The sequence below is a fragment of the Demequina sediminis genome (genome assembly GCF_039545075.1).
GTDB lineage: Bacteria > Actinomycetota > Actinomycetes > Actinomycetales > Demequinaceae > Demequina > Demequina sediminis.
Genome location: NZ_BAABRR010000009.1, coordinates 56,206 through 112,548, shown reverse-complemented (window position 1 = coordinate 112,548; position 56,343 = coordinate 56,206). Strand labels below are relative to the sequence as shown.

The 56,343-nt window shown below is 70.5% G+C and carries 48 protein-coding genes, 2 tRNA genes and 1 pseudogene; 29 read left to right on the top strand and 22 right to left on the bottom strand.

The annotated features are described in order from the left end of the window. The first annotated feature begins 236 nt into the window (after window positions 1-236). Both cysK and cysE read left to right on the top strand, forming a co-directional pair. Window positions 237-1,172, top strand: a complete 936-nt coding sequence (gene cysK / locus ABEA62_RS09510; protein WP_286216622.1) for a cysteine synthase A — start codon at window positions 237-239, stop codon at window positions 1,170-1,172. 46 nt (window positions 1,173-1,218) lie between these two features. Then, window positions 1,219-1,866 carry a serine O-acetyltransferase gene (gene cysE / locus ABEA62_RS09505; protein ID WP_286216623.1) on the top strand — a complete coding sequence of 216 codons (648 nt, stop codon included), beginning with the start codon at window positions 1,219-1,221 and terminating at the stop codon, window positions 1,864-1,866. Here the strand turns inward: cysE and ABEA62_RS09500 are convergent. Further along, complete coding sequence (locus ABEA62_RS09500; RefSeq protein ID WP_286216624.1) at window positions 1,863-2,807, bottom strand: LysR family transcriptional regulator; 945 nt, start codon at window positions 2,805-2,807, stop codon at window positions 1,863-1,865. The two genes, cysE and ABEA62_RS09500, sit on opposite strands and share 4 nt — an antisense overlap. Before the next feature lie 116 nt (window positions 2,808-2,923). On the opposite strand from ABEA62_RS09500, the gene ABEA62_RS09495 reads away from it, so the two are divergent. Continuing rightward, window positions 2,924-3,784, top strand: a complete 861-nt coding sequence (locus tag ABEA62_RS09495; protein WP_286216625.1) for an aldo/keto reductase — start codon at window positions 2,924-2,926, stop codon at window positions 3,782-3,784. Between the two features lie 59 nt (window positions 3,785-3,843). Then, entirely contained in the window at window positions 3,844-4,776 is a 933-nt protein-coding gene (locus ABEA62_RS09490; protein ID WP_345379815.1) for an aldo/keto reductase, read from the top strand. Between the two features lie 71 nt (window positions 4,777-4,847). Here ABEA62_RS09490 and ABEA62_RS09485 read toward each other — a convergent pair whose 3' ends face one another. After that, entirely contained in the window at window positions 4,848-5,348 is a 501-nt protein-coding gene (locus ABEA62_RS09485) for a Dps family protein (RefSeq protein WP_286216627.1), read from the bottom strand. Window positions 5,349-5,516: 168 nt separating this feature from the next. Here ABEA62_RS09485 and ABEA62_RS09480 point away from each other — a divergent pair, with 168 nt between their 5' ends. The 3 genes from ABEA62_RS09480 to ABEA62_RS09470 all read left to right on the top strand — a co-directional run bounded on the left by ABEA62_RS09480 (window position 5,517) and on the right by ABEA62_RS09470 (window position 8,694). Continuing rightward, the gene (locus tag ABEA62_RS09480; protein ID WP_286216628.1) at window positions 5,517-6,023 is read left to right on the top strand and encodes a CoA-binding protein; all 507 of its coding nucleotides are present in this window, start codon (window positions 5,517-5,519) and stop codon (window positions 6,021-6,023) included. Between the two features lie 73 nt (window positions 6,024-6,096). Then, window positions 6,097-7,368 carry a GNAT family N-acetyltransferase gene (locus ABEA62_RS09475; RefSeq protein WP_345379812.1) on the top strand — a complete coding sequence of 424 codons (1,272 nt, stop codon included), beginning with the start codon at window positions 6,097-6,099 and terminating at the stop codon, window positions 7,366-7,368. Window positions 7,369-7,437: 69 nt separating this feature from the next. Next, the gene (locus ABEA62_RS09470; protein WP_345379810.1) at window positions 7,438-8,694 is read left to right on the top strand and encodes a GNAT family N-acetyltransferase; all 1,257 of its coding nucleotides are present in this window, start codon (window positions 7,438-7,440) and stop codon (window positions 8,692-8,694) included. Here the strand turns inward: ABEA62_RS09470 and ABEA62_RS09465 are convergent. Then, the gene (locus ABEA62_RS09465) at window positions 8,691-9,140 is read right to left on the bottom strand and encodes a ribose-5-phosphate isomerase (RefSeq protein WP_286216706.1); all 450 of its coding nucleotides are present in this window, start codon (window positions 9,138-9,140) and stop codon (window positions 8,691-8,693) included. The two genes, ABEA62_RS09470 and ABEA62_RS09465, sit on opposite strands and share 4 nt — an antisense overlap. A 75-nt stretch (window positions 9,141-9,215) precedes the next feature. Here ABEA62_RS09465 and ABEA62_RS09460 point away from each other — a divergent pair, with 75 nt between their 5' ends. After that, window positions 9,216-11,153: a M13 family metallopeptidase gene (locus ABEA62_RS09460; protein ID WP_286216632.1), complete on the top strand. Its 1,938-nt coding sequence runs from the start codon at window positions 9,216-9,218 to the stop codon at window positions 11,151-11,153. A gap of 36 nt (window positions 11,154-11,189) precedes the next feature. On the opposite strand, the gene ABEA62_RS09455 is transcribed toward ABEA62_RS09460, so the two are convergent. Then, on the bottom strand, window positions 11,190-12,890 hold the full coding sequence (locus ABEA62_RS09455) for an alpha-glucosidase (RefSeq protein WP_286216633.1): 1,701 nt from the start codon (window positions 12,888-12,890) through the stop codon (window positions 11,190-11,192). A 38-nt stretch (window positions 12,891-12,928) separates the two neighbouring features. Next, on the bottom strand, window positions 12,929-14,773 hold the full coding sequence (locus ABEA62_RS09450; RefSeq protein WP_345379828.1) for an ABC transporter ATP-binding protein: 1,845 nt from the start codon (window positions 14,771-14,773) through the stop codon (window positions 12,929-12,931). Between the two features lie 169 nt (window positions 14,774-14,942). Between ABEA62_RS09450 and ABEA62_RS09445 the strand changes: the two genes are divergently transcribed. From ABEA62_RS09445 to ABEA62_RS09435, 3 genes are read left to right on the top strand one after another with little or no spacing between them, the layout of a single operon-like run. After that, window positions 14,943-15,815 carry a trypsin-like serine protease gene (locus ABEA62_RS09445; protein WP_286216634.1) on the top strand — a complete coding sequence of 291 codons (873 nt, stop codon included), beginning with the start codon at window positions 14,943-14,945 and terminating at the stop codon, window positions 15,813-15,815. A 45-nt stretch (window positions 15,816-15,860) separates the two neighbouring features. Further along, complete coding sequence (locus ABEA62_RS09440; protein WP_286213778.1) at window positions 15,861-16,367, top strand: tRNA (cytidine(34)-2'-O)-methyltransferase; 507 nt, start codon at window positions 15,861-15,863, stop codon at window positions 16,365-16,367. Between the two features lie 25 nt (window positions 16,368-16,392). Continuing rightward, a complete protein-coding gene (locus ABEA62_RS09435) occupies window positions 16,393-16,959 on the top strand; it encodes a DUF3558 family protein (RefSeq protein WP_286213780.1) in 567 nt (188 codons plus the stop codon). A gap of 16 nt (window positions 16,960-16,975) precedes the next feature. Here the strand turns inward: ABEA62_RS09435 and ABEA62_RS09430 are convergent, their stop codons facing one another. Then, window positions 16,976-18,346, bottom strand: a complete 1,371-nt coding sequence (locus tag ABEA62_RS09430) for an MFS transporter (RefSeq protein WP_286213781.1) — start codon at window positions 18,344-18,346, stop codon at window positions 16,976-16,978. Window positions 18,347-18,400: 54 nt separating this feature from the next. On the opposite strand from ABEA62_RS09430, the gene pepN (ABEA62_RS09425) reads away from it, so the two are divergent. Together pepN (ABEA62_RS09425) and pepN (ABEA62_RS09420) are read left to right on the top strand one after the other, a co-directional pair. After that, window positions 18,401-21,001, top strand: a complete 2,601-nt coding sequence (gene pepN, locus ABEA62_RS09425; protein WP_286213783.1) for an aminopeptidase N — start codon at window positions 18,401-18,403, stop codon at window positions 20,999-21,001. 60 nt (window positions 21,002-21,061) lie between these two features. Continuing rightward, on the top strand, window positions 21,062-23,683 hold the full coding sequence (gene pepN / locus ABEA62_RS09420; protein WP_345379801.1) for an aminopeptidase N: 2,622 nt from the start codon (window positions 21,062-21,064) through the stop codon (window positions 23,681-23,683). Here pepN (ABEA62_RS09420) and malQ read toward each other — a convergent pair. After that, entirely contained in the window at window positions 23,680-25,824 is a 2,145-nt protein-coding gene (gene malQ, locus ABEA62_RS09415) for a 4-alpha-glucanotransferase (protein ID WP_345379799.1), read from the bottom strand. The two genes, pepN (ABEA62_RS09420) and malQ, sit on opposite strands and share 4 nt — an antisense overlap. A gap of 64 nt (window positions 25,825-25,888) precedes the next feature. Between malQ and ABEA62_RS09410 the strand changes: the two genes are divergently transcribed. From ABEA62_RS09410 to ABEA62_RS12705, 6 genes and pseudogenes are all read left to right on the top strand, one after another. After that, window positions 25,889-26,953, top strand: a complete 1,065-nt coding sequence (locus ABEA62_RS09410; RefSeq protein WP_345379797.1) for a mechanosensitive ion channel family protein — start codon at window positions 25,889-25,891, stop codon at window positions 26,951-26,953. Window positions 26,954-26,964: 11 nt separating this feature from the next. Then, the gene (locus tag ABEA62_RS09405; RefSeq protein WP_286216707.1) at window positions 26,965-27,390 is read left to right on the top strand and encodes a globin; all 426 of its coding nucleotides are present in this window, start codon (window positions 26,965-26,967) and stop codon (window positions 27,388-27,390) included. Then, a complete protein-coding gene (locus tag ABEA62_RS09400; RefSeq protein ID WP_345379795.1) occupies window positions 27,387-28,274 on the top strand; it encodes an acyl-CoA thioesterase in 888 nt (295 codons plus the stop codon). Before ABEA62_RS09405 ends, ABEA62_RS09400 begins: the two co-directional genes overlap by 4 nt. 342 nt (window positions 28,275-28,616) lie before the next feature. Beyond that, window positions 28,617-29,915, top strand: a complete 1,299-nt coding sequence (locus tag ABEA62_RS09395; protein ID WP_345379793.1) for a quaternary amine ABC transporter ATP-binding protein — start codon at window positions 28,617-28,619, stop codon at window positions 29,913-29,915. Beyond that, complete coding sequence (locus ABEA62_RS09390) at window positions 29,915-30,865, top strand: ABC transporter permease (RefSeq protein WP_286213788.1); 951 nt, start codon at window positions 29,915-29,917, stop codon at window positions 30,863-30,865. Before ABEA62_RS09395 ends, ABEA62_RS09390 begins: the two co-directional genes overlap by 1 nt. A gap of 66 nt (window positions 30,866-30,931) precedes the next feature. Further along, window positions 30,932-31,892, top strand: a pseudogene (locus ABEA62_RS12705) (glycine betaine ABC transporter substrate-binding protein). 66 nt (window positions 31,893-31,958) lie between these two features. Here the strand turns inward: ABEA62_RS12705 and ABEA62_RS09375 are convergent. From ABEA62_RS09375 to ABEA62_RS09365, 3 genes are all read right to left on the bottom strand, one after another. Next, the gene (locus ABEA62_RS09375) at window positions 31,959-32,438 is read right to left on the bottom strand and encodes an acyl-CoA thioesterase (RefSeq protein WP_286213792.1); all 480 of its coding nucleotides are present in this window, start codon (window positions 32,436-32,438) and stop codon (window positions 31,959-31,961) included. A 78-nt stretch (window positions 32,439-32,516) separates the two neighbouring features. Beyond that, a complete protein-coding gene (ettA, locus tag ABEA62_RS09370) occupies window positions 32,517-34,199 on the bottom strand; it encodes an energy-dependent translational throttle protein EttA (protein WP_286213793.1) in 1,683 nt (560 codons plus the stop codon). A 101-nt stretch (window positions 34,200-34,300) separates the two neighbouring features. After that, entirely contained in the window at window positions 34,301-34,867 is a 567-nt protein-coding gene (locus ABEA62_RS09365; RefSeq protein ID WP_345379787.1) for a single-stranded DNA-binding protein, read from the bottom strand. 48 nt (window positions 34,868-34,915) lie between these two features. Between ABEA62_RS09365 and ABEA62_RS09360 the strand changes: the two genes are divergently transcribed. Continuing rightward, entirely contained in the window at window positions 34,916-35,119 is a 204-nt protein-coding gene (locus ABEA62_RS09360; RefSeq protein WP_345379785.1) for a hypothetical protein, read from the top strand. Window positions 35,120-35,146: 27 nt separating this feature from the next. Here the strand turns inward: ABEA62_RS09360 and ABEA62_RS09355 are convergent, their stop codons facing one another. Genes ABEA62_RS09355 through ABEA62_RS09345 form a run of 3 tightly spaced genes read right to left on the bottom strand, consistent with a single transcriptional unit; the run spans window position 35,147 to window position 38,840 of the window. After that, complete coding sequence (locus tag ABEA62_RS09355) at window positions 35,147-36,505, bottom strand: GTPase (RefSeq protein ID WP_345379783.1); 1,359 nt, start codon at window positions 36,503-36,505, stop codon at window positions 35,147-35,149. Beyond that, complete coding sequence (locus ABEA62_RS09350) at window positions 36,502-38,091, bottom strand: dynamin family protein (RefSeq protein ID WP_286213799.1); 1,590 nt, start codon at window positions 38,089-38,091, stop codon at window positions 36,502-36,504. The genes ABEA62_RS09355 and ABEA62_RS09350 overlap by 4 nt, the downstream gene beginning before the upstream one ends. A gap of 50 nt (window positions 38,092-38,141) precedes the next feature. After that, window positions 38,142-38,840, bottom strand: a complete 699-nt coding sequence (locus ABEA62_RS09345; protein ID WP_286213800.1) for a DUF4386 domain-containing protein — start codon at window positions 38,838-38,840, stop codon at window positions 38,142-38,144. 61 nt (window positions 38,841-38,901) lie between these two features. Between ABEA62_RS09345 and ABEA62_RS09340 the strand changes: the two genes are divergently transcribed. Continuing rightward, the gene (locus ABEA62_RS09340; protein ID WP_345379780.1) at window positions 38,902-39,693 is read left to right on the top strand and encodes a TetR/AcrR family transcriptional regulator; all 792 of its coding nucleotides are present in this window, start codon (window positions 38,902-38,904) and stop codon (window positions 39,691-39,693) included. Window positions 39,694-39,878: 185 nt separating this feature from the next. Here the strand turns inward: ABEA62_RS09340 and ABEA62_RS09335 are convergent, their stop codons facing one another. The 3 genes from ABEA62_RS09335 to ABEA62_RS09325 are packed head-to-tail and all read right to left on the bottom strand — an operon-like array spanning window position 39,879 to window position 43,280. Beyond that, a complete protein-coding gene (locus ABEA62_RS09335) occupies window positions 39,879-42,062 on the bottom strand; it encodes an ABC transporter permease (protein ID WP_286213801.1) in 2,184 nt (727 codons plus the stop codon). Then, window positions 42,059-42,760 carry an ABC transporter ATP-binding protein gene (locus tag ABEA62_RS09330; protein WP_286213802.1) on the bottom strand — a complete coding sequence of 234 codons (702 nt, stop codon included), beginning with the start codon at window positions 42,758-42,760 and terminating at the stop codon, window positions 42,059-42,061. Before ABEA62_RS09330 ends, ABEA62_RS09335 begins: the two co-directional genes overlap by 4 nt. Further along, window positions 42,753-43,280, bottom strand: coding sequence for a PadR family transcriptional regulator (locus ABEA62_RS09325; protein ID WP_286213803.1), 528 nt, complete (start codon window positions 43,278-43,280; stop codon window positions 42,753-42,755). The genes ABEA62_RS09330 and ABEA62_RS09325 overlap by 8 nt, the downstream gene beginning before the upstream one ends. A gap of 110 nt (window positions 43,281-43,390) precedes the next feature. On the opposite strand from ABEA62_RS09325, the gene ABEA62_RS09320 reads away from it, so the two are divergent. The 5 genes from ABEA62_RS09320 (at window position 43,391) to ABEA62_RS09300 (ending at window position 48,509) form a co-directional block, all read left to right on the top strand. Beyond that, window positions 43,391-43,466, top strand: a tRNA-Arg gene (locus ABEA62_RS09320). Between the two features lie 197 nt (window positions 43,467-43,663). Then, entirely contained in the window at window positions 43,664-45,220 is a 1,557-nt protein-coding gene (locus tag ABEA62_RS09315) for a Re/Si-specific NAD(P)(+) transhydrogenase subunit alpha (RefSeq protein WP_286213804.1), read from the top strand. Continuing rightward, window positions 45,217-46,623 carry a Re/Si-specific NAD(P)(+) transhydrogenase subunit beta gene (gene pntB, locus ABEA62_RS09310; RefSeq protein ID WP_286213805.1) on the top strand — a complete coding sequence of 469 codons (1,407 nt, stop codon included), beginning with the start codon at window positions 45,217-45,219 and terminating at the stop codon, window positions 46,621-46,623. The genes ABEA62_RS09315 and pntB overlap by 4 nt, the downstream gene beginning before the upstream one ends. Before the next feature lie 67 nt (window positions 46,624-46,690). Continuing rightward, window positions 46,691-47,290, top strand: coding sequence for a TetR/AcrR family transcriptional regulator (locus ABEA62_RS09305; RefSeq protein WP_286213806.1), 600 nt, complete (start codon window positions 46,691-46,693; stop codon window positions 47,288-47,290). 109 nt (window positions 47,291-47,399) lie between these two features. Next, window positions 47,400-48,509: an NADH:flavin oxidoreductase/NADH oxidase gene (locus ABEA62_RS09300; RefSeq protein WP_286213807.1), complete on the top strand. Its 1,110-nt coding sequence runs from the start codon at window positions 47,400-47,402 to the stop codon at window positions 48,507-48,509. 4 nt (window positions 48,510-48,513) lie between these two features. Here the strand turns inward: ABEA62_RS09300 and ABEA62_RS09295 are convergent, their stop codons facing one another. The 6 genes from ABEA62_RS09295 to ABEA62_RS09270 form a co-directional block, all read right to left on the bottom strand. Then, a complete protein-coding gene (locus ABEA62_RS09295) occupies window positions 48,514-49,524 on the bottom strand; it encodes a LacI family DNA-binding transcriptional regulator (RefSeq protein ID WP_345379772.1) in 1,011 nt (336 codons plus the stop codon). Window positions 49,525-49,527: 3 nt separating this feature from the next. Further along, window positions 49,528-51,045 (bottom strand): sugar ABC transporter ATP-binding protein, encoded by a 1,518-nt coding sequence (locus ABEA62_RS09290; protein WP_345379770.1) that lies wholly within the window; start codon window positions 51,043-51,045, stop codon window positions 49,528-49,530. A gap of 55 nt (window positions 51,046-51,100) precedes the next feature. Then, on the bottom strand, window positions 51,101-51,628 hold the full coding sequence (locus ABEA62_RS09285; RefSeq protein ID WP_345379767.1) for a hypothetical protein: 528 nt from the start codon (window positions 51,626-51,628) through the stop codon (window positions 51,101-51,103). 291 nt (window positions 51,629-51,919) lie between these two features. Next, on the bottom strand, window positions 51,920-52,672 hold the full coding sequence (locus ABEA62_RS09280; RefSeq protein WP_286213812.1) for a hypothetical protein: 753 nt from the start codon (window positions 52,670-52,672) through the stop codon (window positions 51,920-51,922). Further along, window positions 52,669-53,556 (bottom strand): ABC transporter ATP-binding protein, encoded by an 888-nt coding sequence (locus ABEA62_RS09275; RefSeq protein WP_286213813.1) that lies wholly within the window; start codon window positions 53,554-53,556, stop codon window positions 52,669-52,671. The genes ABEA62_RS09280 and ABEA62_RS09275 overlap by 4 nt, the downstream gene beginning before the upstream one ends. After that, window positions 53,553-53,909 carry a GntR family transcriptional regulator gene (locus ABEA62_RS09270; protein ID WP_286213814.1) on the bottom strand — a complete coding sequence of 119 codons (357 nt, stop codon included), beginning with the start codon at window positions 53,907-53,909 and terminating at the stop codon, window positions 53,553-53,555. Before ABEA62_RS09270 ends, ABEA62_RS09275 begins: the two co-directional genes overlap by 4 nt. A gap of 145 nt (window positions 53,910-54,054) precedes the next feature. Here ABEA62_RS09270 and orn point away from each other — a divergent pair, with 145 nt between their 5' ends. From orn to ABEA62_RS09255, 3 genes are all read left to right on the top strand, one after another. Beyond that, on the top strand, window positions 54,055-54,660 hold the full coding sequence (gene orn, locus ABEA62_RS09265; RefSeq protein WP_345379763.1) for an oligoribonuclease: 606 nt from the start codon (window positions 54,055-54,057) through the stop codon (window positions 54,658-54,660). A 42-nt stretch (window positions 54,661-54,702) separates the two neighbouring features. Beyond that, window positions 54,703-54,778, top strand: a tRNA-His gene (locus ABEA62_RS09260). A gap of 854 nt (window positions 54,779-55,632) precedes the next feature. Continuing rightward, on the top strand, window positions 55,633-56,289 hold the full coding sequence (locus ABEA62_RS09255; protein ID WP_221286293.1) for a Crp/Fnr family transcriptional regulator: 657 nt from the start codon (window positions 55,633-55,635) through the stop codon (window positions 56,287-56,289). Window positions 56,290-56,343: the final 54 nt, after the last annotated feature.

Genomic DNA, 56,343 nt, shown 5'->3' with positions numbered 1-56,343 from the left:
GCCGTGCGACTGTCGCACCCGCCTCTGCCGTCCTCGCCTGCTCGCCCGCCGCGATGTGCTGCGGCGTCTGCTGCTGCTGTCTCTAGAGCGCTGGCACCAGCCTCGCGGCCCCTCGGCCACCTGACCGGCTGCCCCAGCGCTCGCCCCGGCATGGAATCCCATGCGCCCGCGTTGTCCCACCCGGATCCCCGTCTCACGGATTACTCCCTGACACACCTCCCAAGGAAAGAGAAACCATGGCCCGCATTTACGAGGACGCGACCGCCCTCATCGGCAACACCCCGCTCGTCAAGATCAACACCCTCCCGGAGGGCGTCGACGCGACCATCCTCGCCAAGCTCGAGTTCTACAACCCCGCGAACTCCGTCAAGGACCGCCTGGGCGTCGCGATCATTGACGCCGCCGAGGCGGACGGCTCCCTTGCCGCGGGCGGCACGATCATCGAGGCCACCTCGGGTAACACGGGAATCGCCCTCGCCATGGTGGGTGCCGCGCGCGGCTACAACGTGGTGCTGACGATGCCCGAGACGATGTCGAAGGAGCGTCGCGCACTCCTGCGCGCGTTCGGCGCCGAACTCATCCTCACGCCGGGCCCCGAGGGCATGCGTGGAGCAGTGGCCGCCGCGGAGAAGATCGCCGCCGAGCGTCCCGGCTCGGTGCTCGCGCGCCAGTTTGCGAATGCCGCCAACGCCGAGATCCACCGCCGCACCACCGCGGAGGAGATCTGGAACGACACGGACGGCGAGGTCGACATCTTTATCGCCGGAATCGGCACCGGCGGCACCATCACCGGCGTGGGCGAGGTCCTCAAGGCCCGCAAGCCCGGCGTGCAGATCATCGGCGTCGAGCCTGCCGAGTCTCCCATCCTCAACGGCGGACAGCCCGGCCCCCACAAGATTCAGGGTCTGGGCGCGAACTTCATCCCGGAGGTCCTCAACACCGAGGTCTACGACGAGATCTTCGACGTCGACGCCGAGACGGCCGTCGCGACCGCCCGTGCCGCGGCGCGCAAGGAGGGCCTGCTCGTGGGCATCTCCTCGGGCGCCGCGCTGCACGCCGCGATCGAGGTCGGCAAGCGCCCCGAGAACGCAGGCAAGACCATCGTGGTCGTCATCCCGTCCTTCGGTGAGCGCTACCTCTCGTCCGTGCTGTACGCGGACCTGATGGACTGACCCGCTTCTCCACACCGCACCGGCCGTCCCCACCGGAGGTTTCTCGATGGCATCAGAACCCGGAGTGCTCGCCAGGGCACTCGAAGACATCCGCACCGTGCAGCGGCGTGACCCCGCCGCGCCAACGTGGTGGGTGATCGCGGGCTCTTACCAGGGCGTTCACGCGGTGTGGTATCACCGCTTCGCCAACTGGCTGTGGCGACACGGGGCGCACTCGTACGCGCGCCTCGTGTCGCAGCGGGCACGCCGGATCACCGGCATCGAGATCCACCCCGGCGCCACGCTCGGGCGACGCCTGTTCATCGATCACGGCTCCGGCGTGGTGATCGGCGAGACCGCGATCGTGGGCGACGACGTCCTGATGTTCAACGGCATCAACCTGGGCGGCACCTCGATGAGCCCCGGCAAGCGCCACCCGACGATCGGCGACCGCGTCGTGATCGGCGCGGGCGCCAAGGTGCTCGGCCCGGTGCACATCGGGCCCGACGCGCGGATCGGCGCCAATGCCGTGGTCGTCAAGGACGTCCCGGACGGTGCGACCGCGGTGGGCATCCCCGCCGTGATCCGCAACCACCCCGGACCCACCGAGGCCTCGACCGCGGCATCGGCCGTGGACTCGGGCGACTCGCACCGCCACCCGGATCCCGACGCGCCGCCGGAGCGCGTGCGCGAACCGGCGATGTACTACATCTAGACGGCGCTCACGAGGGGCCTCGCCTGCGGGCGGGGCCCCTCGTCGCGTGCGGGGGCACAGGCCTGCACCGATCCATCGAGCAGCGCGAGCAGGTGAGGCGTCGGGGAGTCGGCGCGCTCGCGCGTCGACCACACCGCGGACACCGTCCAGCGGTCGCCGCCTCCCTCGAGGGGCACCGCGACGAGCGCCTGTGCCTCGGGCTTCGCCGCCACGTGGCGCGGCACCACGGCGATTCCCAGGCCACGACCCACGAAGCCGATCAGCGTGTGCACGTCGCCGACCGTGAAGCGCACCCTCCTGTCGACGCCCGCCGCGGCGACCGCGGCATCGTTCAGCGGCCTCATCGCCCAGGAGGGATGGAAGTCGACGAAGTCGTGCCCCTCGAGGTCGCGCCAGCGCGCGGGAGAGGACGATGCCGCGGCGTGGCCGGGAGGGCACAGCACCACGAGGTCCTCTCCCCCGAGGTCACGGCTGGGCAGGGCACCCAGGTGTCCCGCGTCCGCGACGAACGCGACGTCGAGCTCCGCGGCGCGCACGCGCGCGAGCAGCTCGTGAGAGCCCGCCTCGGCAAAGTGGACCTCGACCTGGGGATGGCGGCGGTGGAAGCGCTCGAGCAGTGCGGCGACGTCGACGATTCCCAGGCACTGCTCGGCGCCGATCCTCAGCGTGCCCGACACCTCGCGCGAGGCATCGACCACGGCGTCGCGGGCCTCGACGGCCTGCGCGAGCATCGCGCGGGCGTACGGGAGCAGGGCGCGGCCGGCCTCGGTGGGCTCGACCCGGCGGGTGGTCCGCTCGAACAGCGATGAGCCCAGTTCCGCTTCCAGCGCGCGGATCGCGGTCGACAGTCCCGACTGGGACACGCCGACGAGGGCGGCCGCGCGCGTGAAGTGACGCTCGTCGGCGACGGCGACCACGTACTCCAGCTGGCGCAGATCCATCAGGAGGCTCCATTCATAGCCTGGCTTGATGAAACTCATCAGTTTCACCCGTTGGACTTCTAGGTTAGGCCCTTCCTAGACTGCGAGCGACCCCACACCTGTCCCAAGGAGGAGACATGAAGCAGCGCACACTCGGTGGCCGGACGGTCGGCGCGATCGGCCTGGGCGGCATGCCGATGTCGATCGAGGGCCGGCCCGACGCGGCCCGCTCGATCGCCGCGGTGCACGCCGCCGTCGAGGCGGGCGTCACGCTCATCGACACCGCGGACGCCTACCACCTTCACGCCGGCGAGGTGGGTCACAACGAGGAGCTCATCGCCGGCGCGCTGCGCGACCTCGGCCGCGCCGCGGATGACGTGCTGGTCGCGACCAAGGGCGGCCACCTGCGGCCGGGTGATGGAACCTGGACCCAGAACGGCGACCCCGCTTACCTCAAGGAGGCGGCCAAGGCATCCGCGAAGCGCCTCGGCGTCGAGGCGATCGGCCTCTATCAGTTCCACCGGCCGGATCCGCGCGTGCCCTACGCGGACTCGGTGGGAGCGATCCGCGACCTGCTCGACGAGGGCGTCATCCTCATGGCTGGCATCTCGAATGCCACCGTCGCCCAGATCGACGAGGCCAACGCGATCCTCGGTGGCAGGCTGGTGTCCGTGCAGAACCAGTTCTCGCCGCGCTTCCGCTCGTCGCAGGGCGAGCTCGAGCACTGCGCGCGACTCGGCATCGCCTTCCTCCCCTGGAGCCCCCTGGGAGGGATCTCGAACGCCCCCGAACTCTCCGCCCGCCACGCGGCCTTCGCCTCGGTCGCGGACGCGCACGGCGTGAGCGTGCACCAGGTGGTGCTCGCGTGGGAGCTTGCGCTGGCCCCCGTGGTCATCCCCATCCCGGGCGCGTCCCGCCCGGCGTCCATCACCGACTCGGCCCGCGCGGCGGACCTCGTGCTCACCCCCGACGAGGTCGCGACGCTCAGCGCTTCTTAACTGCGGCGCTTCTTCACTGCGGCGCCTCTTCACTGCCGCGGTTCTTGAAAGGACATCAGATGAAGACCTTCACCCTCCCCGGCACCGACATCACGGCACCCGCCGTGGTGCTGGGCCTCATGCGCATCCAAGACAAGACCGACGACGAGGTGCGCACGCTCGTGCGCACCGCCCTCGACGCCGGGATCAACTTCATGGACCACGCCGACATCTACGGATCGTCCATGCATGGCTGCGAGCGCCGCTTCGCCGAGGCGATGCGCCTTACACCATCCGAGCGCGAGGCGATGACGATTCAGTCCAAGGCCGGAATCGTCAAGGACGGCCCGTACTTCGACTTCTCCTACGAGCGGATCGTCGGCCAGGTCGAGGGATCGCTCTCCGCCCTCGGCACCGACTACCTCGACATCCTGCTGCTCCACCGGCCCGATGCCCTGGTCGAGCCCGAGGAGGTCGCGCGCGCGTTCGACGAGCTCCATGCCGCGGGCAAGGTGCGTCACTTTGGCGTGTCCAACCACACGCCGGGCCAGATCGAGCTCCTCCGCAGGCACGTGCGCCAGCCGATCGTCGCGAACCAGATTCAGCTGTCCGTGACGCACGCCCCCTCGATCGCGAGCGGCGTCGCCGCCAACATGGGCGACCTCGACCAGTCGATCGACCGCGACAACGGCATGGTCGACTACTGCCGCCTGCACGACATCACGCTGCAGGCGTGGTCCCCCTTCCAGTCGCGCTTCTTCGACGGGCCGTTCCTGGGCAACCCTCGCTACGCCGAGCTCAACGCGGTGATCGATCGCCTCGCGGCGTCCTACGACGTCCAGCCCGAGTCGATCGCGGTCGCGTGGCTCACGCGCCACCCGGCGCGCATGCAGGTGGTGCTGGGCACGACGACCCCCGCGCGCGTCGAGGCGGCGGCGCGCGGCGCCGACGTCGAGCTCACGCGGTCCGAGTGGTACGAGATGTTCCGCGCTGCCGGGCACACCGTTCCCTAAGCACGGTTCCCTCAGCACGACACGAGGGCCCCGACCAACGGTCGGGGCCCTCGCTCTGTCCTTGTGCTCGGCTACGCGGCGAAGGACCGCAGCATCCACGCCGCCTGCTCGTGCGCCGCGAGGCGCGCGTTGAGCAGGTCCGCGGTCGCGCCGTCCCCGGCGTCCTCCGCGACCTCGACCAGCGGGCGCACGAGGCGCGCGAGCGTCTCGTGGTCGCGTGCGAGGTTCTCGACCATCGTCATCGCGTCGGCGGTGCGCTCGTTGTCCTTGATCGAGGCGTGCTCGAGAAACTCGGCGTACGAGCCGGGCGCACCGGAGCCGAGCGCGCGCATGCGCTCCGCGAGCACGTCGGCCGCGGCCCACAGCTCCTGGTACTGCTCCTCGAAGAGCAGGTGCAGCGAGCGGAAGTGCGGTCCGGTGACGTTCCAGTGGTAGCCGTGGCTCTTGAGATAGAGCGTGAAGGTGTCGGACAGCACCTGCGCGAGGCCGGCGTTGATCGCCTTGAGGTCCTCGGCCTTGATGCCGATCTTCGGGTTCGACTCGGTGGTCTTCACGGGGCTCGTGGTTGCCATGTCTCCTCCTGTGTTCCTGAGTGCGGGGCACCGCTGGCCGCGGCGCCTTCCTCACTGGCCAACCGCCTGTCGGCCGCTCACATTCCCGCGGCCCTCCGCCGCGCCGCCTGCACACGGGGACGGGGGTCCCGGGCGGAATGCCCGGTCTGCGTGTTACGTTCCGTGAGCATGGAGCACATCAGCCTCGACCCGACCACCGCCACCGCCGAGTCCTGCCCGACCCCCGTGGGGGCCGACACCCCCGGCGACGACGAGATGGCCCTGGCGCTCGCGCGCACGCGGCGCGTCGCGATCGTGGGCGCCTCCCCCAACCCGTCGCGCACGAGCTACCAGATCGTGGTGTGGCTCATGGAGAACACCCCCTACGAGTTGTACCTCGTCAACCCGGCTGCGGCGGGCGAGGAGATTCGGGGACACGGCTTTTACGACTCGCTCGCGGAGCTTCCCGCGGAGATCGACCTCGTGGACGTGTTCCGTCGCGCCGAGCACACGCCCGCGATCGCCGCGGAGGCGGTCGGCATCCACGCGAAGGCGCTGTGGCTCCAACTGGGAATCTCCCACCCCGACGCGATGGCGACCGCGCGCGGCGCAGGTATGGTCGCGGTGCAGAACCGCTGCATCAAGGTCGAGTACCGCAGGCTCGAAGACCGCATCGAGGCGTTCCGCGCGATGTAGCGCCTTCCACGCGCGCGGCGACGCGCCGCGCGCGGCCGGGCCGGGGCATCGTCCGCAATGGGACGATGGCGCCATGACGGTCACCCCGGGATATCGCCTCGTCTCCCTCGAGTCCTCGCGCGCGGAGGACATGCTCGACGTGTCCATGTGGGCGTTCGTGGGCGAAATCAAGCCAACCGACCTCGATGAGTATCGCGCCGAGCTTCCCTTCGGTCGGCTGCGTGCGATGGAGATCGACGATCCCGCGGTGGGCAACGTGGGCACTCTCGCGGGCGTCGCGGGCGCGTTCACCTTCCGTATGCGCGTGCCTGGCGGGGGGCTGGTGCCGGTGGCGGGCCTCACGTGGGTCGGCGTGCACAGCGGTCACCGCAGGCGCGGCCTGCTGCGCGCCATGATGGCGGATCACCTCACCGATGCCCGCTCGCGAGGGGAGGTCGCCAGCGCGCTCTACGCCGCGGAGTCCGAGATTTACCAGCGCTTTGGCTACGGCCTCGCGGCCCGCCAGCTCGATGTGCGGATCCCGCGCGGCGCCACTCTGCGCGACGTGCCCGATTCCGAGGCGCTGCGCGTGCGCATCGAGAAGGCGAGCCTCAAGCGCCACGGCGCGATGGTGGCCGAGGTCCAGTCGCGCCTCACACGACCCGGCACTATGACGCTCGAGCACCCGCGCGCGCTGACCGCGCGCTTCGCGGATCCCTCCTCGGAGTGGGAGGGCGGCGGCGAGCGCCTGCGCATGCTCACGGTCGAGGACGCCGACGGCGCGCCCGTCGCGTACGCGATGTTCCGCCGCAAGGGTGCGTGGTCGGCCGAGGGGATACCCGAGGGCGTGCTCAGCACGAAGGAGTGCGCTGCCCTCTCCCCCGCCGCGACGCATCGCATGTGGTCGGTGCTCCTCGACATCGACCTCATGGGCACCGTCGAGGCGATGCCGCTCGCGACCGACGACCCCGTGCTGTGGCTCCTCACCGACCCTCGCTCCGCGCGACCGCGCCTGCGCGACAACCTGTGGCTGCGCATCGTCGACGTGCCCGCCGCTCTGACGGCGCGCGAGTATCTGTGCCCCGTCGACGCCGTGATCGAGGTCACGGACCCCCTCTTCCCCGACAACGCGGGACCGTGGCGCGTGACGTCGCGCGCCGGCGAGGGCCACGTCGAGTCGGCGCCGGGAGCCCAGCCGGACATCGTCATCTCCGTGCAGGAGCTCAGCGCGGCGTATTTGGGCGGCGTGAGCCTCACGGCCCTGGCGGCCGCGGGGCTGGTCGAGGAGCGCAGGCCGGGGGCCGTGCGCGCGCTCGCGGCGGCCTTCGAGTCGACGTCGGCGCCCGTGTCGAACCTGTTCTTCTGACCCGCGGTCCGGCCGATGCCGGGGTCGCGGTGATTTCCCAGGCGCCGCCGACCATGACACGGTAGAAGCATGAAGAAGGCAGAGGGATACCGGACCATCGACGCCGCGGAGCGTCTCGACGAGTTCTTCGACGTGGTGCAGTGGGCCTTCGTGGGCGAGTGGCTGCGCGAGGACCGCCAGGACTACATCGATGCGCTTCCCGTCGAGCGCGCCCGCGCCCTCGAGGTGACCGATGCCAGGCGGGGACGGGTGGGCGACGTCGCCGCGGTCCACGCGAGCTTCGGCACGCAGATGGTGGTGCCCGGTGGGCGGACGGTCTCCACCGCGGGGCTGTCGTGGCTGGGGGTCCACCCCGCGCACCGGCGCCGGGGCCTCATGACGAGCATGATCCACGACCACTTCACGCGCTCGATCGCACGCGGCGAGGCGGTGTCCGTGCTGTACGCCATGGAGGCTCCCATCTACGCGCGCTTCGGATACGGAATGGGGTCGCAGACGGTCAAGGCCGAGATCCCCCGCGGAGCAAAGATGTGGCACGTCGACGGGTCCGAGGACCTCACGGTGCGGCTCGAGCGCGCGTCCTTCGCGGACCACGACGCGCTCGTGGCCGGCCTGCAGGCGCGGCTCACGCGGCCCGGGACCGTCCACACCCCGGCGGGGTCGGGACGCAACGCTCGGTTCACCGATCCGGTGGGCAACCGCCGCGGCATGGAGCGCTGGCGCCTCGCGATCGTCGAGGACCGCGGCGAGCCGGTGGCGTACGCGTTCTTCCGGCGCCACGCGCGGTCCTCCGTCGGCATCCACGACGGCGTGTGCCAGGTGCGCGAGCACGGCTCGCTCACCCCGGCCGCCTCCCAGCGCCTGTGGCAGACGCTCACGGACTTCGACCTGGTCGAGACCACGATGACGGAGAACCTCGCGACGGACGATCCGCTGCTGCACCAGCTCAAGGACCCGCGCGGCGTGCGCTCGAAGGTGATCGACAACGTGTGGGTGCGGCTGCTGGATGTGCCCACCGCGCTCTCCGCGCGCGAGTACTTCCACGACTGCGACGTCGCGATCGAGCTGACCGATCGCGACGTGGCGGACAACGCGGGGACCTGGCGGATCCGCATCGCGGGCGGTGACGCGGAGGTGACGCGCACCGAGTCCGCCCCTGACCTCACGGTGGACATTCGCCACCTGTCGCAGTGCTACCTCGGCGGGACGTCCCTCGAGGCGCTGGTCGACGCGGGGCTCGTGAGGGAGCACACGCCAGGACAGGCCCGCGAGCTCGCGGTCGCGATGCTGTCGCCGGTGGCCCCCCTCGCCAACTGGGACTTCTAGCGGCGAGCCTCGTACTCGGTCATGAGGTCGATCCGTCGCTGGTGACGCGCGTCGCCCGAGAACGGCTCGGCGAGGAAGGCCTCGGCGATCGCCGTCGCCTCCTCGAGCGAGTGCATGCGAGCGCCGATCGAGCCGATCTGCGCATCGTTGTGCTGACGCGCGAGCTTCGCGGTCTCGACGGACCAGATGAGCGCCGCGCGAATCCCGGGGACGCGGTTGGCGGCGAGCTGCTCACCGTTGCCGGAGCCGCCGATCACGATGCCAAGGTCGCCCGGGCTGGCGGCGACGGCCTCGGCCGCCGCGATGCACATCGGCGGGTAGTCGTCGAGGGCGTCGTACTCGACCGCGCCGTGGTCCACGACGTCGTGGCCCGCGGTCGAGAGGTGGGCGATGAGGTGCTGCTTGAGCTCGAAACCCGCGTGATCCGCGGCGATGTGGATGCGCATGAGGCCCATCATGCCAGCCTCGCCGTCAGCGAAACCCACCCAAGCCAGGCATCGTCCCCCCGTAGGGTGAGGGACATGACGCTTCACTCCGGAATCGACCGCTCCGAATTCTCCCCGACCGTGCGTGCGCAGGACGACTTCTTCCGCTACGTCTCCGGGCCGTGGGAGGACAGCCACGAGATCCCGGGCGACCGCTCGGCGGACGGCTCGTTCTACACGCTGCGCGACGAGGCCGAGAAGCAGGTGCGCGTCATCATCGAGGAGGCCGCGCGGGACACGCAGATCGGCGCGCTGTACGCGAGCTTCATGGACGTGGAGCGCGTGAACGCGCTGGGCATCGAGCCGCTCCTGCCCGACCTCGCGCGCGTCGAGGCGGCGACCACGCACGGCGAGCTCGCGCGCGTGATGGGCGAGCTGCAGCGCGGCGGCGTGAGCGGAGTCGTGGGCTACTACGTCTTTGCCGACCGTCTCGACCCTGACCGCAACGTCGTCTACCTGGGCCAGTCCGGCATCGGCCTTCCCGACGAGGCGTACTACCGCGAGGACGCGCACGCCGCGACGCGCGAGAAGTACGTTGCGCACATCGACCGCATGGCCGGACTCACCGGGCTCGAGTTCGATGCCGCCACGGTGATGGCGCTCGAGACCGCGCTCGCGAAGGACCACTGGGACGTGGTCAAGACGCGTGAGGCGGAGCTCACTCACAACCCCACGACGCTCGCGGGCCTCGGGGTCGACGCGCCCGGCTTCGACTGGGCGGTCTGGGCCGAGGCGATTCACATGCCGGACGCCGCGCACGACCTCCTGGTCGCCGGGGAGCCCAGCTTCCTCACGGGATTCGCCCGCACGTGGGAGGGCACCGACCTCGCGACGTGGAAGGCGTACCTGCGCTGGCGCATCGTGAACTCGCGCGCCGCGTACCTCACGGAGGACCTGTCGCGCGCGAACTTCGACTTCTACGGGACCGTGCTGAGCGGCGCGACCGAGCAGCGCGACCGCTGGAAGCGCGCCGTGAGCCTGGTCGAGGGCGTCGTGGGAGAGCTCGTGGGTCAGGTGTACGTGGAGCGCCACTTCCCGCCGCAGTACAAGGCGCAGATGGACGCGCTGGTCGCGAACCTCATCGAGGCATACCGCGTGTCGATCGAGTCGCTCGCGTGGATGACTCCGTCGACCAAGGACAAGGCGCTCGACAAGCTGCGCCAGTTCACGCCCAAGATCGGCTACCCCGACACGTGGCGCGACTACACCGGCCTGACGCTGTCCCCCGACGACCTCGTGGGCAACGTGCGTGCCGCGAGCGCGTTCGAGGAGGACTGGGAGTGGGGCAAGATCGGCCGCCCCGTCGATCGCTCCGAGTGGCTCATGACGCCGCAGACGGTCAACGCGTACTACCTGCCCGTCGCGAACGAGATCGTCTTCCCCGCCGCGATCCTGCAGCCGCCCTTCTTCCACCCGGACGCCGACGACGCGATCAACTACGGCGGCATCGGCTCGGTCATCGGGCACGAGATCGGCCACGGCTTCGACGATCAAGGATCGAAGTACTCCGGCACGGGTGCGCTCGAGGACTGGTGGACCGAGGAGGACCGTGCCGCGTTCATGGAGCGCGCGCAGAAGCTCATCGCGCAGTACGACAGTTACTCGCCGCGCCAGCTGGGCGGCTCGCATCACGTCAACGGTGCGCTCACGGTCGGCGAGAACATCGGTGACCTCGCGGGGGTCGAGATCTCCCTCAAGGCGTACGAGATCGCCCTCGGCCACCCCATCGAGGACGCCCCCGAGGTCGACGGCCTCACGGCGTTGCAGCGCTTCTTCATCGGCTACGCGCTCACCGAGCGGATGAAGGTGCGTGACGAGGCACTCGTGACGCGGCTCGCGACGGACCCGCACTCGCCGAGCGAGTTCCGGGTCAACGGCATCGTGCGCAACCTCGACGCCTGGTACGAGGCGTTCGGGGTCGCCGAGGGCGACGGGCTGTGGCTCTCACCCGCGGAGCGCGTATCCATCTGGTAGCCGGCCCGTCCGGGACGCCGAGCGTCCCGGACGGGACTAGTCGGTCAGGTAGACCCTCGTCTCCCAGGGCTCGAGGGGGACGATGCCCGCGCCGGCGGTCGTGAGGGTCGCCGCGGCGCCCCGGTTGTGCAGGATCAGCGAGGCGCCGTGCACGTCCACCGGCGCCTCGACGGGCTCGCCCGACAGGTTTGCCACGACCGTCAGCCGCGTGCCGTCGAGCTCGCGGCGGTACGCGAACACCCGGGGATCCTCGGGCAGCAGCATCGTGAAGTCGCCGTGCGCGACCACCTGAATCCGGTGCCGCAGCGCGATGAGCTCGCGGTAGAACGCGGCGACCGAGTCGGGATCCTCGCGCTGCGCGGCGGCATTGAGCCACGCGTGGTTGGCCGTCGCGGGCAGCCATGGCGTGCCGGTGGTGAAGCCCGCATGCGGCGAGTCGTCCCACTGCACGGGGGTGCGCGCGTTGTCGCGGCTCATCGCCGCGAGGCCGTCGAGGATGCGGTCCTCCGGCATGTCGAGCGCGCGCAGCTCGTCGTACGCGTTGAGCGCCTCGACGTCGCGGTACTGGTCGATCGAGGTGAAGCCGGCATTGGTCATGCCGATCTCCTCGCCCTGGTACACGTACGGGGTGCCGCGCTGCAGGTGCAGGACGGCCGCGAGGGCCTTGGCCGACTCCGCCCAGTGGTCGCGATCGTCACCGAACCGCGACACAACACGCGGCTGGTCGTGGTTGTCCCAGTACAGCGAGTTCCAACCGCGCTCCGCGAGCGCCTCCTGCCAGCGGTGCACGATCGCCTTGAGGCGCACCAGGTCGAGCGGCTGCGGGTCGAACTTCCCCGCGGGGCCGTGGTCGACGTCGACGTGCTCGAACTGGAACACCATGTCGACCTCGGCGCGCGCGGGGTCCGTGAAGAGGACGGCATGGTCCGTCGTGACGCCGGGCGTCTCGCCCACCGTGATGAGCTCGCCCTCGCGCCCCGCGAACACCTCGCGGTGCATCTCCTGGAGGAACTCGTGGACGCGCGGGCCGTTCGCGTACAGCGGGAAGCCGTTGCCGAGCCCGCCGGGGAGCGGCTCGCCGTCCGTGAGGGGAAGCACCTTCGAGATGAGGTTGATGACGTCCATGCGGAAGCCGTCGACGCCCCGGTCGAGCCACCAGCGCATCATCGCGTACACGGCCTCGCGGACCTCGGGGTTCTCCCAGTTGAGGTCCGGCTGCTTGGGGTGGAAGAGGTGGAGGAAGTACTGACCGGACTCCTCGTCAAGCGTCCACGCCGGACCCGAGAAGAACGACCTCCAGTTGGTGGGCTCCGCTCCGGGCTGGCCGGCCTCGAAGCCCTCGCGCGGGTCGCTCCACCAGTACCAGTCGCGCTTGGGGCTGCGCGGCGAGGAACGCGACTCGAGGAACCACGGGTGCTCGTCCGAGGTGTGGTTGACCACGAGGTCCATGACGAGCTTCATGCCGCGGGCGTGCACGTCGGCGAGCAACGCGTCGAAGTCGTCGAGGGTGCCGAAGGTCGGGTCGATCGCCTGGTAGTCCGCGATGTCGTAGCCGTTGTCAGCCTGAGGGGAGGCGTAGATGGGAGACAACCAGATGACGTCGACGCCCAGCCACTCGAGATGATCCAGCCGCGACCGTATGCCCTGCAGGTCGCCGACGCCGTCGCCGTTCGAATCCTGGAAGCTGCGCGGATACACCTGGTACACCACCGCCGACTTCCACCAGTCGCTCGCCACGTGGGGCCTCCTCGCCTCGATTGGGTGTGTCTTTCACCCTAGCCGGATTGCTGGGCGGCCAGCCGGGCGTAGAGTCCCTGCGCCGCGAGGAGTTCCGCGTGGGTGCCTGACTCGACGATCCGTCCGCCGTCGACCACGTGGATCACGTCCGCCTGGGCGATGGTCGAGAGCCGATGCGCGACCACCAGGGTGGTGCGTCCCGCGGCCGCGCGATCGAGGGCAGACTGCACCACGCGCTCGGACACGGTGTCCAGGGCGCTCGTGGCCTCGTCGAGGAGCAGCACGGGGGGATCCTTGAGGAGGACGCGCGCGATCGCCACGCGCTGCTTCTCGCCGCCCGAGAGCCGGTACCCCCGCTCCCCCACGACCGTGGAGTAGCCGTGCTCGAAGGACATGATCGCGTCGTGGATGTTCGCCCCCCGGCACGCCTCCTCGAGCTCGGCATCGGTCGCGTCGGGGCGCGCGTAGCGCAGGTTTTCCGCGATGGTCGCGTGAAAGAGATAGGTCTCCTGGCTCACCACGCCCACGTGGTCGACCACCGACTCGTGACGCAGGTCGCGTTCGTCGGCCCCCGCGAAGAGGACCGCCCCGCCCGAGGCCTCGTGGAGGCGCGCGGCGAGATAGACGATCGTCGTCTTGCCGGCACCTGATGGTCCGACGAACGCGTGGGTAGTGCCCGGCTCCATGCGAAACGTCACGCCGTCCAACGTGGGGCGGGCATCGTCCCGCGCACCCGGATAGCGGAAGACCACGTCGCGAAACTCGATCGCACCCAAGGGTCCGGGGGCGTCCCGCACGTCCACGGCATCGTCCCTGTCCCGGATGGCGGGCTCGAGGTCCAGGTACTCGAAGATGCGCGCGAACAGCGCGCGTGACGTCTGCACCTCGAGCGCGACCCGCATGAGCGCCATGAGCGGGAAGAGCAGGCGCGCTTGGACGGCGGTGAAGGCGACGATTGTTCCCGCGGAGATGTCGGTCGAGCCGCGCGCGATGAGTACGCCCGCCGCGAGGTAGATCACCGCAGGCACCGAGGACATGATGACCGTCACCAGCCCGAAGAACCACTGGCCGGTCATCGCCTGCTGGACCTGGAGGCGAATCTGGGTCGAGTTCTCCGCCTGAAAGCGCTCGGTCTCGAGTCGCTGGCGGTTGTAGACCTTCGACAACAGGATGCCGCTTACCGAGAGAGTCTCCTGCGTGATGGCGGTGAGCTCGGAGAGCGACTCCTGGGTGCGCGATGCGATGCGCGCGCGCACGCGGCCCACGCGCCGCTGCACCGCGACCAGCGCCGGCATGAGGATGACCGCGAGCAGCGTGAGGCGCCAGTCGAGCAGCACCATCGCGACAAGGCTCGCGAGCACCGTCACGGAGTTGCCGACGATGCTCGACACGAACGTGGTGAGCACGCCGGAGACGCCTCCCACGTCGTTTTGGAGACGGGACTGGATCACCCCGGTCTTGGTGCGCGTGAAGAACGCGAGCTCCATCGACTGCAGACGCGCGAAGAGCCGCTCGCGAAGGTCCCCCGTGACGCGGTTGCCCACCGACGCGGTCAGGTAGGTCTGCCAGACCCCCAGGCCCGCGGTGACGAGGAAGATCGCGATCATGATGCCGACAAGCTCGGCAAGCAACGCGACCCGAGGCGCGCCCTCGGGCGGGAACAGCGCGGTGTCGAAGATGCGCTCGACAAGGAGAGGCGGGATCACGGACGCGGACGCGACGCCGACCACAAGCACCGCGGTGACCGTGAGCGGGCGCTTGTACGGGGAAAACAGGGCGATGACGCGCGGCCACAGGTCGGGGATGTCGGGCGCCTCGGCGTTGAGGGCGCGCTGAGCGTCCTCGTCGCGGCCGGCGACGCCGCGGCCGGACATTCCGCCCATGGCGGCGCGGCGGCTGCCTGCGGGCGCGGGATGACTCATGGAGGGAAGCCTAGGCCCCGTGCGCGCCGAGCAGTTTAGCCATGATGTCCCCGATGCGCGATCTGTCCGGTGTGTTCCTCCAGTGGCGGCGTCGGGCCCGATCGGACCCGCGCTCCGAGGAAGGAACCGCATGAACCGCAGGATTCTCGCCCTGAGCACCGTCGCGGCCGTCAGCCTGTCCGCGACGCTCGCCTCTCCCGCGTCAGCCGTGACCGACGGCGCGCTCGACGGAGAGGGGCATCCCCACGTGGGAATGATCGCCTTCTACGCGCCAGATGAGACGGGAGAGGTGTATCGCTACCGCTGCACCGCGACGCTTGTCGCGCCCGATGTTCTCCTCACCGCGGCGCACTGCACGCTGGGCACGGTGGGCGACACGATCGTGTCCTTCGAGTCCGTGATCGCCGAGCAACCGCCGAGCGGGCTTCCCGAGGCTGATCCCGCGACCGGATTCCAGGGGGATCAGCTCGACGCCCAGGGTCGCACCTGGCACGCGGGCACGGCGCACACGCCCGACAGCTACTCCGACTTCACGGACGTCAAGAACTGGAACGACTTCGCCGTGGTGGTCCTTGACGAGCCGATCGAGGACATCACACCCGCCGCGGTGGCGCCCGTGGGGTACCTCGACCAGTTCCGCCAGCCCACACTCAACAAGACCCTGTTCACCACGGTCGGCTACGGAACCGAGGTACGCAAGCCGGATGAGGGTCCGCAGGCTCCCACACCCATGTCCTATCCGATCGTGCGCCGCGTCGCGATCGAGCCCGGACAGAAGCTCACGCCTCAGATCCTGCAGGTTAACGGCAACGGCAACGACAATCGCGGCACGGGAGGCACCTGCTTCGGCGACTCCGGAGGCCCCACGTTCAAGGACGGCTACGTGGTTGCCGTCACGAGCTATGGCTACACGTCGAACTGCAGGTACCTCGACGGCCTTCAGCGCGTGGACATCGCGGGCGCCGCAGAGTTCCTGGCGGCCTACGGCGTCTCCGTCGGATGACGCGCTGCTGAGGGGGAGGGCGACGGCCATGGGACACTTGCACCCATGCCCGTCGCCCTCCCGTCGATCGCCTTCTATGAGCCCCGCATCCCCGAGAACACGGGTGCGGCGATCCGCCTGTCCGCGGTGACGGGGGCCCCGCTCCGGCTGATCGAACCGCTCGGATTCACGTTGGAGGAGCCCAAGCTGAGGCGCGCCGGCCTCGACTACCACGACCTCGCGACCGTCACGGTGCACCCCACCTTCGACGCACTGCTGGAATCCATGCCCTCCTCGCGAGTGTTCGCCTTCACCGCACGCGCACAGACCGTCTACACGGACCTCGAGTATCGGTCCGACGACATCCTGCTGTTCGGGCCCGAGCCCACCGGCCTGCCCGATGAGGCCATGGCGCATCCGCGCGTGACCGCGTGCGTGCGCATCCCCATGCTCGCGGGCAGGCGCTCGCTCAACCTGTCGAACTGCGCAGCGATCGTGACCTACGAGGCGGCGCGACAGCTCGGGTTCACGGACGCCGACCCCACGGCGACCCGTGCCGCGGCGGAATGCTAGCGTCATGGGGATCGAAGGGATGTTCATGAGCGTGCGCTCCACTCGCCTCCGTACCGTCGCCCTCGTCGCGGCGAGCGTCGCGGTCCTCGCCGCGTGCACCCCTGCCGGAGGTGGCCTCGCCACGACGGCGTCGCCAACCCCGACCGCATCGGCCGAGGTCGTTGAGGCCGCCCCGCCGGGCACCCCCGATCCCTGCGCCGCAGTCTCCGCCGCTCGCTTGGCGGAGATCACGGGCGCGGAGATGGCCCCCGGGGTCTTCAACTCGAGCCTCTCGAATGAGGGGCGCAACCTGTGCAGTTGGCGCCCGAAGGACGAGAACATCTCGTACCCGCAGATCACCGTGGAGATCAACTGGGGCTTCCCCGACGTTGAGGAGCACCGCGAGCTGGCTGCGGCGGCCGTGGGCGAGGTTGCCGATTCCGAGTCCGAGGTCGAGGGCGCGACTGGCGTGTACTTCCTGCCGGGCAATCGCACGCTCGGCATGGGGGTCGGCGACTACTTCGTCAAGGTGTCGTATCTGCACGGCACCAACGGCGCGATGGGTGCACGCACAATTGACGTCGCGCGCGAGGTCGCGGCGTACCTCAACTAGCCGCAGGGGCCCGGGCCTACGGCGTAGGCGCGTGCGCGTCGTACTCGCGCCACGCGCGCTGCGCGCGGGTGAGGATCGCGATCAGCACGATGATCGCCACCCCGCCCAGCAGCGGCGGGAACCACAGCGCGACGGCGGTCGCGAGCGCGCCGGCATACATGTCGCCCACGCGCGGACCGCCCGTCACCACCACGATGAACACGCCCTGCAGTCGCCCGCGCATCTGATCCGGCGCGGCCTGAATGATCATGGTCTGCCGGAAGATCGCGCTGACCTCGTCGGCACCGCCCATCCCCGCCATGGCGAGCCCCAGCACCACGAGCGTCGCCCAGTGAATCCCTCCCCATCCGGGCGCGGGTTCGTGTCCCCCGAGGCTCACCGCGAGGGTCACCCCGCCAAACAGCGCCGCGAAGACGCCGAAGACCTGGATCGCGCGCGAGATCGCGATGCCGTGCCGGCGCACGTGCTTGATGCGGCCCGAGAACACGCTCGTGAGCATCGTCCCCACCGCCCCCGCCGCGGTCAGCGCCCCGACCGTGAGGGGCCCGCCGCCCACGACCGTCGCGCCGAGCGCGGGAAACAGCACGTAGGGGCGCCCGAAGGTCATCGCGATGATGTCGACCACGAAGCTCATGCGGATGTTCGGCGCGTGCCTGAGGAACGTGAGTCCCTCCTTGAGGACGGGCCATCCCGCCTCGACGCGCTCGCCCAGCCGCGGCAACGCGGGCAGCATCCAGACGCCCAGGAAGCCCGCGGTGAACAGCACCGCGTCGATCGCGAAGGTCCAGGGCAGTCCGACCGTGGCTGCGAGCACGCCTGCGAGCGCGGGTCCCACGGTCAGCATCGCCCCGAACGCGATCCCGTTGAGCGCGGTCGCGCGGCTGATCATGTCCTCGGGCAGGATCCTGCCCACCACGGAGCCTCGGGTCGCGCTCGCGATGGTCGAGGCGACCGCGCTCAGCGTCGTGACGATGAAAAACGGCCACACCGGCGCGTGACCGCCCGCGCCCTGGAGGTGCTGGTCCCAGAAGGACAGCGTCACCAGGCCGAGCGTCGCGGCCCACGCCACCAGCGACGCGGCGATGAGCACCTTCCGCCTGTCGAAGACATCGGCGATCATGCCGCCCCACAGCCCGGCGACGATCATGGGCAGGAGCGCCACTCCTCCCACCAGCCCCACCATGAAGGTCGACTCGGTGATCTCGTAGATCTGTAGGCCCACCGCGACCTGCGTCATGAACGCGCCGATACCCGAGATCGCGCCGCCGATCCACAGTCGCGCGAACGCGGGACTTGCCTTGAGGGGCGCGAGGTCGACCAGGTGGTGACGCAGGCCGCGCCGGGACGATGCCTGGGCGGGGGCCGCGTTCGGGCTCTCGGGGGTCACCGCACGAGTCTAGAAGCGCCGCGAACACGCGGCGGGCGTGGAAGAATCGCCACCATGCCAGGTACCAACCTCACGCGCGCAGAGGCCGAGGCCCGCGCCAGCATCGTCGCCGTCGACACTTACACCGTCGACCTCGACCTCACCACGTCGGACACCACCTTCCGTTCGACCACGACCGTGCGCTTCTCCTCGACCGTGGGAGAGAGCACCTTCATCGACCTGATCGCGCCGTCCGTGCTCGAGATCACCCTCAACGGGCAGTCGCTCGATCCGGCGACGCACTTCGCGGACTCACGCATCACGCTGCCGAACCTGCAGGCGGACAACGAGCTCACCGTGGTCGCGGACTGCGCCTACATGAACACCGGCGAGGGACTGCACCGGTTCGTCGACCCCGAGGACGGCGAGGTGTACCTCTACTCGCAGTTCGAGGTCGCTGACACGCGTCGCGTCTATGCGGTCTTCGAGCAGCCCGACCTCAAGGCCTCGTTCCTCTTCACCGTCACCGCCCCCGCGCACTGGCACGTGCTGTCGAACTCCCCGTCGACCACCTCGCCCGCCGAGGGCGAGGTCACCATCGCGGGCACCGCACGCCCGGTCGCACGCTGGGAGTTCTCCCCCACGACGCGCATCCCGTGCTACGTCACGGCGATCGTCGCCGGGCCGTACCACGAGGTGCCGGGCACGATCACGTCGCGCAAGGGCGAGATCAGCGCGAACGTCTACTGCCGCAAGGCCCTCGCTCAGTACCTCGACGCCGACGTCATCCTCGCGGACACGCAGGCCGGCTTCACCTTCTACGAGGAGAAGTTCGAGACCGAGTACCCGTTCGAGAAGTACGACCAGATCTTCGTGCCCGAGTTCAACGCGGGCGCGATGGAGAACGCCGGCTGCGTGACGTTCCTCGAGGACTACGTGTTCCGCTCCAAGACCGCGCAGGCGCGCATCGAGCGCCGCACGGTCACCGTGCTGCACGAGCTCGCCCACATGTGGTTCGGCGACCTGGTGACGATGAAGTGGTGGAACGACCTGTGGCTCAACGAGTCGTTCGCCGAGTTCGCGTCGACGCTCGCGACCGCCGAGGTCACGAGGTACCGCAACTCGTGGGTGACGTTCAACGCGCTCGAGAAGTCCTGGGCCTACCGCCAGGACCAGCTGCCGTCGACCCACCCGATCATGGCCGACATCCGTGACCTCGAGGACGTCGAGGTGAACTTCGATGGCATCACCTACGCGAAGGGCGCCTCCGTGCTGCGCCAGCTGGTCGCATGGGTGGGTCAGGACCAGTTCTTCGCCGGCGTCGCCGAGTACATGCGCAAGCACCACCACGCCAATGCGACGCTCGCCGACCTCCTCGCCGAGCTCGAGAAGGCCTCGGGTCGCGACCTGTCCCGCTGGTCGGACGTGTGGCTGCAGAAGGCGGGCGTCACGACCCTGCGGCCGGAGATCGAGACGGACGATGCGGGGGTCATGACGTCCTTCGCGGTCCGCCAGGAGGTCCCCGAGGAGTGGCCGACGCTGCGCCCGCACCGCCTGCGGATCGGCGGCTACGACGTCGCCGTGTCCGACGAGGGGGCCGAGGTGCTCCGCCGCGTCATCGACGTCGAGGTCGACATCGACGGCGAACTCACGGCGATCCCCGAGCTCGTGGGCCGTCCCCGCCCCGCCCTCATCCTCGTGAACGACGGCGACCTCGCGTACGCGAAGGTGCGTCTCGACGAGGCCTCGCTCGCGACCGCGGTCGAGCACGTGTCGAAGTTCACCGATCCGCTCGCGCGCTCCATGGTGCTCGCGGCGGCGTGGGACATGACGCGCGACGCCGAGATGCCGGCGCGGCAGTATGTCGACCTGGTGTTGCGCAACGTGGGTGCGGAGACCGAGTCGACGACCGTGATGGTGCTGCTGCGCCAGCTCGCCACGACGCTGAGCCTCTACGTACACCCGACGCTCGCGGACCACGCCCAGACCGAGGCCGCAAGCCAGGTGTGGACGCTCGCCCTCGCCGCCGAGGCAGGCTCGGACAGCCAGCTTCAGTTCGTCCGCGCGTTTGCCGGCCTCGCCAACACGGAGGCGCAGTTCGACACGGTTCAAGCGTTGCTCGACGGCAAGCTGCAGGTCGACGGCATCGAGGTCGACACCGACCTCGCATGGGATCTGCTCATCGCACTCGTCGCAGGGGGCCGCGCGGCCGACCTCGCGATCGAGCTCCAGCTGAGCAAGGACGCGACCGCCTCGGGTCAGCGACGCGCCGCGCACGCCCGCGCCGCGATCGCCACCCCGGAGGCGAAGCGCGCGGCCTTCGACGCTCTGGTCAACGCCGAGACGGACCTCCCGAACGCGCTCCAGTACGAGACGATCGCAGGCTTCATGCATGCGCACGACCACACGCTGCTCGAGCCCTTCGTCGGCGAGTACTTCGGCGCGCTGCGCAGGCTGTACGAGACCAAGACCAACGAGATCGCCGCCAACCTCATCGAGGGCCTCTACCCCGTCGCTCTCGCGGGCCGGGTTCCCGACCTGCAGGACTCGGCGTTCGGCTGGCTCGAGGCCAACGCCGATGCGCACGATGCCCTCAAGCGGCTCGTGGTCGAGGGCAAGGACGGCGTGCGGCGCGCGCTCAAGGCGCAGGCCGCCGACCTCGCGTACGACGCCTAGGGACCGCTTCCTGGTCCTTCGGGAACGGCGACGGTCCGCCCCTCCTGCCAGACTGGGGTCATGCCAGGCATGAACCTCACGAAGCAGGAGGCGGCGGACCGCGCCGCCCTCGTGTCGAACGTCCACTACTCCGTGACGCTCGACTTCACCACCGGCGGCGACACCTACCGCTCGGACACCACGGTCACGTTCGACGCGACTCCCGGCGCGACGACCTTCATCGAGGCGACCGGCGCGACGATCGACCTCGTCGAGCTGAACGGCGCCCCGCTGGACCCCGCCGGCCATCGCGAGGGACGCATCGTCCTCGCGGGACTCGCTGCGCACAATTCTCTGCGCATCGCGGGCGACTTCGCGTATCGAAACGACGGCCAGGCCATCCACCGGTTCGTCGACCCCGCCGATGGGGAGGTCTATCTCTACAGCCAGTTCGCGGCCAACGACGCCAGGGGCGCGTTCGCGTGCTTCGACCAGCCGGACATCAAGGGATCCTTCAGCTTCGACGTGACCGTGCCCGACCACTGGGTGGTCGTCTCGAACTCCCCCACCCCGGCCCCCGCGCCGCTCGACGGCACCGTCGACATCGCGGGCACGCGGCGCGGGCGCTCGCGCTGGACCTTCGCCGCGACCGTGCCGATCCCCTGCTACGGCGCCGCCGTGGTCGCGGGCCCGTACGCGTTCCACGAGGGCGTCCTGCACGGCACCGCGGGCGACATCCCCGCGCGCGTCTACGGCCGCCCGTCGCTCGAGCAGCACTTCGACGGTGATCGCGTCCTCGCCGACACCCAGGCGGGACTCGAGCTCTATGAGCGGGTGTTCCGCACCCCCTACCCGTACGACAAGTACGACCAGATCTACGTGCCGCAGTACAACCTGGGAGCGATGGAGAACATCGGCTGCGTGACGCTGTCCGAGGACAGGCTCCTCTACCGCGGGCGTGCCTCCGCGGCGGAGCTCGAGGAGCGGACCGTGGTGGTCCTCCACGAGCTCGCGCACATGTGGTTCGGGAACCTCGTCACGATGAAGTGGTGGGACGACCTCTGGCTCAACGAGTCCTTCGCCGAGTTCATCGGCACGTGGGCCGCGGCCGAGGTCACTCAGTGGAAGGACTCGTGGGTCACGTTCGCGGCCGACCGCAAGTCGATCGCGTACGTGCAGGACCAGCTGCCCACCACGCACGCGATCGTCACCGAGGTCCCCGACACCGAGGCAACGGTGTCGGCCTTCGACATGATCACGTACGCGAAGGGTGCGTCCGCGCTCAAGCAGCTCGCGCGCTACGTGGGCGAGAATGCCTTCTTCGGCGGCGTCGCGACCTACCTCGAGCGCTATCACCACTCCAACGCGACTCTCGCGGAGTTCCTCGCCGAGGTCGAGGCCGCCGCGCAGCGCCCACTCGACGAGTGGGCCAGCGTCTGGCTCGAGACCCCCGGTGTCACGACCCTGCGCGCCGTGGTCGCGACGGACGATGCGGGGGTCATCTCCCGCCTCGCGGTCGCCGAGGACGTGCCGGCCGAGTACCCCGTCCATCGTCCCCACCGTGTGGAGATCGCGGGCTACGAGGTGACCGATGGCGTCCCGCGCCGCGCCTGGACGCTGCCCACCACGGTCGGCGGCGAGCTGACGGAGATCGACGAGGCCAAGGGCCGCGCGGTGCCCGACCTCCTGCTGGTCAACGATCGCGACCTCACGTATGCGAAGGTGCACCTCGACGAGCACTCGCTCGCGACGCTCGACGCGTACGGGGGCGCGATCGAGGACCCCATGGTCCAGGCCGGCGTCCTCGACGCGCTGTGGCACATGACCCGCGACGGCTCACTACCGGCCCAGCGCTACGTCGACGCGGTGCTCACGCTGCTGCCGCGCGTCGCGAACTCGGCGACCGCGGAGTCGCACGTCGCGCTCATGGTCGTCGCGCTGCGTCGCTATCTCGCTCCCGAGTTGCTGGCGACCGTCTCCGAGTCCGCCGCCGAGTCGCTGTGGTCCGCGCTTGCGGCGGCGGAACCGGGCTCCGACATCCAGCTCCAGCTGCTCAAGGGCTACGCGCTGCTCGCGGCCACAGAGGACCAGGGGCTGAGGCTGCGCGCGCTCGTCGAGGCGAGCGCCGAGCTGCCGGGGCTGCCCGTCGACTCGGACCTGCTGTGGGACCTCCTCGGTGGGATGGCCGCATGCGGCGGCCTCACGTCCGACGAACTCGACGCGTACGCTGCGCGTGACGTCAGCGCAGCGGGCGAACGCCGCGCCGCGGGGGTGCGTGCCTCGCTCGCAAGCCCCGCCGCGAAGCAGGCTGCGTGGGACGCGCTGGTACGACCGGCCAACGGACCGGCGGCCAACGCCGTCCAGTTCGAGCTCGCCGCCGGCTTCACCCGCGCGATCGATCCGGGCGTCCTGGTCCCGGTGCTCGACGACCTCCTGGGCTCGTTGCGCGAGTACTACGACGCGAACGCCGGATTCGTGGGCGCGCGCGTGGTCAAACACGTGTTCCCCGTCCAGCTCACGGGCCGCGTCGACGACCTCGCCGCGCGAGTGACCGCCTGGCTGGCGGCGAACGCCGACGCCCCGAGCGTGCTGCGCAAGGCGGTGGTCGAGGGACTCGATCACATTCACCGCGCGCAGGTCGCCCAGGCCGTCAGCCGCATGGCCGCGCAGCCCGGCGCGGCCACCACGGAGGGAATCCGCTAGGCGCGCGCCGCCTTGATCGCCCGGAACAGGCGGCGCACGCGCGGGTGCTCGAAGAGGTCGTCGAGGAGCACCGGCACGCCGTTGCCGTCCGTGACGGGGATGCACCAGTTGGGGTACTCGGTGTCCGTACCGGGCATGTTCTGCGCACGGCGCTCGCCCACGGCATCGGTCACGGCGATGCCCGTGAGCAGCGCGGGGCTGTTGAGCACCCATCGGTGGAGGCCCGCAATGAGGTCTTCCTCGTTGTAGTCCGGCAGGATCCAGCCGCGCTCAAGCATGATGTCGATGAAGGCCTGACGCTCGCGCGCCGCCTCGGCCTGCGCGTCCTCGATGCTGCCGTCGCCGAGCATCCCCAGCTCCGCGCGCAGCCGCACGTGCTCGCCCGCGAGGTACGCGCCCGTGGGTGGAAGGTCGTGAGTGGTGACCGCCGCGAGAGTGTCCGCACGGTAGTCCTCCGGCACGCGGGGGGCGCCGTCGTCGTGGCGCTCGAACCACGCGATCGAGGTGCCCAGGATGCCGCGCGAGTGCAGGTACTCGCGCACCCACGGCTCGACGGTGCCCAGGTCCTCGCCGATCACGACGGCCCCGGCACGCTCGGCCTCGAGCGCGATGATGCCCATGTAGGCCTCGTGGTCGACATACACGTACACGCCGTCGACGGGGATGTGCCCGGCCGGCACCCACCACTGGCGGAACATGCCCAACACGTGGTCGATCCGTAGCGCCCCAGCGTTGCGCACCGCCGCGCGCACCAGATCGCGGAACGGAAGATAGGCCGCGGCCTCGAGGGCGCGCGGCTGCCACGGCGGGATCGACCAGTCCTGGCCGAGTGCGTTGTAGAAGTCCGGCGGCGCGCCCATGCTCATGCCCTGGGCCAAGACGCGCTGATACGACCACGCGTCAGCACCCTCGGGATGCACGCCGACCGCAAGGTCGATCATCACGCCGATGCTCATGCCAGCGCGCGTCGCGGCGGACTGCGCGCGCTCGAGCTGCTCGTCGCAGATCCACTGCAGCCACGCGTGATAGAGCACTCGCTCGGCGTTCTCGTCGCGCCACGCGGCGACCGCGGAGGATGTCGGCGAGTCGAACTCGGCGGGCCACGGCAACCCGCGATGCGCCTCCGCGATCGCGCACCAGGTCGCGAAGTCCTCGAGGGCGGCGCCCTCGCGCAGGCAGAACGCCTCGAACAACGCGTCACGTCCCGCGGAGCGCGGCGCGCGGAATACCTCCTCGAGCGCGGCGGACTTGAGCCGCCAGATCGAGTCGCGGTCCAAGAGGTCGTCGGAGTCGTTGAGGCGCTGCGGTCGCTCCGCCTCCCACGCCAGCAGCGCGCGCTGCTGCGACGGCAGGTAGGCGACCTCCGGAATGTCCTCGACGCGGATGTACAGCGGCGACATGAAGCGCTTGGACGTGGGCAGGTACGGCGAGTTGGTCAGCGGGGCCACCGGCTCGGTCGCGTGCAGCGGGTTGATGAGCACAAAGTCCGCATCGCCGCGGGCCTTGCCCAGCGCGCACAGGTCGGCGAGGTCGGCGAGGTCCCCGATCCCCCACGAGCGCTCCGAGCGCAGCGAGTACAGCTGGACGGTGAGGCCCCACGGCCGCTTCTCGCGGACCTCGGAGGGAAGCGACACCCGCTCGGGCGTCACCACCACGTAGCCGCGGCCGCGCCGGCCGTTGGTCGTCGCCTCGACGCGGTGCCAACCGAGCGGCAGGTCCGCGGGGATCGAGAACGTGGCCCGGCCCATCGTCTGGTTGCCCACGGTGCGGGGAGGCACCCACGCGTCCACCTGCGGGGCGCTGCGCACCTCGCCCGACTCGAGCCGCAAGGCGACCTCGACGGGGTCGCCGTCGATCACGTGCACGGGGAAGGTGCGCTCCTGGCCCGCCGTCACCACCGTGACCGGTGGCACGAGCCGCAGCCATTCCTGATCCTCGAGAGCATCGAGGGAACGCGCGCATGCGGCGTCCGACGACGCGTCGAGTCCCATCGCGGTAAGGGCGGCGCGAATCGCCGCGGCGGAGCAGTGGACAAGGGTTCCGTCGATGGCGTAGTACTCCACGGACACCCCGCACGCGCGAGCGAGCGCGGCGAGGGCCTCCGATGGAGTCTCGCGCTCGACTTCGGGCGCTTCGATCACGGCTCAATCCTGCCAGAAGCGCGGGCGTCAGGGGCGAGCGCCGCGCGCTCGTTACTCTGTCTTCGTGACTCCCTTTGCCGCACTCGCCCCGGTCACGCGCTCGTCGACCCCCACGCCCAGCCCCTCCACGGCGGAACAGCAACTCGAGGACAGTCGCGAGGTGCTTGCCGAGTGGGTCGACAGGCTGCCGTCTGCCGCGCTCACGCTCGGGGTGGTGCTGGTGGTGTTGGTGGTGTTGTGGTTCGTGGGTCGCGCGCTCATTCGCGGCGTCACGCTGGGCATCGAGCGCGGCGCCCCGCTGCAGGACGCGCGCACGCGCAGGGCGCTATCGAAGGCCAAGATTCCGATCGCACAGCCCGACACTGTCGAGATGCGCCTCGAGGCCGAGCGCCGCAGGAAGCGCGCGCGCACTCTCCAGCGGGTCCTCGAGTCGGCACTCGCGGTGGTGCTCATCGCGATCGCGCTGACGACCCTGCTGACCACGCTCGGGGTGCCGGTGGGGCCGATGCTCGCGTCGGCGGGTGTCGTGGGTGTCGCACTGGGCTTTGGCGCCCAGTCGCTGGTCAAGGACGTGCTGAGCGGCATGTTCATGCTCATCGAAGACCAGTACGGCGTGGGCGACGTGGTCGACCTGGGCGAGGCCACCGGCTCGGTCGAGGAGGTAGGCCTGCGCTCGACCCGGCTGCGTTCGCTCGACGGCACCGTCTGGTACATCCCCAACGGCGAGATCCGGCGCGTGGGCAACATGACGCGCATGTGGTCGCGCGCGGTGGTCGAGGCGCGACTCGCGTACGACACGGACGTCGAGGCCGCGCGCCAGGCCATGATCGACGCGGTCGAGGCCGCGAAGGCCGGCTCCGAGATGGTGGCCTCGAACGTGCTGTCGGAGCCCGACGTCGCCGGCATTGAGTCGCTCGAGTTCAACGCGGTGATGCTGCGCCTCCTCGTCCAGGTCAACCCCGCGACCCAGTGGGACATCATGCGCGAGATTCGCCGAGAGATGCGGCGCATCTTCGACGAGCGCGGCATCGAGCTAGCCGTGCCTGGAGAGGCCATGGTGGTCGACACTCCCCCGCGCCGCCCGCGCGCGCACGGGGGACATGACGCGCACGAGGGAGGCGACGAGTGAGCACGCCGGGCATGAGCGTGGGCGACGGCCCCACGCAGGCGGAGGGCCAGAGTTTCTTCGAGGCCGTGGGTGGCCACGCCACGTTCGACGCGATCGTGCGAGCGTTCTACGAGGGCGTGGCGGCGGACCCCGTGCTGCGCCCCATGTATCCGGAACACGACATGGAGGGCGCGATCGAGCGCCTCACGCTCTTCCTCGAGCAGTACTGGGGTGGACCCACCACGTACTCGGACCGGCGCGGCCACCCGCGCCTGCGCATGCGTCACCAGCCATTCCGCGTCAACCCGGACGCTCGCGACCGGTGGATCGCCCACATGCGCGAGGCGGTCGCGCGCCAGAATCTCGCGCCGCTGCACGCCGTCACGCTGATGGACTACCTCGAGCGCGCCGCGCACTCGATGGTCAACTCATTCGAGCCCACCGAGGAGGACCGATGACCGCGTTTGAGGACACCTGGGGATCGCAGGCCGTGACGGCGGGGCTGTCCGCGCTCACCCTGCGTCGCGAGTCCGAGACCCGCTTCGAGGGCGACTCCCTGCCGATGCCGGGCGGACGCGTGTTCGGCGGCCAGGTGCTCGCCCAGGCCCTGCTGGCCGCGGGCGCCACGGTGACCGAGGACCGCTTCGCGCATTCGCTGCACGGCTACTTCCTCAGGGCGGGCGACGCCTCCCGTCCCATCCAGTTCGAGGTCGAGGTGCTGCGCGACGGGAGGTCGTTCTCGGCCAGGCGCACGCACGCGCTCCAGGACGGCCGCCCCATCCTGTCGATGATCGCGTCCTTCCAGATCGAGCAGGAGGGGCCCGAGCACGCGGTCGCGATGCCCGAGGTCCCCGGTCCGGACACGGTGACGTCGGGCGTCGAGGTGCTCGCGCCGTTTGCGGGACACCCCCTCGCCGACTTCTGGCTCACCCAGGCGCCCTTCGACGTGCGCCACGTCGAGGGCTCGCTGTTCCTTGGCCCCGACAAGCGGCCCCAGCCCTACCAGACCGCGTGGATGCGCACCCGCGGCCCGATCGAGGGTCCCGACGTGCTTCATCGCGCCCTCCTTGCCTTCGGCTCGGACCAGGTGATGCTCGAGCCGCTGTTGCGCCGCCACGGCGCCTCGTGGGTGACTCCCGACATCTCGTTCGCGAGCCTCGACCACGCCATGTGGTGGCACCGCCCCGCCCGCGCCGACGAGTGGCTGCTCTTCGTTCAGGACGCCCCGACGGCACAGGGCGGGCGCGGGCTCACCGGCACGTGGGTGTTCTCCGAGGACGGGAGGCTCGTCGCCTCCGCCTCCCAGGAGGGGATGATTCGCCTCCCCTTCCCGCCCGCCTAGCAGGGACGATGCCGCCTGGGGGGCCGCGCATCGGCCGCCTGCCGTTTATCTCAATTTGGTAAACATTTGTCCTTGCGGAATGAAAGCGGACGTGTGACGTTGGTACGGTCGTAACGCCGCCCTCCCGGGGTGCGTGGGCCTGCACGGCCCGTCGCCCGGAGGGCGCCATCGACCAGCCAAAGGCCTCGTGGCGTCGCCCACCCGGGCGTGCCTGAGCGCTAGTAGCGGTGCCACACGGCGCCGCCCGGCGGGCCCGTGATTGCCGTCCGACGGCTGCGAGTCCCCTCGCTAGCCGAGGTCTTTCGCGCACACCGGAGCCTGAGCTCCAGGAGCAGAGGACACGTGAACGACGAGACGACAGCACTGACGGTCGACGGCCTGTACAAGGTCTTCGGACGCCACGCCGACGATGCGGTGATCGCGCTGCATCGCGGCACCCCCCGCGAGCAGCTTCCGCCCGGCACCACCGCCGCGGTCATCGACGCCTCCTTCGAGGTCAAGCGCGGCGAGATCTTCGTGGTGATGGGCCTGTCGGGATCCGGCAAGTCGACCCTCATCCGCACCCTCAACGGGCTCCTCGAGCCCACCGCGGGCACGGTCACGGTCGGAGGCGAGCGCATCACGGGCATCACCCCCAAGCGGCTGCGCGCCGTGCGCCGCGAGCGCATCTCGATGGTCTTCCAGCACTTTGCGCTCCTCCCCCACCGCACGGTGCTCGACAACGTCGCCTACGGGCTCGAGATCCAGGGCGTGGCGCGTGCCGAGCGCGAGGAACGGGCGCGCGAGATCACCGAGATCGTCGGCCTCGCCGGCTGGGAGGACAAGCACCCCCACCAGCTGTCGGGCGGAATGCAGCAGCGCGTGGGTCTCGCGCGCGCCCTCGCCGCGGACACCGACGTGCTCCTCATGGATGAGGCCTTCTCCGCGCTCGATCCCCTCATCCGCCGCGAGATGCAGGAGCAGCTGGTCGACCTGCAGGCGACCCTGGGCAAGACCATCGTGTTCATCACGCACGACCTCAACGAGGCGATGTTTCTTGGCGACCGGATCGCGGTCATGCGCGACGGCAGGATCGTCCAGATCGGCACCCCCGAGGACATCCTCACCGACCCCGCCAACGCCTACGTCGAGCAGTTCGTGGCCGACGTCGACCGCACGCGGGTGCTCACCGCCGAGTCGGTCATGCGCAAGCCGCGCGCCGTGGTCCACCCTTCCGCCGGACCCCACGGCGCGCTCACGATCATGCGCGACGAGCAGCTGAGCGCGGTCTACGTCACCCAGCGTGACCGCAGCCTCGTGGGCTGGGTGAGCGACCGCGATGCTCTCGACCTGGTGCGCAGGGGCGAGCGCGACCTTGCCACGATCATTCGCCGCGACCACGGCGCCGTGCCAAGCGACACCGCGCTGTCCGACCTCTTCATCCCCGCCCTCGAGGCGCAGCTGCCGCTGGGCGTGCAGGACGACAAGGGCCGCCTCGTGGGCGTGATCCCGCGCGTGACCCTCCTCGCCACGCTCGGCGGAGAGCCCGATGCCGCGGCGCAAGCGGCCGCACGGCCCGATCCCTTGCCCACGGAGGTGGTCGACCGGGCGCTCGAGGCCGCGGCCGACTCCCGTTCGCTCACCACGACGGAGGTGCGGTAATGGACCTGCGCATCCCCTTTGGCTCCTGGATCGAGACCGGCACGGACTGGATCGAGGACAACCTCGACTGGCTCCTCGGCTTCCTCGGCGACCTGTGGACCGGCATGTACGACGCCGTCAACTGGGTCTTCTCCTCCCCGCCCGCAATCGCCGTGATCGCGGTCCTGTCCCTCGCGGCGCTCTTCGCGCGAGGCTGGAAGTTCGCGGTCGGCACGGCCGCTGGCCTCACCTTCATCATCGGCGTCGATCAGTGGGACAACGCGATGGACTCGCTGTCGCTCGTGCTCGTCGCGGCGGCGCTGGCGCTGGCGATGGGCATCCCGCTGGGCATCTGGGCGGCGCGCAGCCCGCACGTGTCCGCGGTCGTGAAACCCGTCATGGACTTCCTCCAGACGATGCCCGCCTTCGTCTACCTCATCCCCGCGATCGCCTTCTTCGGAGTCGGCGTCGCCCCCGGCATCTTCGCCACCGTGCTCTTCGCGATCGCCCCCGGTGTGCGCCTGACGGAGTTGGGGATCCGCGGCGTTGACAAGGAGGTGGTCGAGGCCGGTCAGGCCTTCGGCGCCTCGCCGCGGCGCATCCTGCGCCAGATTCAGCTGCCCCTCGCGATGCCGTCCATCATGGCCGGCGTCAACCAGGTCATCATGCTGTCGCTATCGATGGTGGTCATCGCCGGCATGGTCGGCGCGCGCGGCCTCGGAGGCGACGTCACCAGGGCCGTCAGCGCCCTCGACATCGCGATTGGCGCCGAGGCCGGAATCTCCGTCGTCATCCTCGCCGTGGTGCTGGACCGCTTCACCGGCGCCTTCGGGCAGAAGCGCGGAGCGGGCCTCCTCACGCGGCTGCGCGGCACCGTGCTGCGGGCCTCCCCCGTCACGCAGACCCAGGGCAAGGACACCGAGCGGATCCTCGCGGAGAACTCCGGCAACCGCCGCAACCCCGGCCGCTGACGGCGCCTGCCACACCACCACAGACCTCGCGGTCGGACTCCGATCGCGCGCACCCCGCCCCGACCGATGGGCGAACGGTGCTCACGACGGGGGGAGACTCCCCTCGCCGGGAAAGGAACACTCATCATGAACGTGCGCTCCATCGCGCCCCTCGCCCTGGCCGCCACCGCGGGGCTGGTCCTCGCCGGCTGCTCGTCGGCCGACTCGGGCGACGCACCCGACTCGTCCGCCGACGCCGCGCCCGCCGCGGGCGGCGAGATCACCTTCGGCGTCTTCAACGGTTGGGACGAGTCGGTCGCCTCGTCGCTGCTGTGGGAGGCCATCCTCGAGGACAAGGGCTACGACGTCACCCTCGAGTACGCGGACCCCGCCGTCACCTTCCAGGCACTCGCCGACGGCGACTACGACCTCGTCACCGACGTGTGGCTGCCCGTGACCCACGCGTCCTACCTCGACCAGTTCGGCGACGACATCGTCGAGGTGGGCTCGTGGTTCGACAGCGCGGCCCTCACGGTCGCGGTGAACGCCGATGCGCCGATCGACTCCCTCGACGAGCTCGCCGCGAACGCGGACGCCTTCGGCGGCCGCATCGTCGGCATCGAGCCCGGAGCTCACCGCGGCGGTCGAGGGCGCGATCCCCGTGTACGGGCTCGAGGGCATGGACTTCCTGACCTCGTCGACCCCCGCGATGCTCGCCGAGCTCGACTCCGCGATGGCGGACGGCGAGAACATCGTCGTGACGCTGTGGGAGCCCCACTGGGCGTACGGCGCGTACGACCTCAAGAACCTCGAGGACCCCGAGGGCACGCTGGGCGATGCCGAGGAGATCGTGACGTACTCGCGCACCGGCTTCGCCGACGAGTTCCCCGAGGTCGAGGGCTGGCTCGCGGGCTTCTCGATGGACGCCGAGCTCCTGTACGACCTCGAGAACCAGATCCTCACGGCTGACTCCGAGGACGACTACCCCGCGATCGTCGATGCCTTCATCGCCGACAACCAGGAGTGGGTCGACTCGCTCACCGCATAGGGTCCTCCCCCACCGCGAACGCGCCGGCCGCCCCCACGGGCGGCCGGCGCGTTCGCGCGTGTGGCGTCAGCGCTTGCGGAAGGTCACGGGCGCGTCGAGGTGCGCGCTCCACACGTCGCGCTCGGAGTCGGTGAGCCGACGAGGCTGCTGCGTCGCGGCGTCGATGAGCACGAGCGTCGTGGTCGCCTTCGCGAACAGCACCGGCACGTCCGAGCCTTGCGGCGACCACACCTCGTAGCAGATCTCGATGCTCGCCCCTCCGAGCCTGCCGATCCACAGCTGCACGTCGAGGGGGCGGCGCAGGTAAGGAATGGGCGCGAGATACTCGATCTGCTGCGCCGCGATGAGGGTGAGAGTGTCGGCGTCGACGCCGCCTGCGATGAGCGCGGTGTGAGGAACGTCGTGCTCCTCCGCCGCCGAGCGGTCCGCCCAGAAGACCCTGATGCGGGCCTCCTCCAGCAGACGGAGCATCTCGGCATTGTTGACGTGGCCGTAGGCGTCGAGGTCGGACCATCGCAGCGTGATCGGGACGTGAATGCGCGTCATGCCTTCACCGTAGCGCGGACGCGCGACGGCCCCACCCGGCTTGCGGATGAGGCCGTCGCGGTGCGCGTCAGTCGGGTGTCAGTCGCGCGTGAGCTTGCGGTACGTGACGCGGTGCGGGCGAGCGGCGTCGGCCCCGAGCCGCTCGACCTTGTTGGCCTCGTACGACTCGAAGTTGCCCTCGAACCAGAACCAATTGCCCGGGTTCTCCTCGGTGCCCTCGTACGCGAGGATGTGGGTCGCGACGCGGTCGAGGAACCAGCGGTCGTGGGAGACCACCACGGCGCAGCCGGGGAACTCGAGCAGCGCGTTCTCGAGCGAGCCGAGCGTCTCGACGTCGAGGTCGTTGGTCGGCTCGTCGAGCAGCAGCACGTTGCCGCCCTCCTTGAGCGTGAGCGCGAGGTTGAGGCGGTTGCGCTCGCCGCCCGAGAGCACGCCGGCGGGCTTCTGCTGGTCGGGGCCCTTGAATCCGAATGCGCTCACGTACGCGCGCGACGGCATCTCGACCTTGCCCACGTTGATGTAGTCGAGTCCGTCGGAGACGACCTCCCACAGCGACTTCTTGGGATCAATCCCGCCACGGCTCTGGTCGACATACGAGATCTTGACGGTCTCGCCGACCTTGAGCTCGCCACCGTCGAGCGGCTCGAGGCCCACGATGGTCTTGAAGAGCGTGGTCTTACCCACGCCGTTGGGGCCGATCACGCCGACGATGCCGTTGCGCGGCAGCGTGAAGGACAGCCCATCGATGAGCGTGCGGTCGCCGAATCCCTTGTTGAGGTCCTTGGCCTCGATGACCACGGATCCCAGGCGCGGGCCCGGCGGGATCTGGATCTCCTCGAAGTCGAGCTTCCTGGTCCGGTCGGCCTCGGCCGCCATCTCCTCATAGCGCGCAAGTCGCGCCTTCGACTTGGTCTGGCGCCCCTTCGCGTTCGAGCGCACCCACTCGAGCTCGTCCTTGAGGCGCTTTGCCAGCTTGGCGTCCTTCTTGCCCTGCACCTGCAGGCGCTCCTGCTTCTTCTCGAGGTAGGTCGAGTAGTTGCCCTCGTACGGGTATAGGCGGCCCCGGTCGACCTCGCAGATCCACTGCGCGACGTGGTCGAGGAAGTAGCGGTCGTGGGTGACGGCCAACACGGCGCCGGGGTACTTGGCGAGGTGCTGCTCGAGCCACAGCACGGACTCGGCGTCAAGGTGGTTGGTGGGCTCGTCGAGGAGCAGCAGGTCGGGCTTCTCGAGGAGCAGCTTGCACAGCGCGACGCGACGGCGCTCACCGCCGGACAGCACGCTGACGTCCGCGTCCGGCGGCGGGCAGCGCAGCGCGTCCATCGCCTGCTCGAGCTGAGAGTCGAGGTCCCACGCGTCGGCGTGGTCCAGCTCCTCCTGCAGGGTGCCCATCTCCGCGAGCAGCGTGTCGAAGTCCGCGTCGGGGCTCGCCATCTCCTCGGAGATCGCGTTGAACCGCTCGAGCTTCGCGTGGATCTCGCCGACACCCTCGCGGATGTTGCCGATCACGTCCTTGTCCTCGTTGAGAGGGGGCTCCTGGAGCAGGATGCCCACCGAGTAGCCGGGGCTCAGCCGCGCCTCGCCGTTGGACGGCTCCTCGATGCCGGCCATGATCTTGAGGATCGTCGACTTGCCCGCGCCGTTGGGTCCCACCACGCCGATCTTCGCGCCAGGGTAGAACGCCATCGTCACGTCATCGAGGATGACCTTGTCGCCGTGCGCCTTGCGCGCCTTCTGCATGGTGTAGATGAACTCTGCCACTGGTGCTCCGTCAACTCGTCCTGAGCGGGCGCGAGGCGCCCGCATGCCGCCCCTAGCCTACGCGAGGACGATGCCCGGCAGGGGCGGCGCGGACGCCATGCTCAGTGGCCCACGAGCGCCTCGGCGGTGTCGACGGAGTGCTCGTCGGAGTGCTCGTCGGAGTGCTCGTCTGCGTCCTCGACCGCGGGCTCCTCGTCGGGGCCCTCGGCGAGCTCGTACGACTCAACCTCGCCGGACGGCTCGCTCTCGCGCGCCGCCGCCAACGCCGCCGCGGCCGCGGTCGTGTCGGCCTCCGTGAGCGCCGGGTCTCCCGTCGCCCTCGTGAAGGTCGCGGTGCCCCGCGTGCAGTCCGGACCCACCGCCGTGGCGTCGATGATGAGGTCCGTGCGCGGGCCCTCCTTGGCCTCCCACCTGCTGGTGCGCAGCCGTCCCGTGACCACCACGGGCTGCCCCTTGGTGATCGACTTCTCGACCGTCAGCGCGGCCCCGCGGAACAGTCGCACCGTGAACCACTCTGTGGTTCCGTCGACCCACTGCCCGCGTTCGCGGTCGTAGAAGCGCGGCGTCGTGGCAAGGCGGAACGACGCGATCGCGAGTCCCCCCTGTCCCAGCGTCAGCCGCACGTCGGTGGCCGCCCACCCCGTAGCCGTGATCGTGAGTTCGTTCATGTCTTCCTCCCTGGTGGCGCACCGTGCGCGCCCCTCCAGCGTCGCCAGGTGTTCGACGCGGAGCGCGACCCGCGCGCCAACTCGTGGACGGCATCGTCCGGTGTCGGGGCTGGGGACATCGCCACGCACGACGGCGGCGCCGGCCCCCGCGAGGGGACCGGCGCCGCCGGTGAGGGAGGGAACTACGCGCCGTACGTGCGCATCAGGAACGCGCGGCATCGTCCCGGCATTGCCCGGGTGACCCACGAGTGAACGGAGCGCGGGCCGTTCACGAGAGATTCACTCGGCGGCGTCGCGCCTGTCGGGTGCCTCGGCACGCGCAATGACGGTGAGCTCGTCGAGGTTGCGATAGGCCTGATGAATGAGTGCCGTGGGGTGCACCACGAGCGGCTCGATCGCACCACGCACGGCCGCGTGGGCGCTCGCGATCATCTCCCTGCGCAGCGCCGCGGCGCGCGCTCGCCGTCGCCACAGCGACCGGTGGGGCGCGACGGGCGGCCACTCGACGTCGGACAGCGCCGCATCGATGCGCTCCGTGAGCTCGTCCGCCGGCGCGACGGCGTCCCCGATCACGATCCGCCAGGTGACGGGCAGCCCCTCGGACGCGGCATCCACCCAGTCGAGGCGTTCGCGCTCGACGACGTCGCGGCGCAGGGGCGTGGGCTCCGGCACTGTCGTGCCCCGGCCGGCGACCACCGCGGCGGCGGCCTCGGCACGCGCGTCGACGCCCGCGGCGGCGGTGAGCGCGGCGACCAGCTCCTGCACATCGGGCAGGACGGGGTCGGCGTCGCGCGCGAGCGCCCGCTCGAGCGTGCGCCCTGCCTCGACAAGGTCGGCCGCCACCGCATCGGCGGCCACGGACCGCGCCTGCACCGCGCCCTCGAGCTCCGCCCTCAGCACGTCGACGCCCTGGCCCGTGCGCGCGCTGAGCGGCATGACGGGAACATCGACCATGCCGTCCTCGGCGAGCAGCCGCTGGAGGTCGCGGGCCACGGCCCAACCGTCCTCCGTCGTGAGCCTGTCGACGTGGTTGAGCACTACGAGCGACGGCTGGCCGTGATCCGAGGCCGCCCGCAGGTAGCCCGAGTGAATCGCGTGATCGGCGTACTTCTGCGGGTCCACCACCCACAGGAGCAGGTCGACCCTCGGGATGATCGTGTCGACAAGCTCGCGATTGTGGGGGTTGATCGAGTCGTGGTCGGGCAGGTCGAGCAGCACGAGCCCGGAGAGCTGCGGGTCCTCGGCGGCACCGGCGGCGCCCTCACGGCGCAGTCGCCGCTCGCGGCCCACCCCCAACCAGTCGAGCAGCGCGCCCGCATCGTCGGGCCCCCACACCGCGGCGCTCACCTGCGAGGTCGTGGGTCGCGCCACACCCGGCACCGCGAACGGCACGCCCACGAGCGCGTTGAACAGCGTCGACTTGCCCGACCCGGTCCCCCCCGCGAGAGCGATCACGGTCCAGTCGATGCCGAGGCGCAGCCGCTCCTCGCAGCGGTCGACCGTCGCGTGAAGCTCGTCCCTGACCGCGAGGGGAATCGCCTCGCGGGCCCAGTGCAGCGAGGACCGCAGGCGATCGACCCTCGCGCGCAGCACCGCCGACTCGTCGCGCGGCGCAAGGTGGTCGAAGCTCACGCTCACATGAGCCCCCTGAGCTCGGCGCGGCGCAAGCGGATCTTGGCCGAGGCATCGGGCATGAGCGACGGGATGTCGGTGGGACGCATCATGTCGAGTGCCTCGCGGTTGACGCAGTGACGGCGCGCGGCGGCGAGCTCGGCACGGGCCTCGTCGACCGCGGCGCCCACGCCCTGCGAGGTGAGCACCATGAGCGCGGTGCGCGCGGGCTCGACGCCGAGCGCGGCGCTCGCGAGGGTCGTCGTGAGGCCCGGCTCGCCGACCATGCGCACGCCCGTGTCCGCGCCGGGAAGCGCGAGGGCGATCTCCTCGCACCGGTGGAGCCATCGACGCGCCGCATCCGCGGCCTGCCGCTCGCGGGCCTGGCGCGCGTCGCGCGGGTCGCGACGCTCCGCGAGCCACGGCCCGACCCCGGTGCCCGCGCGCCGCAACGTCTCCTCCATCGCCTCCGAGACGGACGATGCCGCCGCCACCAGCCGGGATTCGACCGCCTCGAGAAGGTCGGCGTAGATCGCGAGCAGGACCGCGTCGCGCTGCTCGCGCGCGTGGCCGCGACGGTGCCACGCGGTCGAGCGCAGCCGGAACAGCGCGCCGCCGTCGCTGGTCGCCTGCGCCCAGCGGGTCGTGACCGCTCCGGTGGGGATGCCCTCCCACCACCGGTCGCCGCCCTCCTGTTCGACCTGCGCCGCGCATCGGCGCACCTCGGACCGCACGTCCTTCGCGGCCGCGGACTGGTCATCCATCGCCTCGGCGAGCGTCTCGAGCCACTCCTTGACGGACTCGGCCGCGCCGCGCAGCGTGCGCTCGACGATCGTGGTCGCCGAGGCCGCCGCGACCGAGTCGAGCCAGCGCCCCAGGCCGCCCACGACGTCGCGCGGCACGGTCGCCTGGCGCGTGGTGTCCTCGGGAATCACGAACAGCGGCAGCGACTCGAGGTGCTCCGAGGTCAGCCGGTCGACGAGTTCGCGCCTGACCTGCGCGGCGACGTCGACCGTCACGCGGTTGAGCACGACCGCGATCGACGCGCCACGGTCGGCCCCCTCGCGCAGCGCCTCCCACGGCACGGCATCGCCGTAGCGCGCCGCGGTCGTGACAAAGATCCACAGGTCGGCGGCCTCGAGCAGCAGGCGCGCGACCTCGCGATTCTCGCCGCGCACCGAGTCGAGGTCCGGCGAGTCGACCAACGCGAGGCCGCGCGGCACGGCCTCCGTGGCGATCACCTTCGCGCGCTTGGCGACGTCGGAGAGCACCTGTGTGTCGAGCGGGTGGTGGAAGAGATGAGGGATGCGCGTCGTGGGGCGCAGCACGCCGGACGGCGTCAGCTGCTCACCTACCAGGGCATTGACCACGGTCGACTTGCCCGCCCCGGTCGAGCCGGCGACCACGACGATCGCGGGAGAGGCCTCCTCGCGCACGCGCGGGATGAGGTGGTGATCCAGCTGGTCGAGGGTGCGCCGGATGGTCTCGCGCGCCTCCTCGACGCCGGGCGTCGGCAGGGGCAGCTCGACCCCCGCGACCACGCGTCGGGTATCGACCAGGGCGTCGAGGAGGTTGCCGGGGTACGACCACGTCTTGATCGGACGCATGCTCATGCGTCGACGCACCCTCTCCTGACCATGCCCCCAGGGTAGCGCGGGCCTACTTACCAGGAGGCACGGGGAGAGGCGGGAGCGGTCTGGCGCTCCTGCTCCGGGGCACCCAAGCGCAGGCCCCTGATGAGCAGCGTCAGGGCGAGCGCAATCTCCCACGCGAAGATGGGGACGGCCGCCAGGCCGCGAAGCGTCGACGTGTCCGCCTGCCATCCGGCCAGCACCGCGACGTTGGACACCGTCACCAGCACCGCCCCCGCGACGCCGAGCACGGGGATCCACGCCGGGATCGCGCGCAGCCTCCCGAGGGTCACGGCGAGGAGCACCGTGTGGACGCCGACCAGCAGCCCTGGCCCCACCGTGAAGGCCGCCGAGTACAGCTCGCGCAGGGCGAGGGCCGCGCCGGCGCCGTCGGCACCCGATCCGCGCAGCGCCACCACCCCCAGCACGGCGGCAGCGCCGACGAGGATCGTGGCGGCCTCCGCCGTGCGAAGCAGTGCATAGCCCGCGGATGCCGCGGGGGCGTGGCGGCGCAGCAGCGCGAGCAGTGTCGCGCCGGTCGCGACGACCGCGGCGGCGAGCACGACGTCGAGCAGGGCGCCCAGCACCTGGGCACCCGACCCGCCCTCGGCGGCCAGCCACGAGTCGTCGGTGAGGAGCGGGCCGTAGAGCAGCACGGCCCCCACGGAAGTCACGTGGGTGAAGAGGTACGACGCGCCGGCGATCGCGGCGAGACGGCGAGAACGGGTCATGCGGGGGCTCCAGTCCGTGCGAGGTGTACGGCGTACACCTTCTGGGCCAACGCTAGGGTGTATGGCGTACACCGTCAAGAGTCACGCGGGAGGCACCATGGGGGACGATGCTCGAGTCGCCCGCGGCGCACGAGTGTCCGGCGGCGCGCGGCGGGCCACCCTGACGAGCGCCGTGGTGGTGAGGGAGGCGATTGCGCTCGCCGACGCGCACGGCCTCGACGCGCTCAGCATGCGGTCGCTCGCCGACCGACTGGGCGTGGTGCCGATGGCGCTGTACAAGCACGTGCGTGACAAGGACGCCCTGCTCGATCGCATGGTGGACGCGATCCTGGCCGAGCTCCCCGCCGCCGCCCCCGCGGGATCACCCGTGCGGTGGCAGGACGCCGTTCGCGAGCGCATCCTCGGCACGCGCGCCGCGCTCCATCGTCATCCGTGGGCGTGGCGCGCGCTCGAGACCAGGACCGCACCCAGCCCCGCGATGCTCGATCACCTCGAGTCCGTGATCACGATCCTGCGGGACGGCGGCCTCGACGCCTCCCTCACGCACCACGCGATGCACGCGCTCGGCAGCCGCGTGTGGGGCTTCACTCAGGAGCTCGCGCCCTCTCCCCCTCCGCCCGCGGACCCCGCCGTGCGGACCGCGATGCTCGAAGCGATGGCGTCGCGCTGGCCGCGGGTGCTGGAATCCGCGATGGCGGCCAGGCACGACCCGGGCACCGCGGTGGGGCCGTCGTGCGACGACGATGCGGAGTTCGCCTTCGCGATCGACGTCCTGCTCGACGGCATCGCGCTCCGGCACGCCGCGGGCTGGACTCCGCCGCCCGCTGCGGGCCCCCGCCCTACCCCTGCGTGACGACTCAACCCCTGTCGCCGCCTCCCTCACGGAGCGGCTCATCGCCTGCGGCACCGAGGCCTGCTCCTCGACCCGCGTGATGAGCATGACGACCTCTCCGATCTGGCTCGAGGACTCGCCCAGCTTCGCCACCGTCGCGCGCGCGGCGCCGCTCTTGTGCCGTCCCCATCGGCCGCGCCGGCCTCCTACTCGAAGCGCGTCGTCTCCACCTCCGTCGCCTTGCGCACGAGCCCGAAGGAGCCGATCAGGGCGACGCCAGCGAGCGCGACAGCGCCCAGCATCGCGATCCAGTAGCGCGCGTCGGGCCACGAGACCGTGAGCCCGTTGCCGAGCGTCTCGATCATCACCCAGGCCACGAGGAAGCCCAGTCCCGCGGAGACGGCGAGGGTCGCGCCGAGCGGAACCGCCGCCTCGGTCGCGACGGTGGCGCGCAGCTGTGACACCGGCATACCCGACAGGCGCAGCAGCCCAAACGTGCGCCGCCTGTCGATCGCCGCGGCGACCGTCGACACCGTGAGCGACAGGGCCGAGATCCCGATCGCGATCGCCATGCCGATGTACGCCATGACGCTCAGTTCCTGCGTGACCTCGAGGGAACCGCTCGCCGCGAACTGCGCGCGAGAGGTGGGCGGCAGGCTCGACGGGTTGGCGAGCATGATCGCGGTGTGGGCACGCGCCATGGCGGCCTGCGATCCGTCTGTCACCGCGACGAGCAACGCCGGCTCGAGGCCGTCCTCCCTGGTGGTGGGCTCGGGAGCCGCGACGGCATCGGCATCGGTGAGCCCCGTGCCCGCCGCGATCATCTCGAGGGCGTCCACCAGCACCGCGGAAGCGTCGGGCACGTCCACGGCGCCGATGGCGCGCGCGTCCTCGGGCGACAGCACCACCCGATTGTCGTCGGCCACGGCGGCGCGATGGCCCACGACGACCGTCTCCACGCCCGAGACCCGGGCGACCGCGCCCTGCACGGCCGCGGCATCGGCCCCCTCATCCAGCCATGCGATGACGGCGCCGTCGTCGAGCGCGCCAGGCTCGGGGCCCGGCTCGCCGATGCGTTCGATCGCGCTCGCGGCTCCCGCGAAGGTGCTGACGATGAACACGGCGACCACCAGTCCGGACACGGCACGAAAGGTCGCTCGCGGATGGCGAGACAGGCGGCCGGCCGCCACGACGCCGGTCGCGGAACTCGTCGCCCTGCCGAACGCGGCGCTCACCACGCGGGTCAGCCAGGGACCCGCGAACACGATGCCGAGCGCGACCACGACGAATCCACCGAACATGCCGACCATGACGAGCTCGGATCCGAGGACCCCGGCCTGCGCGCCGAGGGCCGAGAGCGCGTAGACCGCGAGGCCTGCCGCGAGCGGCACGGCACGCCACGCGCTTGCCTTCTTTTCCGCCCGCTCCCGCACCGCGCCCGGCGCACCCACGTCGTCGCGATACGTGCGCCACCATGCGGTCAGCGCGGCGAGCAGCGTCACCCCCGCGACCACGCCGATGGCGAGCGCGGGCGTGGGCGCAAGGTCCGCGGTGAAGGACGTCGCGCCGTTGATCGGGATGCGCGCCGCGAGCGGCCCCAGCCCCGCGGCGACCGCGAGTCCCGCGAGCGCGCCCAACCCGGCCGCGACGGCCATCTCCAGCGCGGACACCGCGGCAATGGCCCTGCGGCCCGCGCCGATCAGGCGCACAGTCGCAAACCGGTCGCGCCGCTCGGCCGCACCCAGCTGCGACACGATCGACACCAGCAGGATGATCGGCACCAGAATCGACACGGCGCCGATCGCAAGGATGAACCGATACGTGAGCGAGGCCGCCCTGCCACCCGTCTGCGTGAACTCCTCTTGGAGCACCGCCGACGGGTCAGACGCGAGCACGTCCCACTCCGCCCCCGTGAGGGCGACCAGCTGGCTGGGACCCTGCAGCGTCGAGTCGGGTAGGAGGCCGATCAGCGTGCCATAGCGGTCGCTCCACTGGTCCGCGGGCACCGCCGCGAGACGCTCCGCGAGCGCGGGCGACGCGTAGAACTCGCCCGGCGCGGGTGGGGTGATGCCGCCGGGGAAGGCGACCTGCGTGTCGGGGGTCGACGCCACCGCCACGAGCGTCACGAAGTCGAGACCGTTGACATCCGTCGCGAATGTCGTGAGCACCGTGGAATCCGTGGGCGCAGGATCCTCGGGTCGGTCCGCGTCCCACGGCGTGGCCGGCGCGGCCCATGCGATGCGGTCGTCCCGCGCGGGCATGTGCGTGTAGGCACCCACGAGCACCAGCAGCATGCCCACACCGAGCGCGACGCCCGCGCTGATCGCCGCGAGGCGGCGCACGGAGGACGCGGTGCCGAGCAGCAGCAAGCGCGCCGCGGCGGGCTTCATGACCGCCCCACGAGTGCCGAGCCCGAGAGCCGACCGTCGCGCACGATGACCTCACGGTCCGCATACGCGGCCGTGCGCGGGTCGTGGGTGATGAGGAGCACCGTGGTGCGCGCCTCCCGCACCACGTCGAGCATCGTCTCGAGCACGGACTCCGCCGCCACGGAGTCGAGCGATCCCGTGGGCTCGTCGGCGAACAGCACCGTGGGACGGGTCGCGAGGGCGCGGGCGATCGCGACGCGCTGCGCCTGGCCTCCCGACATCTGGCCGGGGAACTTGTCTCCCTGATCGCCCAGGCCCAGCCGCTCGAGCCACGCGTAGGACTCGGCGCGTGCGGCCCGTCGGGAGGCGCCCCCCATGAGCAGGGGCAGCGCGACGTTGTCGACCGCGGTGAGGTCGGGCAGCAACTGCCCGAACTGGAACACGAAGCCGATCTCCTTGAGCCGCAACCGCGCCCTGGCGTCAGCATCGAGCCGACCGAGCTCCGTGCCGTTGATGGTCACGTCACCCGCATCGGGCGTGAGGACACCCGCGAGGCAGTGGATCAGGGTCGACTTCCCGGAGCCGGAGGGTCCCATGACGGCGACCACCTCGCCCCTGTCGATGTCGAGGTCGATGCCGCGCAGCGCCTCGGTGGGCCCGAAGCTCTTGCGCAGGCCGGTGGCCCTGATGAGGGGCGCGGTGGTGGCGAGGTCAGCCATCAGCGGACAGCTCCTTCTTCATGTCGGTGAGGCGCGCGCTGGTCGCGTCGATCCAGCGGAGGTCGGCCTCGATCTGAAACAGCGCGTGGTCGATCGCGAGCCGCTCGAGGAGCGGCGCGGAGTGCTTGAGGGTGGTGAGCTCGCGCATGCGCGCCAGGTGGGCGGCGCGCTGCACGTCGAGCAGCTGGTCGGCGTTGTCATCGAGCATGAGCGCGAGCACCGTCTTGGCGAACAGGTTGGACGCGAGCGCGGGCGAGGGCACGTCGGGGGTGCGCAGCCAGTCCTCAAGATGGCGGCGACCCTCCGCCGTCACCTCGTAGCGCTTGCGCGCCGGCCCGGCCCCCGCCTCCTCGCCGAGGGCGACGATCAGCCCGTCCCTGATCATCCGCGCGAGCGCGGCGTAGATCTGCCCGAACGCGATGCGCCGCCCCGCGAAGACGCGGTCGTAGCGCTGCTTGAGGTCGTATCCGTAGGTCGGCCCCTCGGCGATGAGCCCCAACAGGGCGGGTGACGTGTCCATGCCGCGACTATACGCTCGGTGTATAGCACGCCGTCCATGGGGGGATCCCCTGATATTTCGCCCGTGAGGGACCGCCGCCACTACCCTGGTGTCCGCGGCCTTCGTCGCCGGCCCTCGTAGCTCAATGGATAGAGCAACGGCCTTCTAATCCGTAGGTTGCAGGTTCGAGTCCTGCCGGGGGCGCCACCACACCCGCTCACCCGGGCCCTTCGGACCAGAGGGGTCCCTGATGCGCTCGGCTAGAGTGCGAGCGGGCGAACACCCCGGCAGCTCGGCGGTCTCGCGACCGCCTCTCGCCGGGCCGTTCGTTTGCCACGGCCCCCGCCCGTCGCCCCGTGCGGCTGGCCCCGACCGGTGCCCCCGGGCGCAGAAGTGGAAGAACCATGCGGATAGGTGTCCCCGCGGAGACGCGCGCGGGCGAGCGGCTGGTCGCGGCGAGTCCCGCCTCCGTCGCCGGACTCATCAAGCTGGGCTACGACGTCACCGTCGAGTCGAGCGCAGGCACACAGGCGAGCTTCCTCGACGAGCAGTACGTGGCAGCGGGCGCCACGCTCGGCGACGCGGCGGCCGCGTGGAGCGCCGACATCGTGACGTGCGTCAACTCGCCGGCCGATGCCGACGTCGCACGCCTCACGACGGGCGCCACGCTCGTGTCGATGATGTCCCCCCAATCGAACCCCGCGCTGGTCGAGGCGCTCAACGCACGCTCGGTCACGGCGCTCGCCCTCGACGCGGTCCCGCGCATCTCGCGCGCGCAGGCGATCGACGTGCTCAGCACGCTCTCGAACGTCGCGGGCTACCGCGCGGTCATCGAGGCGGCCGAGCAGTACGGCGGCATGTTCACCGGACAGGTGACCGCGGCGGGAAAGACCGCCCCCGCGACCGTCTTCATTATCGGTGCCGGCGTCGCCGGCCTCGCGGCGATCGGCGCGGCCTCGAGCCTGGGCGCCCAGGTGCGCGCGTTCGACGTGCGTCCCGAGGTGGCCGAGCAGATCGAGTCGATGGGCGGCGTCTTCGTCTCCGCCCCCGAGGCGCAGCAGGAGGTGAGCGCGGACGGCTACGCCAAGCCGCTCACCCAGGAGCAGCAGGACGCCGCGATGCGCGTCTATGCGGCCGAGGCCGCCAAGGCGGACGTGGTCATCACGACGGCGCTCGTGCGCGGCACGGCCCCCACCACGATCACCGCGGAGATGGTCGCCGGCATGCGTCCCGGCTCGGTCGTGGTCGACCTCGCCGCCTCGGGAGGCGGCAACTGCGAACTCACCGTGCCCGGCGAGGTGGTCACCAGCGACAACGGCGTGACGATCGTGGGCTACACCGACCTCACGAGCCGCATGCCGCGCCACACCTCGCAGCTGTTCGGCACCAACATCGTTCACCTCATGGCCCTGCTCACCCCCGCCAAGGACGGCGTGCTCGCGCTCGACCTCGACGACCAGGTGCAGCGCGGCATGACCGTCGCGCACGCTGGCGAGATCCTGTGGCCGCCGCCGCCCGTGGCCGTGTCGGCGGCACCCGCCGCACCGCAGGGCCCCTCCGAGGAGGAGCTCGTGGCGCAGGCCCTTGCCGCGCACGAATCGGCACAGCGCAAGGCCCGCCGCCGCAGCATCGGCTATGGCCTGGGCGCGGTCGCGGCCCTGCTGCTGCTGTCCGTCGCGGACTCCGCCACGGTCCAGCACCTCACGGTGTTCGCGCTCGCGGTGATCGTGGGCTTCTACGTGATCTCCAACGTCAAGCACTCCCTGCACACGCCGCTCATGTCGCAGACCAACGCGATCTCGGGAATCATCCTCGTGGGCGCGCTCCTGCAGATCGGCTCGTCGAACGCCGTGGTGTCCACGCTCGCATTCATCGCGGCTGCCGTCGCCAGCATCAACATCTTCGGAGGATTCCTGGTGACCTACCGGATGCTCGGGATGTTCAGGAAGGACGCGCCATGACCCTCACCTCCCTCGCGCAGGCCACCTATGTGGTCGCCGCCGTGCTCTTCGTGCTCTCCCTCGCCGGACTGTCGAAGCAGGAGACCGCGCGCCGCGGCAACATGCTCGGCATGGTGGGCATGGTGCTCGCCCTCGCGGCCACCGTGGTGCTCGCTCTCGACGTGTCCGAGCGCTCGGTGCTGGTCACCGCGCTCCTCATCGCGTGCGTCTTCGCGATCGGGGCGAGCGTGGGCATCTGGAGGGCCCGCACGGTCGAGATGACCCAGATGCCCGAGCTCATCGCGATCCTGCACAGCTTCGTGGGCCTCGCGGCGGTGCTCGTGGGCGTCAACTCTCACCTCACGGAGAGCGCCGATGCCGTGCACCAGGTCGAGGTGTTCCTCGGCATCTTCATCGGCGCGGTGACGTTCACCGGCTCGATCGTCGCGTACCTCAAGCTGTCCGCGAAGATCAAGTCGAACCCGCTCATGCTGCCCGGTCGTAACCTGCTCAACCTGGGCGCGATCCTCGCCAGCGCAGGACTGCTCGCGTGGTACCTCGCGAGCCACAGCATCGTCCCGCTGCTCCTCATGACCGTGATCGCACTGGCGCTCGGCGTCCACCTCGTGGCCGCGATCGGCGGCGGCGACATGCCCGTGGTCGTGTCGATGCTCAACTCGTACTCGGGATGGGCGGCGGCCGCCGCCGGCCTCATGCTGAGCAACGACCTCCTGATCGTCACGGGTGCGCTCGTCGGCTCGTCGGGTGCGATCCTGTCCTACCTCATGTGCAAGGCCATGAACCGCGCGTTCCTCTCGGTGATCCTGGGAGGATTCGGCGCCGAGGGCGGCAAGGCCGCTGCGGCGGGTCCGGAGGGTGAGCACCGCGAGGTCAGCGCCACCGAGGTCGCCGACATGCTCGCGGCCGCGCGCTCCGTGGTGATCGTGCCCGGCTATGGCATGGCCGTCGCGAAGGCCCAGTACCCCGTCGCGGATCTGGTCGACAAGTTGCGCGCCCACGGGGTCACCGTGCGCTTCGGCGTCCACCCCGTCGCCGGCCGCCTGCCCGGCCACATGAACGTGCTGCTCGCGGAGGCCCGCGTGCCGTACGACATCGTGCTCGAGATGGACGAGATCAACGACGACTTCCCCGAGACTGACGTCGTGCTCGTCATCGGCGCGAACGACGTCGTGAACCCCTCCGCACTCGAGGACCCGGGCTCGCCGCTCGCCGGAATGCCCGTGCTCGAGGTGTGGAAGGCGGCCCAGTGCATCGTGTTCAAGCGCTCGATGGCCACCGGCTACGCCGGGGTGCAGAACCCGCTGTTCTTCCGCGAGAACTCGGCGATGCTGTTCGGCGACGCCAAGACCCAGGTCGAGGAGATCCTCACCGCCCTGCGCGTCGGCGAGGGAGCATCGGCCTGACCGGCGTCGTGCCGCCACTGGAACGATGTTTTCCCTCGTGGCGGCGCGACGCCGATAGGATCACCCGGTGACCAACGACCCGCGCTTCACCCGCAGCGCGGATGCCCTCGCGGCGGCGGTGCTTGCGCTCGCGGCGGAGCGCCCGATCGAGCGCATCTCGGTCACCGAGATCGCACGGCATGCGCGGGTGACCCGCGCGACGTTCTACAACCATGCGACGTCGCCGTCGATGCTGCTCACGCGCACGCTTGAGGCCGAGCTCGACCGGATCAGGAGCGACTTCCTCGAGGAGGTCACAGCCGACCCCGGCGAGGTCGAGCGCATCTGGCGGGACTCCGAGCTCTCGCTGGTCCAGCACCTGCTCGCCCACGCCGCGGTGTACCGGTGCGGGCTGGCGCCCGCCGAGGGCGCTCACGGCTCCGTGCTTGCGGCGCTGCTCGCGTCGCACCTCGAGGGAGGGCTGCTCGCGTATGCCGATGCCTCGGGCATGCGTGCCGCCGGTTCCGACCTGGTGCGCCTGGAGATGGCCGCCGCGTTCGTGAGCCAGGGCACCGTGGGCGCGCTGCGGGCGTGGCTGCTGAGCCCCGAGCCTCACGATCCACACTTCGCGGTCGACACCATCGTGGGCTTCATCCCCGCGATGTGGTTCGCGCTCGCGCGCGACTGACGCGGCCGCGGACTCCCTCCCGCGGAATCTCCCAGGACCCTGGGGTGTTGCTGACCTCGCGGAGGAACGCGACGATGCACCCCGTCCCCCCTAGCTGTAAGGAAGCTTGATGACGTCTGCCCTGTTCTCTCCCCTCGCGATCCGCTCCGTCACGACCCGCAACCGCCTGTGGGTGAGCCCGCTGTGCCAGTACTCGTGCGAGGACAGGGACGGCACGCCGAACGACTGGCACCTGGTGCACCTCGGCTCCTTCGCGCGCGGCGGCGCTGGCCTGGTGATGAGCGAGGCGACGGCGGTGCTGCCCGAGGGCCGCATCTCGCCGTGGGACACAGGCATCTGGAACGACGCGCAGCGCGACGCGTGGGCGCGCATCGTCGACTTCATTCACGGCCAGGGGGCCGTCGCGGCGATCCAGCTCGCGCACGCGGGACGCAAGGCGTCCACGTACCGCGAGTGGAGCGGCGAGGGCACCGTGCCCGCCGCCGAGGGTGGCTGGGACACCGTCGCACCCTCCGCGGTGGCCTTCGACGGCTACGCCGCTCCCACCGCGCTCGATGAGGACGGCATCGCCGCCGTGATCGACGCGTTCGGCGAGGCCGCGCGACGGTCGCTCGAGGCGGGCTTCGACGTGCTGGAGGTCCACGCCGCTCACGGCTATCTGCTCCACCAGTTCCTGTCCCCGCTGTCGAACACCCGCGAGGACCGCTGGGGAGCGGGCCTCGTGGGACGCGCGCGACTGCTCCTGCACGTGGTGCGCAAGGTGCGTGCGGTCGCGGGCGATCAGGTGCCCGTCCTCGTGCGCGTGTCCGCGACCGATTGGCTCGAGCCCGAGGGGTGGACGCTCGACGACACGGTGACGGTCTCGCAGTGGCTGCGCGAGGCAGGTGCCGACCTCGTGGACACCTCGACTGGCGGGCTGGTCCCCGGCGTGCGGATTCCCACCGGCCTCGGCTATCAGGTCGCGCACGCGAGCGCGATTCGCGAGCGCTCCGGAATCGCGGCGACCGCGGTCGGGCAGATCGTCGAGGCGCGCCAGGCGGAGAGCATCATCGCGTCGGGTCAGGCGGATGCCGTGTTCGTCGGCAGGGAGTTCATGCGGGACCCGCACCTGCCGCTGCGCGCCGCGCACGAGCTGGGCGTCGAGATCGACTACTGGCCCGCGCAGTACCGGCGTGCCTCGTTCTCCGCGCGCCCGAGCATCGTCGCCGACGAGGACTGATGCGCTAGGCGGGCCGCGTCGACTCGCGTACCACCAGGTGCGTGGGCAGCGGCGTGTCCGTGGTCTCGCCGTCGGTGTCCTCGAGGGCGACGAGTACCTTCTGCATGATCGTGCGTCCCAGCGCCTCGAAGTCCTGGCGCACGGTCGTGAGCGGGGGGTAGAGGAATCCCGCCTCGGGGATGTCGTCGAATCCCACGATGCTGATGTCGTGCGGCACGCGCAGCCCACGCTGCCTCAGGGCAGACATCAGCCCGATCGACATCTGGTCGTTGCCCACGAAGACGGCATCGCCCGACACGATGTCGAGCTCCATCCCGATCGCGTGGCCGCTCGCAGCGGTCCAGTCACCGTGGGTGGGCTCGACCGTCTCGAGCCGCCCCGCGGCGAGCTCATCGCGCCAGCCGCGCACGCGCTCGGTCGCGTCAGGGGCGTGCGCGGGACCCGCGACGTGGAGGATGCGCGCGTGGCCGAGCTCGGCGAGGTGGCGCACCGCGGTGCGCGCTCCCCTGTACTGGTCGATCGAGACGATGCGCGGGCCCCGGCGCTGCGTCGAGGCGGCGGCGACGACGGGGATGGCCACGTCGAGTCCTCGCACCACCTCGAGAGCGGCGGCCTCGGCGACGATCACCACCACCGCGTCGACCCGCTGGCGCAGCAGGCCCTCGATGGCCGACCTCACGGCGGTCGGGTCTCCGCCCGCGGTGCTCACCGCGTCGACGCTGTAGCGCGCCTCGCGCGCCGCGAGGTTGAAGTGCATCGCGATCGACGCGGGTCCATAGTCGACGTTGTTCGGGGTGATGAGGCCGATGGTCCGGGTGCGGCGGGTGACGAGCGCGCGGGCCGCCGGCGACGGGCTGTAGTGCAGCTGGGCGATCGCCTGCTCGACGCGCTCCTTGGTCGCCGGGCGCACGTTGGGCAGCCCGTTGAGCACGCGCGAGACGGTCTGATGAGACACTCCCGCGAGGCGCGCGACGTCAAAGATGTTCGCGGCGCGGGCGCTCTTCTCATTCGCCACGTGCTACTCCTGATCCTCGTCGGGCTGCGCGACCAGGGCGAGAAGCGCGGCGCTGGACATCTCCCCTGCCGCGACCGTATCGACGATTCTGCCGTCCCGTAGGACCGCCACGCGGTCGCCCACGCGCAGCACCTCCTCGAGCTCCGCGGAGATGAACATCACGGACATGCCGTTGTCGGCAAGCTCGCCCACCAGATTCTGGATCTCGACCTTGGCGCCCACGTCGATGCCGCGCGTGGGCTCGTCGAGCACGAGCACGCGAGGCGACAGCGCGAGGAGCCTCGCGAGCAGCACCTTCTGCTGGTTGCCGCCCGAGAGCGTGCCCACGGGCCGATCGAGGTCGGCCGGGCGGATGCCGAGCGCATCGACCCAACTCGCCGCGAGCTCTCGCCTGCTCGCCGGCGGGATGCGGCGGAACACCCCGCGCTCGGACTGCAGCGCGAGCGTGATGTTGTCGAGGATGCTGAGCTCCGCCACGATCCCGTCGCGCTGCCTGTTCTCCGACGAGTACACGACGCCGAGCGACATCGCGCGGCGCGGCGAGTCGAGGCTCACGTCCGTCTGCTCGATGCGGATGATGCCCGCCTCAGCCTTCGTCACTCCCGTCAGGGCACGGGCGAGCGACGTGCGCCCCGAGCCCAGCAGTCCCGCGACGCCCAGCACCTCGCCCTCGCCCATGTCGACGTCCGCGTCCCTGATGCCGTGGCCGCCCGTGAGCCCGCGCGCGTGCAGGACCACGGAGGCCGCCGGCTCGGCGGCCTCGACGCGGTCGCGAGAGCGGTGCTCGGCGGCCTTGCGGCCGAGCATCTTCTCGACCAGGTCGATCCGCAGCAGCTCGTTCGTGAGGTACTCCCCCACGAACTCGCCGTCGCGCAGCACCGTGAGGCGATCGCAGACCTCGTAGACCTGGTCAAGGAAGTGCGACACGAAGAGGATCGCGACGCCTCGCGACTTCAGCTCGCGGATGATCCGGAACAGCTCGGCGACCTCGTCGAGGTCGAGGCTCGACGTGGGCTCGTCGAGCACGAGCACCTTGACGTCGACGGACAGCGCGCGGGCGATCGACACCAGCTGCTGCACCGCGAGCGAGTGCGTGCCGAGCGTCGACGCCGGGTCGATGTCGAGGCCCAGCTCCGCGAGGATCTCGCGCGCGTGGGCCTGCATGCGCTTGGCGCTGATGACTCCGCCGCGTCGCTGTTCGCGGCCGAGCCCGATGTTCTCCGCGACGGAGAGGTTGGGCAGGAGCTCGACCTCCTGGTAGACCGTGCTGATGCCCGCTCGCTGCGCCTCGTACGGCGTCGCGAAGGTCACTAGTTCGCCGTCGAGTCGAAGCTCGCCCTCGTTCAGCGGAAGCACGCCCGTGATGGCCTTGATGAGGGTCGACTTGCCCGCACCGTTCTCTCCCATGAGGGAGTGCACCTCGCCGGGGAACAGCCGGAAGCTGACGTTGTTCAACGCCGCATCGACACCGAAGCGCACCGTCGCGCCGGTGAGCTCCAGCAAAGGCCGCACCTCGTCCACGCCCCCATTATCAGGGCGAAGACGAGGTGCGGCGTGCAACCCGGCGGAAGAGTCCCTAACGGCGTCCCTCCGCACGGGCCACAATCGCCCGCTGCACGACGATGAAGAGCAGCAGGAGAGCTCCCACGATGATCTGCATCCACGACTGCTCGGCACCCATGAACGAGATGATGGTCTTGATGGTGCCGTACACGAACACACCCACCATCGAGCCCAGCACGTATCCGCGGCCACCCGTGAGCAGCGTGCCGCCGATCACGACCGCGGCGATCGCGTCGACGCCCTGGTTGATGAAGCTGCGCACCGCGGCGATCTGTGCGGCGGGGTCGTTGTCCGCCGCGTTGAAGATCAGCTCGAAGCCGTTCTCCTCGGAGAACGCGGCCTTCATCGACTCGGTGTTGGCCGAACGCCAGCCGCTCTCGGAGCCGGTCTGGGCGAAGCCAACGGTGATGGTCTCTTCAGTTCCGCCGCCGCCCGCAGCCGGCGACTCGGACGAGCCCGGGTCCGCATCCGTCGAGCAGGCCGTCAGCGCGAACGCCGCTGCGCCTGCCAGCGCGATGGTGGAAAGGAAACGCTTGTTCATTTCTCAGAACCTCCCTGTTCTGGTCCGGCGACACTGCCGGGTCGAGCGCATAGCCCCGCGGCACCGGGAACGGTGCCGTGTGATGAATATTAGCGCTCACAATTGCCCGTCCCGCAACCCGCTCTCGGTCACGGTTGTGTAACGGAGGCCTGGTGCGGCACGGTACCAGCCACCTCAGGCCTGCTGCACGGGCTGCCGGAATGTGAGTGTTCACTTTCCGAGAATGGCCGATGCCCGGGTGGGGTGACACTGCCGCGTCACCTCACCCGGGCATCGGCCCGCGTCACGTACTCAGCTTCGGATGGATGCCCGCCGCAACAGAAGATGCCCCACGAGGGCGAATACCCCGGCGAGCGCGACCGCCCATCCCGACAGCTCGACGAGAGACGAGCCCTCGAAGAAGCGGCCCACCGCGCCCCACGCATCCGCGCGCGTCACGAGGTAGATCGCGCCGATCAGCACCACGCCGAGCGCCCCAAAGAAGAGCAGCATGCCGGTCGAGCCCCACCTCACGTACACGGAGGCCACGGCGGCGCCGAGCATGGCCATGAACGTGATCGCGGCGGCATACGCGAGCGCCACCTGCCACAACGGGACCTCGAGCAGGAAGAAGGGCGAGAAGAAGCGACCGCCGACTCCCCACCCATCCGTCGCGCGCTCGATGGCCGCCAGGAGCGTCATCCCCAACGAGTAGAGCACCGCCATCGCGAGGAAGAAGAGCACCGTGCCGAGGTAGTAGTCACGCCGGGTCGCGCTCAGGCCCACCGCGAAGCGGAACGTCTGGTTCATCGCGATGGTCGCCGCGACCATCATGTAGAACACGATCCACGCCGCGCCGCCGTTGTACTGGAACGCGTCGGGCTCGAGAGAGCCCTCGTCGGCCACGCTCGTCACGATCCACCAGATCGCGAGGTTCATTCCGAAGATCGCGAGCGTGATGAGCCACGGGGTGACGAGCGTCGCGACGGGGTTGGCGGCGTGGATGCGCGCGCCGTTGAGGATGCGCCGCGACGCGGGCATCGCGGGTGCGAGCGTGGCACTCATGCGGAGACCTCCTGCGCCTGGTCGCCGCGCGTGCGGCTCACCACGAGTTCCTGCAGGGACACGGGAGCAAGCTCGAGACCCGCGGCGAGAGCCTCGGCGCGGTCCGCCTCGCTGATGCCGTCGACGGTCGCCGACGCGATCCCTCCCACCCAGTCGCGGCGCAGCACGGATCTTCCCTCGACGAAGGCGTCGACCTGCGACGCCCTGCCCACGACGCTCACGGCGCTGCCGCGGAGGTCCTCGGCCTCGGCGTCGATGACCACCCGACCAGAGTCGATCACCACGACGCGATCGAGCAGCCGCGAGGCCTCGTCGATGAGGTGGGTCGACATCACGACGGTCCGCGGGTTCTTCGCGTAGTCGTCGAGGAGGAGGTCGTAGAACAGCTGCCTGGCGACGGCGTCGAGTCCCGCATACGGCTCGTCGAAGAGCGTGAGCGGCGCGCGGGAGGCGAGCCCGACGATCACACCGATCGCGGAGCGCTGCCCGCGCGAGAGCTTCTTCATGCGCCGGTCGAGCGGCACGCCGAACTCCCTGACGAGCCGGCGCGCGTAGGGCTCGTCCCAGTCCGCATATGCCCACGACGCGGCACGCAGCACGTGGCCGCCCTTGAACGTGTCGGGATAGGTCTGAGACTCCTTGACCAGGCACGTGCGGCCCAGCACCGCGGCATTCTCGAGCGGTCGCTCGCCGAAGACGCGGATCTCGCCGGCGCTGGCGAACTCCTGGCCGGTGACCAGCTGGAGCAGGGTGGTCTTTCCCGCGCCGTTGCGGCCCAGGAGGCCGCACACGCTGCCCTCCTCGACCGCGAAGCTGACATCGTCGACGGCGCACACCGCACCGTATGTCCTACTCAGGCGCTCGGCCTCGATGATGGCGGTCAAGTGGCCGCCTCCTTCCTGATCATGTCCACAACCTGCCCCTGTGTCAGGCCCAGCGTCGCGGCCCGCTCGACGAGCGGACGGACGTAGGCATCTCGAAACTCGTCGCGCCTCGCGGCCAGCAGCCGCTCGCGCGCGCCGCCCGCCACGAACATCCCGATGCCGCGGCGCTTGTACAGCACGCCGGAGTCCACCAACAGGTTCACCCCCTTGAGCGCGGTCGCCGGGTTGATCCGGTGAAAGGCCGCGAGCTCGTTGATGGACGGCACCTGGGACTCCTCCGGCATCGAGCCGTCGAGGATGCGCGCCTCGAGCTGCTCGGCGATCTGCTGAAAGATCGGTCGGCCGTCGTCCACGCGCTCCCCCTCTCGTGTCGTGTGAGGCTCGCCGCACGGACGCGGCGACCACCCTGGTTAGTTACTTCACCAACTAACCAACCATGCCGGCCCCTCCGTGTCAACCCCGGCATCGTTCCCGCGGGCCGTCGGTAAGGTGGGGGCCATGACGGACACCCCCCTCGTGTGGATCGATTGCGAGATGACAGGCCTCGACATCAGCAAGGACGCGCTCATCGAGGTCGCGTGCTTGGTGACGGACTCGGAGCTCAACGTGTTGGGCGACGGCGTCTCCGTGGTCATCAAGCCCTCCCCCGAGGCCCTCGACGGGATGGGCGACTTCGTGCGCCACATGCACGTCGAGTCGGGCCTGCTGCCCGAGCTCGACGGCGGCATGACGATGGCCGAGGCGCAGGAGCGCGTGCTCGAATACGTGCGCGCGCACGTCCCGGTCGCCGGCAAGTCGCCGCTCGCTGGCAACACCGTGGGCATGGACCGGATGTTCCTCGACCGCGACATGCCCGAGCTCGTGGGCCACCTGCACTATCGCGTGGTCGACGTCAGCTCGATCAAGGAGCTCGTGCGCCGCTGGTACCCGCGGGTGTTCTTCCAGGCCCCGGCCAAGACCGGCGGCCACCGCGCGCTGGGCGACATCCGCGACTCGATCACCGAGCTGCGGTACTACCGCGAGACCGTGCTCGCCCCCTCGCCGGGCCCCGACTCCGAGCAGGCCAAGGCGGCCGCGGCGCGCGTGTCCGCTCCAACCCCGTAGACCGGGTACACTACTTCGTGGCTCTTCGCGCAAGGGCCGATGGTGGCTATAGCTCAGCTGGTAGAGCACCGCGTTGTGGTCGCGGGGGCCGCGGGTTCAAGTCCCGTTAGCCACCCCAAACGGGTCAGGTGTGAACTTGCGACCAAGGGTCCGCCCTTGGTCGCGGTTCGCGCCTGGCCCATTTTCTTTGCCTCGGCGGCCCAGCTCAGGGCGTCGGCGTGGAGGCCGGGGACGCTCAGCCCGTCGTACGGGTTCCGGTAGCCGACGCAGACGTCGTTGTCCTCGTCTATGTAGATCGCCCTGAACAGTGCCTGGTTGCACAGCCTGCGGTTCGCGGCGTCGGCGTGCTCGTAGATGTCGGCGGCGTTCGACAGCAGCTTCAGCGAGTCGTCGAGGTTCGCCCGCGCGTCGGCGTAGTGGCCGTGGTGAGCGTTGATCCGATGCTCGATGGTCTCCAACGACGAAGTGATCCGGTCCTGCTCCTTCTTGAGCAGGTTGAGCGGGATCGCCCCGGCGTAGTGAGCCTGGAGCAGCTTGTGCTGCTCGCCTTCGAGCTGGGTTCGTCGTGTCGCCAGGTCGGTGAGTTCGGCGGCACCTTCGGCCATCATCTCGTCGAACCTGGCATGGAGCATGGCCGAGACCGCCTGCGTCGTTTCGGGGTCGAGCTAGACCTTGGCGTAGAAGCGTTCGATGAGGTGTTCGACCTGCTCGATGAGCATCGCCTGCCGGGTGCAGTCACCTCTGCCACCATGCCGGCTGGCGCACACGAAGTGGTCAAGTCCCGTGACGACTGCCTGCACGTGCTTGCGGGGACCCGCGCCGCGTGGCGTCCGGCTGATCCGGGGCCTGCTCTAGCCTTGAGACAGACGAAAGGGGGCCGAGGTGGCACAGAGACGAAGCACACCCTTGGTGGTCCCCACCGCCGACCCTCATGTCTGCACACCGGGCGTGCGGTTGCGGATGCTGGCACGTGTGCCGTTGTTCGCGGACCTGGACGTTCACGATATCGCCCAGGTCGATCGGCGCTGTCAGGCTCATGCCTTTGAGGCTGGAGCGGTCGTGTATCACGCCGGAGCATCGGCGACAAGGATGTATGTCGTGGCCACGGGGGCTGTCAAGGCGGTACGCCCAGCCCTCGATGGCCGCGAGACGATCCTCGACCTGTGCGCTCCGGGCGACTTCCTCGGCGCTGTTCCCGCGTTGGGCGAGGACGTCTACTCAGACACCGCCTGGGCGGTCTCCGCCTCGTGCCTGTTGGGCCTAGAGGCTCATGACTTCGACGCGATCATGGAGAGGTTCCCCGCCGTGGCCAGGGCCACCCTCAGGGGTGTCTCCCGCAGGTTGAGCCAGGCACAACAGGCGGTCCATCTGTTGGCGGGCGCACCGTTGGAGCAGCGCCTAGCGGCCATGCTGCTGCTGATCGCGGACAAGATGGGCCGCCCCTGGGACGGCGGCACCCTGCTCGATGTGCCGCTGACACGTGAGGATTTGGCCTCGATGACCGGCGCTGCGCCTGAGTCGGTCAGCCGGCTGTTGAGCGGGTGGCGACGAGAGGGCCTGATCGACTCGGGCCGACGATGGATCGCCGTGCGCGACCCCAAGGCCCTCCACTCGCTGCGCGACGCCTGACCATCTCCGGTCGGACACCCGACCCTTCTCATGCACAACTGAGGTCAGTGCGGC

Bases quoted from the DNA above. Each gene is read 5' to 3' on its own strand.
- cysE (WP_286216623.1), top strand. From the start codon at position 1,219: ATGGCATCAGAACCCGGAGTGCTCGCCAGGGCACTCGAAGACATCCGC.
- cysK (WP_286216622.1), top strand. From the start codon at position 237: ATGGCCCGCATTTACGAGGACGCGACCGCCCTCATCGGCAACACCCCG.
- ABEA62_RS09405 (WP_286216707.1), top strand. From the start codon at position 26,965: ATGAGCGTGGGCGACGGCCCCACGCAGGCGGAGGGCCAGAGTTTCTTC.
- ABEA62_RS09435 (WP_286213780.1), top strand. From the start codon at position 16,393: ATGAGCGTGCGCTCCACTCGCCTCCGTACCGTCGCCCTCGTCGCGGCG.
- ABEA62_RS09390 (WP_286213788.1), top strand. From the start codon at position 29,915: ATGGACCTGCGCATCCCCTTTGGCTCCTGGATCGAGACCGGCACGGAC.
- ABEA62_RS09490 (WP_345379815.1), top strand. From the start codon at position 3,844: ATGAAGACCTTCACCCTCCCCGGCACCGACATCACGGCACCCGCCGTG.
- ABEA62_RS09340 (WP_345379780.1), top strand. From the start codon at position 38,902: ATGGCGTACACCGTCAAGAGTCACGCGGGAGGCACCATGGGGGACGAT.
- ABEA62_RS09335 (WP_286213801.1), bottom strand. From the start codon at position 42,062: ATGAAGCCCGCCGCGGCGCGCTTGCTGCTGCTCGGCACCGCGTCCTCC.
- ABEA62_RS09285 (WP_345379767.1), bottom strand. From the start codon at position 51,628: ATGAACAAGCGTTTCCTTTCCACCATCGCGCTGGCAGGCGCAGCGGCG.
- orn (WP_345379763.1), top strand. From the start codon at position 54,055: ATGACGGACACCCCCCTCGTGTGGATCGATTGCGAGATGACAGGCCTC.
- ABEA62_RS09280 (WP_286213812.1), bottom strand. From the start codon at position 52,672: ATGAGTGCCACGCTCGCACCCGCGATGCCCGCGTCGCGGCGCATCCTC.
- ABEA62_RS09440 (WP_286213778.1), top strand. From the start codon at position 15,861: ATGCCCGTCGCCCTCCCGTCGATCGCCTTCTATGAGCCCCGCATCCCC.
- ABEA62_RS09300 (WP_286213807.1), top strand. From the start codon at position 47,400: ATGACGTCTGCCCTGTTCTCTCCCCTCGCGATCCGCTCCGTCACGACC.
- ABEA62_RS09485 (WP_286216627.1), bottom strand. From the start codon at position 5,348: ATGGCAACCACGAGCCCCGTGAAGACCACCGAGTCGAACCCGAAGATC.
- ABEA62_RS09465 (WP_286216706.1), bottom strand. From the start codon at position 9,140: ATGCGCATCCACATCGCCGCGGATCACGCGGGTTTCGAGCTCAAGCAG.
- ABEA62_RS09365 (WP_345379787.1), bottom strand. From the start codon at position 34,867: ATGAACGAACTCACGATCACGGCTACGGGGTGGGCGGCCACCGACGTG.
- ABEA62_RS09315 (WP_286213804.1), top strand. From the start codon at position 43,664: ATGCGGATAGGTGTCCCCGCGGAGACGCGCGCGGGCGAGCGGCTGGTC.
- ABEA62_RS09475 (WP_345379812.1), top strand. From the start codon at position 6,097: ATGACGGTCACCCCGGGATATCGCCTCGTCTCCCTCGAGTCCTCGCGC.
- ABEA62_RS09450 (WP_345379828.1), bottom strand. From the start codon at position 14,773: ATGGGCGGAATGTCCGGCCGCGGCGTCGCCGGCCGCGACGAGGACGCT.
- ABEA62_RS09470 (WP_345379810.1), top strand. From the start codon at position 7,438: ATGAAGAAGGCAGAGGGATACCGGACCATCGACGCCGCGGAGCGTCTC.
- ABEA62_RS09460 (WP_286216632.1), top strand. From the start codon at position 9,216: ATGACGCTTCACTCCGGAATCGACCGCTCCGAATTCTCCCCGACCGTG.
- ABEA62_RS09330 (WP_286213802.1), bottom strand. From the start codon at position 42,760: ATGGCTGACCTCGCCACCACCGCGCCCCTCATCAGGGCCACCGGCCTG.
- ABEA62_RS09500 (WP_286216624.1), bottom strand. From the start codon at position 2,807: ATGGATCTGCGCCAGCTGGAGTACGTGGTCGCCGTCGCCGACGAGCGT.
- ABEA62_RS09495 (WP_286216625.1), top strand. From the start codon at position 2,924: ATGAAGCAGCGCACACTCGGTGGCCGGACGGTCGGCGCGATCGGCCTG.
- ABEA62_RS09400 (WP_345379795.1), top strand. From the start codon at position 27,387: ATGACCGCGTTTGAGGACACCTGGGGATCGCAGGCCGTGACGGCGGGG.
- ABEA62_RS09345 (WP_286213800.1), bottom strand. From the start codon at position 38,840: ATGACCCGTTCTCGCCGTCTCGCCGCGATCGCCGGCGCGTCGTACCTC.
- pepN (WP_345379801.1), top strand. From the start codon at position 21,062: ATGCCAGGCATGAACCTCACGAAGCAGGAGGCGGCGGACCGCGCCGCC.
- ABEA62_RS09480 (WP_286216628.1), top strand. From the start codon at position 5,517: ATGGAGCACATCAGCCTCGACCCGACCACCGCCACCGCCGAGTCCTGC.
- ABEA62_RS09325 (WP_286213803.1), bottom strand. From the start codon at position 43,280: ATGGACACGTCACCCGCCCTGTTGGGGCTCATCGCCGAGGGGCCGACC.
- pntB (WP_286213805.1), top strand. From the start codon at position 45,217: ATGACCCTCACCTCCCTCGCGCAGGCCACCTATGTGGTCGCCGCCGTG.
- pepN (WP_286213783.1), top strand. From the start codon at position 18,401: ATGCCAGGTACCAACCTCACGCGCGCAGAGGCCGAGGCCCGCGCCAGC.
- ABEA62_RS09445 (WP_286216634.1), top strand. From the start codon at position 14,943: ATGAACCGCAGGATTCTCGCCCTGAGCACCGTCGCGGCCGTCAGCCTG.
- ABEA62_RS09375 (WP_286213792.1), bottom strand. From the start codon at position 32,438: ATGACGCGCATTCACGTCCCGATCACGCTGCGATGGTCCGACCTCGAC.
- ABEA62_RS09350 (WP_286213799.1), bottom strand. From the start codon at position 38,091: ATGAGCATGCGTCCGATCAAGACGTGGTCGTACCCCGGCAACCTCCTC.